Raw genomic sequence first — 57,671 nt, 5'->3', positions numbered from 1 at the left:
AGCGCTTACTTTAGTTACAAATTAATATGCTACCTGTTGATAGCATATCAATTTTATTTTAATCAAGATTTTTGAAAGAATATGGTAAAAGTTCCTCAACTGAAGTTTCTTTTACATTATCATTTTTAGAAATCAAAAAAACTGGCATATCTGCTGGACAAAATTCTGCAATAACTTGTCTACAAGCACCACAAGGGCTAATTGGTTCTTCTGTTTCTCCGAATACATAAAGAGCATCAAAATCTTTCAGGCCTTCTGATATTGCTTTAAAAATAGCTGTTCGTTCAGCACAATTAGAAAGTCCAAAACTAGCATTTTCAATATTACAACCTGTGATAATTCGACCATCAGTTGTATGAAAAGCTGCTCCTACAGGAAAATGAGAGTAAGGAACATATGCCAAACTCGCCGCTTCGCGTGCGGCAGCAATCATTTTTTTAGTAGTTGTCATTTGAAGTCAGACCTTCCATAATTGCAACACCAGCCGAAACACCAAGACGTGTTGCACCAGCATCAATCATTGCTTTTACTTCTTCAAGATTATGAACTCCACCAGAAGCCTTAACTCCCATATCTGGGCCAACCGTTTGACGCATTAATTTTACATCATGAACAGTCGCTCCACCTGTTGAGAAACCTGTTGAAGTTTTGACAAAATCAGCACCAACTGCTTTAGCAATTTGGCAAGCTTTAATCTTTTCATCGTCAGTTAAAAGGCTTGTTTCAATGATAACTTTAAGAAGTTTATCACCTTTTACTGCGTTGACAGCTGCGATATCTGACTCAACAAGATTCCAATCCTTAGATTTGGCTGCGCCAATATTAATGACCATGTCAATTTCATCAGCACCATTTTCAATAGCGTTTTTAGCTTCAAAAGCTTTGAGTTCAGAAGTATTAGCACCTAAAGGAAAACCAATTACTGTACATACTTTAACGTCTGAGTCTTTAAGTTCTTGACTGGCATAACTTACCCATGTTGGGTTAATACAAACGCTCATGAAATCATATTTTTTTGCTTCATCAATTATTTGTTGAACTTTAGATTTTGGAGCATCGGCTTTAAGAATAGTATGGTCAATATATTTATTAATTTGCATTTTATGTTCTTTCTATTTTTTTAATCTTAAGTAAATTATTCCAACGATGAGATAGACTACAACGAAGATAATGATAAAAGCAATAAGTTGAATAAGCCAACCAAAATTTTGTAAGTACAATTTGGTCGCTGCTCCAGCCAAAGCTGACAAGATAACTTGCAGGGCCATAACAGGTGTTGGGATTTTTAAATCATTTTTCATCTTATCTGATAATTTCTAGAATTTCTTTTTGATGAACTTGTTGATCACTAATGACCAAACTGTCATTAAATTCAGCAACTAATTCGTCAGGAATTTCGCGGTTGGAATAAAGCTGAGCAATGACTTCACCGGCACTCACCTTATCTCCTACCTTTTTCGTCAGAGTAACACCTGCTTCAAAATCAATATCATCAGTCTTAGTTGCACGTCCTGCTCCTAATTTCATAGCAAGAAGACCAATTCCTAAGGCTTTTTCTTCACTAATAAATCCTGATTTATCTGCTTTAATTTCCACTTGATATTTTACTTGAAGAGGAGCTGTCAAATAGTCAAAGGCAGTTGGGTCACCACCTTGGGCCTTGACCATTTCAACAAATTTTCCGTAAGCTAAACCATTAGTAAAATGCTCTAAAATTTCAGGAATTGATTTTTCAAGTCCCGCAAGTTGCAGCATAATTTGGGCAAGTTCCGCAATAAATTCTTGGAATTCCTTTGGCGCTTTTCCTTGTAGAGTATGAACTGCTTCAGTCATTTCATTTCGATTTCCGATAGCAAAACCAAGAGGCTGACTCATATTTGTGATGACAGCGACGGTTTCTCGTCCTATGGATTTACCAAGGTCAACCATTGTTTGAGCGAGAAGGCGAGCATCTTCAACTGACTTCATAAAAGCCCCATCTCCTACAGTTACATCTAGTAGAATGGCGTCAGAGCCTGCGGCAATTTTTTTGGACATGACAGAACTAGCAATTAGAGGAATAATATCAACAGTTGCTGTGACATCTCGAAGAGCATAGAGTAATTTATCGGCTTTAACAAGTTCATCGGATTGCCCAATTATGGCAATTCCTGTTTCTTTGACCTGATCAATAAATTCTTTTTCCGTTTTTTCAAATTTGAAGCCAGGAATTGACTCCAATTTGTCCAAAGTTCCTCCCGTATGTCCAAGCCCACGACCAGACATTTTCGCAACAGGAACCCCAAATGACGCTACAAGCGGAGCTAAAATAAGTGTTACTTTATCGCCCACTCCACCAGTAGAATGTTTATCAACCTTGATTCCGGAAATATCAGTCAAATCAAATTCTTTTCCTGAATGAACCATTGCCATCGTGAGATAAGCAGTTTCTACTGTTGTCATCCCTTTAAAATAAATTGCCATCGCAAGTGCTGACATTTGATAGTCTGGCACGATTCCTTTGACATAATTTTCAATCATCCAATCGATTTCAGCTTGGCTAAATTCACCACTATCTCTTTTCTTTTGAATGAGATCAACCATCCGATAGGTCATAGGCTCCTCCTCGTTTTATCTTATCAATAATTATATATTTTTATAACTTCTTAAAATAAAGTATCCTTTATCTCTGGCTACAAGCTGACAATTACCAAATACTTCTTCCATTTTCTTTTGAGCAGACGGGGCACCCTGTTTCTTTTGGATAACAATCGTCAAATGCCCTCCATCATTTAAGTGACCAAAAGCACCAGCTAAAATTTCATGGACCACTTCTTTACCGGCCCTAATTGGCGGATTTGAGATAATCGCATCATATTTTTCACTGACAGACTCATAAATATTTGAAAGTTCAATTTTACTATTACTGACAGCATTGTCAATCGCGTTTTGACGGCATAAATCAAGTGCCCGACTATTCACATCAACCATTGTCACACCTAAATCAAACTTTTTAGCTAAGGTTAACCCTAATGTTCCATAACCACACCCAACATCTAAAAGACTTTTTGCACTTTCAGGTTGATAGTTTTCTAATAAAACACGAGAACCATAATCAATTCCATTTTTTGAAAAGACACCACGATCTGTTTTAAAACGCATTGACTGACCTAACAATTCAACTGTTAAGGTCTGGAAGTCATGCGATAAATCTTGATTGTCTTCATAATACATATTTGTTTTAACCATTAATTTTATTTTAACATAAAAGCCCTTTTTTATCTTAAAAAAATTTTTAGAACTTCTACTTATTTTGTAATCTCTTACACTTTTACTGACAGAAGTGTAAAAATCTTGTCAGTAACTTATTTAATACGCTTACAGATTTATTAGTTTTTTTACCTTGATAAGCCAAAAATATGATAAAATATTTTTCATGAATGAATTCATTAATTTTGACGAAATTAGCCGAAAAACATGGCAAAATCTTTATAATACTTCGATTGCTCCCTTAACTCATGATGAGTTAGAGTCAATCCGCTCACTCAATGATGAAATCAGCTTACAAGATGTGGAGGACGTCTATTTACCACTGATTCATCTTCTTCGCTTATATAAAAAAAATTTAGAAGACATGAGTTACTCTAAAGGACTTTTCCTACAAAAAATTGTCAAAACTCCCCCACTCATCATTGGGATTTCCGGCTCAGTCGCCGTTGGAAAATCAACGACTGCAAGACTTCTCCAGCTTCTCCTTTCACGTGCCTTTCCAAAATTAACCGTTGATTTAGTGACAACCGACGGATTTTTGTACACGACTAATGATTTAAAAAATATGGGGATTCTCGACCGCAAAGGTTTTCCCGAAAGCTATGATATGGAAAAATTAACAAGTTTTCTTTATCACGTCAAAAATGGTGAAAAATTTGAAGTTCCGATTTACTCACATGAAACTTACGATATTTTGCCTAACCAAAGTCAAATCATTGACAGCCCTGATATTCTTATTGTAGAAGGAATTAATGTGCTTCAAAATCCACAAAATCAACTACTTTATATCAGTGATTTTTACGATTTTTCAATTTATGTCGATGCTGACGAAAAACTCATTGAAAAATGGTACCTCGAACGTTTTGACAGCCTTTTAAAACTAGCTAAATATGACCAGACAAACTTCTATCATCAATTTACAAAAATGCCAGAAGATAAAGTAATCAATCTAGCCCGTGAAATATGGGCACGTGTCAATCGTGTCAATCTCAGAGAATATATTGAGCCCACAAGAAATCGGGCAGAAATTATTCTCCACAAAACAGAAAATCACTATATTGACAAAATTTACCTGAAAAAATTCTAAAAAAATACTGACAAATCTGTCAGTATTTTTTGTCTTCAATTTTACTGACAGAACTGTCAGACAAGATTAGAAATAATCTGCTGTATCATCATTTGGAAAAACAAATTTCTTTAAGACAAAGACACCAATAATTAATATCAGAATAGCACTAGCAATCAATAATACTCCAACTAATCGTTCATGATAGGTTAACAACAGTCGAATCAGTGAAGTAATCCCGAGTGATAAGAGGAAAATTAATGACACATGTCCTTTATTTCTCAATGAAGTGATAATCAAAGTTAAAAATTCAAAGAAGATAAAGAAGGAGAGAATACTTTCCAAAATATCATAATAATGAACCTCACTCTCAGAAAGAAAAGCAAGTAAAACAAGATTATAAACTTCTCTAAATAGAAAATAAACCATCAAAAGCCCTACTACCATAAGCAACATAAAACTAATTTTCGATAATAGATTAGCAAATTTCAGTTCAATATGATTAAAAAAATTTTTCATAGGCACTCTCCTTCTTGTCTCATCTTTAAAATATTTCTGTCAGTAAATTAGGCTTATAAATCTGAAGATTGGACATAGCCCTGAACGAATTCGTCAATTTCAATATAAATATAGCACTTCTTATCACTAATTTTTTTTCTGATTTCCGCTTCAATTTGATTAATAATTTCATAATCTTCTAAAACAAGCTTACTCACCAAATCAATTTTTGCAGCAATCAAAATCTCTGTTGGGCCAAGGTGAACCGTTTTAACATTAATTACTCGTTCTACTTCAGGACGATCAAAAGCTGTCAAAATCTTTTCTAAATCACTATCTGTCACACGTTCACCAACAATTAAACTATAAAATTCTCTTGTCAAGAAAATCGCTGCTGCCATAAGCAAGAACCCAATCAACAACCCACTAATTGCATCAAAAATAGGATTGCCTGTCACCATCGTCAAGACAGTTCCTAAAAGCGCTAAAAGCAAACCAATAATTGCGCATAAATCCTCAGCAAAAATAACTAAAATTTCACTGTGACGACTTTCATGCAAAAACTTAAAGATTGGTAATTTTTCTGTATTCAATTCGCTAATTTCTTTAAAAGCCACTCTTAATGATGAACCTTCAATTGCCATGCCAATCAACAAGATTCCAATAACAATGCCCGCATTTTCAACACTGTGTGCTGGGTGAACCAACTTATCATAGGCCTCCATTACACCAATGACACCCCCACCAAAAAAGAGGAATGTTGCCACTATCATACTAAAGAAATATTTTGCCCTAGCTTCGCCAAATTGATGGAGATTAGTGCTCGCTTGTCTTGAACGACGGTCGCCAAACAAAAGTAAAATCTGATTCCCACAATCTACGACTGAGTGAATACTTTCATTAAGCATCGCTGCTGAGCCAGATAAACCAAATCCAATAAACTTACTGATTGCAACCAGAACATTAGCCCCAAGTGCCGCAAAAACCGCAAACATCCCTGAAGATTTTTTCTCTTCCATAACTCTCTCATTTCCTATTCAATCTATCTTAATTATAACATAAGCCCTTATTTAAGATTTAATTTGTAACTTTTAAGTCAAAAATAAAGAAAACTAAAAGGCTCTTCCTACAAAGAAAGAACCTTCAAGAGAATAAATCATCAAAACCTATCCTCAATACTATGTAAGAAAAGAAGTTAAATGAATTCCACTAATGAAACTTCACTCAACTAAAACAATAATACAACATTTACAAAAAAGTGTCAATCCCTTAACGTAAATATTTTAGTGAAAAATTAATCTAAACGTTTCTTATTATTTTTGACCTTCTAAAATCAAGATTTCAAGTTCCTTTTTCTCACGATCCAATTTTTCTAAACGGTAAGCTAAACTATTTTTATTGTCTTTTTCTTCGATTCCTAACAAAAATTCAATTGATACATTAAAATAATTTGCCATTTCAAAAACACGACCAACACTCGGTTTTTTCTTATACTTATAATTTTTCAAAGTATTCCGAGGATAACCAAGTTCCCGCTCTACTTGATTAAAAGATTTATGAGCATCTTTAATCAACAACTTTAATCTTGAGTAAACAAATAAATATTCATGTTCCATAATAATAATCCTTCTTTTTTAATTTTTTATAGATAAGTTTTCAATAAGTGAATAAAATAAATTCAAAGAAACATTCAAATTCACTCTTCACTGATTTCTTCATCCTCTTCCCAATTCCAAGCCCGAGAAAATTCCTGATTTTGGAAAAGGGAAGCCAAACCACTCAACTGTTTTAAACGAAGCAACTCTTCTTTATCCATTCCAATATGTTTCATAATCCACTGGTCACTCAACCCCGATTCTACCAATTGTTGAACAATTTCCGTCATCAATTCGATTGAATGTGTGCCTCTAGCACGATTATGTCGAATGGTACTAGCAATTCTATCTTCAAGTGGACGATCAATAATCGAAACAGGTAAACAATTGCCTTCTCGTTTAGCAATTTCTTCAGAGTTTTTCATAACAAGATAACGATGAAAACCATCCACAATTTCATAAAAATCCTGTTCTTTATCGTAATAACAAACGATAGGCATTGTATAACCATCTTCCAAAATCGACCGTTCAAGTAGTTGAAATTCAGGAGGTGCTGTTCGGTTTGGATTATAAGCATTTGCTCTAATCTTCTCAATTGGTACTCGCCTGATATCATAAGCTGGACTTATAAAAATGTCTCCCATTTTTCCATTGCCTCTTGTTTTTTCTGTAATTCATCCTTCGTTTGACCAAATCCCATATACTGACAAGAAGTATCATTCTTTAAAATCGTGATACACATGCGTTTGTATGAAGGAACCAACCTAAAATTTTTAATTGGCACATCATCTGGATAATCTTTAAAGCGAATCACTTCGTATCTTTGCTTATATTTGCGCTTATTTGTTGGTGGACCCAAACGTTCAAAGTCCGAGCCAAGCTCCTCTAACTCATCAATCACATTTTCTAGTAAAGCTCCCCCAGTTTTCATCCAATAATCCATTGAAGATTTAAATTTTTTAAGATAAACCTTTCGAGTTTCCTCTGGCAATGTCTCAAGTAAAAATTCAACATAAGATTTCCAAGTATGTCCTTTAGGTAGCACAGCTCCACGGTAACCCATTGCTACAGTTCCACCATAAAGCGCTGCAAAATTTGCTCCATTAACACGACCAACTAATTTTCCCCAAGTCGCTGGCTCTAAAGCCTGATAGAGTTTTAATGAATGCACCCCACACTGATGGAAAGGATTAGCAACCCTCATTGATTTATAAGGAACTCCCGCCTGATAGTACAAATCATAAAGATGATTATAATCAAGCTCAAATTTAGCATTAGCTCGCCAGATATCTTCAAATAACCAATCATACATTGGATAAAAATTAAAGACATCTTGACTAATACGATGGCTAAAATTAGTCGTTCCAAAACGAGAAAAAGTCTCCTCGCGCGTCACCGCATTATAACGATTTAAACTTTCCTGAGCACGAATTCCCACCAAAACAGCCGTTCGTACGACCTCTTTTTCTCGATGAAGCCATTGGCAAAACTTACTTTGAAACTCATAATCAGACATTCCAACTTTAAAAAATGGAAATTCTTGATTTTCTAAACAAATAGCTTCTGGAGGAATTGAATTCAACCAAAGTTCATGATGTTCTGGGTCCCAAGGCAACCAAGTCGATTGTGACATCGAAATTCCACAAGAAGCCTATACAGGAAGACAGACGTGATAGTAATCAAATTCTGGATATTTTCCCATTGAACGTTCAATATAATCTTTAGTTTCTTGATAATTTCCCTCATAATCCAAATAAAAAGCAGAAACTTTTATCCCTTTTTTCATCCAATCATGACTTTCATAATAAAGCCGAACCAATTCCAACATCAAACCCGAATCCTTACCGCCAGAAAAGGAAATAATCAGATGGTCAAAATAACCACAAATATATTCTAGTCGATGATTAAATGCTTCATAAACATTTTCATTTTGATAAACTTTCACCTCGTCTTTCCTTTCCATTATTGATTTCATTTTTCCAAAGCGCTTCGTTAAAACTATCAACAATTATATATTACAAGAAAGCAAAGACTTTGTAAAAGTTTTTATGAAACTAAAAAATAATCAAAACAATTAATTTCTTAATAAAATAATGATATACTATTTCAAATACTAAAAAAATTATCTATAATAGATTATTTTTAATTATTTCCTATTAAGCAAATAATTTTAAAAAAGAAAGGATTTTATACTCCTCCAAGTATAAAATAGAAGCATCATGACAAAAGATACGAAAGAAATTATTATTCGCACTCTCTTAAATATCGCCTCCGAATCTCAAAAAGTAACCATTGAAGAAATCTCTAAACGGTCACACATTACCCGTACAACAATTAAAAATAATTTTAAATCAGGCGTGCCCGGTATTGTCGAATATATCTATCTGAATATTGTAGATGAAGTCAATGAACGTTTACTTCAATATAATTGTGAAGATGTTACTATTGAACTCCTTGCTGACCTTCTACTTCCGGTCCTTTGGCAACATAAAGAAGAAGCTCATATTATTTTTGGCTCTCAACTTCCTTTCCGGTTAATTGGTCCAATTAGTGATAGAACTTGGAAGTGGGCTGAAAAACACTTTAACTCTCTTATAAAAAAACATGGTTTAGCAAATTATTTTACAGCTCAAGAACTCCTAAGATACTTTAACGCTCAACTTATTACCGTTCTCACTCTTTGGTTAGAAGCCGATATTCCCATTGCATATGAAAAATTTCGTCCAAAATTTATCTTTTTTATGAGCACTCCAATCAATGAGCTTATTTTTAAAGGAACAAAATAAAAAACGTAAATCTTTCGATTTACGTTTTTCTTATTATGTTTGTTAACTTAAGGCACAATCCGTTTTCTGGCTGCTCGTTTTCTACCCATTTCAATTTGTTCTTCTTTTTTCTTGATAGGATTGATAACTTTTGCTTTAATGCCAATAGCAGTGGCAGCAAGTCCAGCTATCAAAAGTGCATTCCCTGCCAAAAAGCCTTTAATAAATGTACGATTCATTTGTCTCTCCTCCTAGTTTTATAGATAAACAGCCAAATAATAAAACTTTAGTAAAATTTCCTCATTCGACTCTACAAAATCATTTTAACATAAATGTTATAAATCTAAAAATAATAAACTTAGAATGAAATAATAAAAAACCTTCTAACTATAATGCTAGAAAGTTTTCATTAAATCTAAATCTTCGTTGATTATTTAAACCATTTATCAACTTCTTTTTGATGATCTTTAATCCAATTTTTGGCAGCTTCTTCTGGTGTTTTACCATTTTGAATATCAAGCATGACAGCTTCCATATCCTTAGTTGTCCAATTAAATTTATCTAAAACTTTATAAGCTTCTGGATTTTCTTTCTTCAAACCTTTACGAACAATGGTATTAATATTTTCTGAAGTTCCCATTGTTCCTTTTGGATCAGCCAAATATTTCAAATCATATTTGTTAAACATCCAATGAGGAGACCAACCAGTAATGACAATATCTTTATGTTGTTTGATTGCTTCACCAAGAGCTACAGTCATTGCACCTGATGATGAAGGAACAAGTTTCCAATCTTTAAGATTATCATAGCTATTAAGCGTTTTTTCACTAGCAGCCATTACACCTGCACCTGGTTCAATACCTGTGATTGTTTTATTCGCTTGATTTGTTAAATCTTCAATTGAATTAACATTCATATAACTTGGAACAACAAACCCAACTTTAGCCCCTTTAAGGTTAGGACCTAACAAATCAACAGATTTACCATATTTTTGCCATTGTGTTTTATGCGTGTTTGGTAACCAAGCAGAAACCATTCCATCTGCTTGACCATTGGCTACTGTTTGCCAAGCCACCGCATTATCTAAAGCTGTCGTTTTAACATCAAAGCCGTGTTCTTTCATCGCTTGAGTCAAAACATTGATTGATGCAACTTCTGAATCCCAGTTCATATAAACTAAGTCAACTTTTTTATCAGAGGCTGTTTTCCCAAAAGACATTCCTGAAAAGGCACCAATAATTAAAGCTAACAATGAAACTAAGGCAATTCCACGTTTCCATTTTTTAACTGTAGGATTTCCCTGTTTTTCAAGAGGAGAAACATTAAGTTTTTGTGTAAAGCGGTCAATAATAATAGCCAAAATAACTAATGAAATCCCACTTACAAACCCTTTACCAATATCAGCCGATTGAACAGCTGCAAGTACACCACGACCTAAGCCAGGCGCCCCAATCATAGAAGCGATAACAACCATAGAAAGAGCTAACATAATCGTTTGGTTAACACCAGCCATAATTGTTCCTTTAGCCAAAGGAAATTCCAATTTAAAAAGCTTTTGACGGGCAGTTGAACCAAATGAATCTGCCGCTTCAACTAATTCCGTTGAAACTTGACGAATTCCCAAGTTAGTCATTCTGACTGTTGGTGGGAGTGCAAAGATAACAGATGCAAATACCCCAGGAACAACTCCTATTCCAAAGAATGCAACCGCTGGAATCAAATAAACGAAACCAGGCATCGTTTGCATAAAGTCCAAAATCGGTTGAACGATCTTAGCCACTAAATCAGATTTGGCCATCCAAATCCCTAAAGGAACTCCAATGATGATTGACAATAAACTTGAAAGTAAGACAAGTGTGATTGTACTCATCAAATCTGACCATAAGCCCTGGTTAGCAATTAAAGAAAGACCGATGAAAGTGAATAAAGGAAAGGCAATTTTTTTACCTGAAACCAAAATGGCAAGGATAGTAACAACAGCAATCATCAACCAGAATGGAACAGCAGTTAAAGCACCTGTAATACCGTTCATCAATACCGTTCCTGATTTTTGAATCACATCAAATCCTGAACTAAAAGTACTAGTAATCCAATCTGTTGCCGATGACACCCAGTTTGCTATGGGTACTTGTCCAATAGCTAAATCAATCATTTATTCTCCTCCTCTTTTTCAATCTCCTCTACTTCGTCCTCATCAGGAATATCAGCTAAGGCCTCTAAAACACTTCCTCGAATCAATACACCTTTAAGGAATCCATTATCATCAACAACTGCTAAAGGCGTTGGGGCATCATAGATAATTGGCAAGATATCTCTTACAAGCATTTCTTTAGAAACTGTTCCGACATCTGTAGTCATCACATCTTTTAATGGTTGATTATTTTTTCTAGCAGCAATAGCTTGTTCACTCGTAACAACACCACGGAATTGACGCTTTTTGTCAACAGCCATTAGAGAGCTGACCTCTTCAGTCTTCATCTTCTTCAAGGCAACGCTTGGTCCGTCAACATCAATGTTAGTAGTTAAAGCTGGAATCATAATATTCTCTGCTGTAATAACTTTTGCACGATCTACATCTTCTACGAAAGTTTTAACATAATCATTTGCTGGATTGGTCAAGATTTCCTCACCAGTACCAATTTGCATGATTTTACCATCTTTCATGATTGCGATGCGGTCACCAATACGAAGGGCTTCGTTCAAATCATGAGAAACAAAGATAATTGTTTTTTGAAATTTTGCTTGAAGTTCAAGTAGCTCATCTTGCATTTCACGACGAATCAAAGGGTCAAGAGCAGAGAAAGCTTCATCCATGAGCAAAATCTCTGGGTCATTAGCTAAGGCACGCGCAAGCCCAACCCGTTGTTGCATCCCACCAGATAATTGTTTAGGATACTGATCTTTAAAGTCTAACAAGTTTGCATTATCTAAGGCCTTCTCTGCGCGTTTGCGTCGTTCTTCCTTTGGTACATTTTGAACTTCCAAACCATACTCGGTATTTTCTAAAATTGTTCGATGTGGAAATAGACCAAAATTTTGGAAAACCATACTCATTGTTTTACGGCGAACTTGAAGCAAATCTTCTTTATTCAATGTAGCAACATCTTGGTTGTCAATAAATATTTTTCCGCTCGTTGGTTCAATCAATCGATTAAGCAAACGCAACAAAGTTGATTTACCTGAACCAGATAGACCCATGATGACAAAAATTTCACCCTCATTGATTTCAAAATTTGTATCATAAACCCCTACAGTTGCACCGGTTTTTTTCAAAATTTCATTTTTGGGCTCACCTTTTTCAACCATTGTTAATGCGGTTTTAATCCGTTTGCCAAAAATTTTAGTTAAATGTTCAATTTTTATTTTTACTGGCAAAATAGCTCTCCTTTACTCTAACACAAGGAAGCTTAAAACTTTTTTAGAAATATAAATTCTAAATAAATAAGTTAATTAATAATTAGAAGTTTTAAGTTTCACAAGTGATTTTCTTATTTAAAGTGACCACTCAATAATAACAATATGTAGTCACTATGTCAAATAACTAAACTTAAGCTTAAAAAAAAGGCATCATTTTGTAAACGATGTCTTAGTTGCCATAAAAGAAATTTTGGACAATTTGTCCTGTATCAGAAGCACCTACAAAATATAAGGTATCTCCTTGATTTAAAGTTGCGTACGGTCCTGGCGAAACAATTAATTCTGCATTTTGCAAAATGGCAACAACTGTCGCCCCTGTATTTTGCCAAAGATTCATTTCTCCTAGGCTCAGTCCGAACTTTTCAGAGTCTTTTTCCAGTTCAAATTCAATAGGAGTTAAAGGGTTTATTTTTTGAAAATGCTCAGTTTGGTCAACCAATTTATCCAAGATGGATGAAAAATTAGCTAATTCTCTTCTCTGACTCTCCACACTCTGCATGATTTGTGTCCGTAAATCTTGCATTGTTTCCACTTCTTGATATTGAGCCAGATATTCTTGTGCCTTTTGCTTTGAAGCAATATTTACACCACTTCCATGAACAGGGTCAACTATTCCCAAGTCACTTAGAACATTGATTGCTTTACGTGCCGTTTCGGGTGAGACAGCGAAAGTTGTTGCAAGAGTTGAACGAGCGTATATTTTTTGTCCAACTTTAAGTTCATTACGTACAATTCTTTCAGCAATTTGTAATGCAATCTGCTGATATCTTGGTTGTCTCGCTATGCGCATCTAATTCTCCTCATCACAAGTCATTAAAAATCTATTTTTACCTGAACAAAATGAAATTCTTTCATATTATAGCGCTTTATCATTTATTTTTCAATCTATACCATTTAGTAAGTTTTCTCAAACTCCTAAGCCAAATATATTTTTAATAATCCTTTTTTAGCTGAAATTTTTAACAAAAAGAAGCTATAACAACAATTATTATAACATTTCCTTTTCTACTTAGATTTTTTTGTAGAGTAAATCCTTTGATCCCCTATTCCCTCTGTAATCGGTGAACGATAAGCAATATTCTTTTTGTTTGCATCGTTAATGAGAGCTTGCCAAGCTTTCCACACATTTTCTTCAGAATAACGTCTAGATAATTCATAAGACTGAGTAGACATTTTTTGTAGTTTATCTTCCTGAGTAAACAGTTCAACTAAACGGTCAGCCATTTCTTGAATTCCCTCATAAGGAACAACAAAACCATTTTCTCCATCCACTATCAACTCATTTGGTCCATAGTTTACATCATAAGTTACCCCAACCATCCCATGACTTATTGCCTCCATGAGAGATAGATTAAAACCTTCCATGATTGAAGCTAGGGCATAGACTTGGAACTCTTTTTGCAGCTCCCCAACATTATTAGCATACTTAAATTGATGCACTGCTTCTTCCATATGGTATTCTTTTATCGCAGCATTAATGGCCTTTTGTGCTGAATCATCATTTCGATGATCAACATAACCATAAAAATCTAGCGTAATATCTGGAACAGTTTGTCTTGCAATCCCTATCGCCCTAATGATATGATCAATTCGTTTTTCAGGTGCAACACGTGCAGTCACCAAAACGCTATGCACTTTACGCTCCTTCATATCAATTCGCTTTTCTGAAAAAACTTCATTTGGAACAACTCCAACAGGAATAGTAAATAATTTGCTTTGAGGATTAAATCGTTTTGAAACATCAAGTGTTTGTTTTTCTGTTGCTGAAACAATAGCATCGTAACCATTTGAATTCATCAATCCAAACTCATAAAAGTTATTCATGACCAAATGCATGGGCTCTTGGGCATTTCCAGCATGTGAATTATGCAAATGAAGTACCGTATAGGCAGGTCTTTCTAAATTCAATAGTGCCCAATCTGCCAAATGAGTTCTGTCCATAATGAAAATATTTGCTTTATCACCTTGCCAGTATTCCTCATTTAATAAATCAAGAAAATGAAGCGTTAACTCATCAATGTTAGCAAAATTATAGATTGCGCCTTCAGAACTAAGCAACCGCCAACCAGTTTTGTCATATTTCATATTTCCATCATATTTATTAAATGTTTCTAGTACTGGTTTACCATTAATATCCAGCCAAACCTCCGTACCAATCTTATTATAGTGTTATCAGCTCCAGTTTGTTGGCCTGGTAAAACTTGGTCAGCTTTTACGCTTGGTGCAGCAATCGCTCCTCCAGCTACAATCAAGGCTAAAACTGACGAGGCGTAAAGCCATTGTTTTCCTGATTTCCATGTTCTGAAATTTTCATGAACATGGACATTTTCAGGGATTTTTAGGTTTTTTTTATTCATTTTTATTTTTCGCTCCTAACAATAAAATAATAATAATTTATGACAGCTTATTCATTATAACTATCGAATATTTCGACAATTTTATTTATAAAAAAATTCTGGATAAGTTATCAGAACTTTCGTTTATGAATTAAGTATTCTATTTTTCTTCTACCAAAGGCTGGAAATCCTCTAATAGTAATAGCTCTCATTCTCACTACTTTATCCTTTCCTTTCTTTTTTAACTAAATCCAACTATTTGCTTCAATAACTCGGTCTTTTTCTCTTCTATGGTTATAAATGATAATAAAGACCTTTTAGGGAATACAAAAAATTCCTTAGATTGAATTATACAACTTTATTTCTTTTATTTCAATACATTTCTCTTGTTTGTTTTTCCTTTAATATAAATTACTATGGTATTTCTTTGAATACACCTGCTTTTTATCGCTTTATCCACAAGGCCTAATGGTAGTGGGTATTCTTTATACGCCACTCAATCTGCTTTATTACTTTTACGTTACATCATTATTTTTTTACTTAAGTCAAATAAAAAAGAACTATTCAAATAGCTCTTTTATATTTAAATGCAAAATAGAAAAAATCCTCATCAAAAAGATGAGGATTTTTTTACAAGTTGGTAGCATTTGAAGCTATTACTTCTTTATACCAATCAAATGATTTTTTCTTAGAACGTTTTTTTGTTCCTTTTCCTTCGTCATCTAAGTCAACGTAGATGAATCCATAACGCTTACTCATTTCTCCTGTAGATGCTGAAACTAAATCAATACATCCCCAAGGCGTGTAACCCATTAGGTCAACGCCGTCTTCAACTGCTTCATTCATTAATTGAATGTGTTTTTTGAGATAATCAATACGATAATCATCTTGTATCGTTCCGTCTTCTTCTACTTTATCAATTGCGCCTAAGCCATTTTCGACAATGAAGAGCGGAACTTGATAGCGACCGTATAAATCATTAAGGGCATAACAAAGTCCGTCAGGGTCAACTGCCCAACCCCATTCGCTTTCTTTTAAGAAGGGGTTTTTAACTCCTCCAAGAACCATATTTCCTGAAGCTTGAACGCCTTCCCCTGTTTTTGATTCTACAGTCGACATATAATAACTAAATCCTATATAATCAACTGTTCCTTCTTTTATTATCTTTAGATCTTCTTCGGAAATTTCAAGTGCATCTGCATTTACTCCGTGTTTACGGTGAAGTCGATTCGTAAATGCGGGATAGGCTCCTCGAACTTGTACATCATTACAGAAATAATTAAACTCTTGAATGCTTTCTTGTGTTGCTAATTGATTTACTGGGTTTGCATCGAACGAATAAGTTGTTGAATAAATACTCATACAACCAATTTGTAAACTCTTATTCAAGTCATGCCCAAATTTTACAGCTTGAGCACTTGCAACAAATTGATTATGCCAAGCTTTGAAAACATTAGTTTTGTCATCTCCACCATTAGATGGAACAAGTCCTTGACTTAAACCTGAAAAGAATGTTGCTGAATTGATTTCGTTAAAAGTCATCCAATATTTCACTTTGTCTTGATAACGTTCTAACAAAACTTTTGCAAAACGGACATAAAATTCGATTAGTTCGCGATTTTTCCATCCTCCATATGTTTTAGCTAAATTAAGTGGCATTTCATAGTGGGAAATTGTAACCACTGGTTCAATTCCATATTTCAAACACTCATCAATTAGCTGATCATAAAAAAGCAAACCTTTTTCATTTGGAGTTGTTTCATCTCCCATTGGAAAAATTCTTGACCAAGCTACCGAAAAACGGTAAGCTTTAAATCCCATTTCTGCAAATAATGCAATGTCTTCTTTAAAATGATGATAATGATCAATTCCATCATGATTTGGATAAGTAAAATGTTCAATATCAATCGTCCAATCAAATTCAGGACTTGCAAGAATTGCCAATCTTTCTTTACCTCCTGGCATTGCATCTGCTACTGAGAGCCCTTTACCATCTATATCATAAGCACCTTCTAATTGATTTGCTGCCGTTGCTCCACCCCATAAAAAGTCTGTTTTAAATGTCATTTTATAATTTTCCTATCTAATTTTTAAAGTTTTTCATCAATGCTATTTTAAACTGGATTTGCCACTAATTCAGTTGTTTGTGCATTAACTGCAGTTAGTAACACTTCATTTTGATGAATCGTCGATTGATTTGTAACTAAAATGTCCATATAATCCTGAGTATTTGTTACAATGATTGGAACTTGAGTACTGTATCCCGCATTTTGAATACGCTCAATATCAAACTTGAGGAGTAAGTCACCTTTTTTTACACTCTGTCCTTGTTTTACAAAGGTTTCAAAGTATTTTCCTTCAAGTTGGACAGTATCTATTCCGATATGAATGAGAAGTTCAGTTCCCTCATTTGAAATTAAACCTACTGCATGTTTAGTTGGGAACAAAATCATAACCATTCCATCAAATGGAGCACGAACCTCACCTAGTGTTGGTTCAATCGCTGCTCCTTTGCCCATTACACCTGCAGAAAAGGCTGCATCTTTAACTTGTGATAGTGGAATAACTTTTCCTTCAAGAGGGCTTCCAATTATTTCTTTATTCGTTTTTTGTTTATTAAATTTTTTGTCAGGGATTGGATTTTCAATAACATCATCTTCAAATCCCACAAGATAGGTTACTACAAAGCCTGCTATAACTGCTACAGCTGATACAATCATCATTTTAATCGCGCCTGAAACTTCACCTGTAAGGGTAATATTAGATGTAAAACTGAAGATTCCCAAAGCTCCCATTGTGTAGGCTTTAATTCCCAAGGCCATGGCAACAGCTGATAAAATTCCACTTACGATACATGAAACCCAAAATGGACGTTTCTTAGGGAGGGTAATTCCGTAAATTGCTGGTTCTGTAACACCAAACCAACCAGAAATAAAGGCTGGTATTGCTAATTCACGAAGTCGTTTATCTTTTGTTTTTAGCATCACTGCTCCAACAGCTCCAGTTTGCGCAAACGATGCAACACTTGCGGCAATTAAAAGCGCGGTTGGTTCTCCTTTTGCTAATGCGATAATTGCAAATGGAACAATTGCCCAATGTAGTCCAAACATGACTAAGACTTGCCAAGCAAATCCTAGCACTAAACCAAAGATAATAGGATTAAATCCTTGTAATGCTAGTAAACCTTTGCCTAAAGCATCTGAAGCAAGATTCATTACTGGTCCAATAACTAGGAAGCCTAGAGGAATTGAGATGATTGCCGTAAAGAATGGTGTCAAGAAAAGCTTTACTACATCAGGAATAATTTTCTTTAACTGGTGTTCTAAAAATGCTGCAAATGCTGTAATGGCAATAATTGGCATTACAGAAGACCCGTAGCCAGCAGTTGGTACTGAAAAAGGAATTCCAAAGAGGCTTAATCCGCCACTTTCTGCAAATGTTTTTGCAACTGTTCCGTCTACGAAACCTGGGTAAACAAGTGCTGCGGCAATCATCATTCCAACAAATGGTGAACCATTAAATTTTTTCATTGAAGTATATCCAATGAAAATTGGTAGGAAGAGAAATAGACCATCACCCATTGCATTAAAAACAGCATAGGTTGCAGACGCTTGAAAACTTTGTCCCAAGGCAAAGGATAAAATTGCATTAACCCCTTTAATCATACCCGCTGCTGCTAATGGAGCTAATATTGGTTGGAAAATTCCTGAGATCAATTCCACAAATTGATCGAAAAGGTTTCCTTTTTGTGTAGAGTCTGCTGGTGAGGTATCAAGTACCCCAAGGACAGCATCTACATCTGCACGCACTTCTGGTACATGATTCCCAATAACGACTTGGTATTGGCCGCCAGATTGCATTACTGTAACTACACCATCCATATTTTTCAGGACATCGGTATTTGCTTTTTTCTCATCTCTGAGTTTAAAACGTAACCGTGTAATACAGTTAATCACTGAGATGACATTTTCTTTGCCACCTACATTTGCTACAATGTCTTTTGCAAGAGCTTCATATTTGCCCATTACAAACCTCCAAAATAATATATTTTTTAGAGGTTTCGCCAACTTAATGTCACGATCCAATTGTTACCATAGTTGATGATGACTAAAGTCATCTTAAAAATTAATCTTGTATTTTTTCTAAAATACGTGCTAGATGAACGGTCATATATATTTGTTCATTTTGAGAAACTTCGTACGAACTTGTCTGTTTAAGAAACTCACTGACTTTTTTGTTCCTATATATGCTCTTGGGTATTTTCTGGTTATTAGAAGGAATAAGTCTTCATCGGTGCTTTCATCACTTTTTGTATTAGAAAATATTCTTTCGGTGAAAAATTTTAGATGAGTAATAAACCTTTGAAAATAAATATCTTGCTCATTAAAGTTTACTTGTAAAGTATACTTTAGAGTTGTTAATATTTCTTCCATTAATTTTGTTAATTCCGTTGCATATTCATGACCACTTCCCAGGGTTCCATTAACAATGTGCATGGCCAGAAAACCTGCTTCATCTTCTGGAAGTGAGATATTAAGTTTTTCTTGAACTTTTTGAAGTGTTTCAAGACAAAGTGCAAATTCTTCTGGAAAAAATCTCTTAATATCCCACAAAAGAAAATTTTTAATAGTTATATTGTCTTTTTCACGAATAATTGCTGCATTTAAATGGTCAGCGAAAGCAACCAAAACGGTATCAGAAATTGTTTTATCAAATTTTGTTTTTGCTTTTGCTAAAGTTAAAATCGAAAGTTCTACGATTCCACTTGGAATTTCCGAAAGTAATTCTGAAAAATTCTGTTGCTCAGAAGTTACTTTCAATGCAAAAATTTTTTCAATTTTTTTGTCTTCAACAACTTCACCTGCTTTTTTCCCAAATCCTAAGCCTAAGCCCATAAGAATGGTTTCTTCATTATCATTTTGAGCAATGACTACATTATTGTTCAGAACTTTTTTGATTTTCACATTCTTCTCCATTTCACAAAAATAGACCTTATCCCCCTATAACTATAGGTTTGATAAGGTCTAGCTTAACTTAATAATCACTATCCAATTTTTTGTAACCGTTTTATTTAATAAAAGTATACCATTTGTAAAGTGGACTGTCAAGGATATATGGTTTTATTAATTTTTCAATTATCTTAAAAATTGATTGCGTTTTCAATAAATTTAATAACTTCGTTTTCTTTACCTTCATGTAAATCACGAACAATTTTTGAACCAACAATAACTCCTGAGGACACTTTATTAAAACGGTCCACATCAGATAATGTAGAAATTCCAAATCCTGTCAAAACAGGAACATCCGTTAATGAAGATAACGCTTTTAAATGTTGGTCAAGCTGGTTACTATAAGCATTTTCTTTCCCAGTTACTCCATTTATTGCAACGGCATAGATAAATCCTTCAGCATCGGCTACAAGTTCTTTTTGCCGAGAAAGTGGCGTGGTTAATGAGACCAGAGGAACTAAACAGATATCTTTATCATTGATAAATGGTTTGATATAGTCCTCATGTTCTTTAGGCAAATCAGGAATGATAAGGCCTTTAACTGGTGTTTTTTCAAGAGCTGCAACAAACTTTTCAATTCCAAACTGATAAACGGGATTGAAATAGGTCATAATTACTAGAGGAACTTTTGTATCAATTGTTTTTAAGGTTTCAAGAATACTTGAAAGTGATACATTTCTTGCTAACGCACGCAAACCTGCTTGTTCGATGACTGGACCATCAGCAACCGGATCTGAAAATGGAACGCCAATTTCAATAGCGGAACTCCCAGCTTGCTCAAGCAGTTGAATGGTTTCTTTAAGACCTTCTAAGCCTTTTTCATGGTCGCCAGCCATGATATAAGGAATAAAATTATTTTTTTTATTGCTTAAAGTCATTTGTAAAGTTTTCATTTTTTCACCTCTTTTTCTGCTTCAAGTCGTTCTTTAACTTGAACCACATCCTTATCTCCACGTCCTGAAAGACAAACAATCATTGATTTATCTGCTCCTAATTCTTTTGCTAATTTGACTGCATAGGCGATAGCATGAGAACTTTCTAGTGCTGGGATAATTCCTTCAGTTCTAGATAAGATTTTAAAACCTTCAAGTGCTTCTTCATCTGTAATATCAACATATTTTGCTCGTCCAACAGCATTGAAATAAGAGTGTTCTGGTCCGATTCCTGGATAGTCTAAACCGGCTGAAATACTAAAGGCTTCTAAGATTTGACCATTTTCATCTTGAAGGACATCCATGAGTGTTCCGTGAAGAACACCGGGGCGGCCTTTAGTAATTGTTGCCGCATGATGTGGTGTATCAATCCCAAGGCCAGCGGCTTCAACACCATACATGGCAACTGATTCATCATTAACGAAGGGATAAAAAAGTCCCATAGAATTTGAACCTCCACCGACACAAGCTACTAAAGCATCTGGAAGTTTATTTTCTTTTTCTAAAAATTGGGCACGCGCTTCCTGTCCAATAACAGCTTGATAATCACGCACAATTTGTGGAAATGGATGTGGTCCAAGAACTGAGCCCATTACATAATGCGTATCTTCAACTTGAGCAACCCATGCTCTAAGTGCTGCATTAACCGCATCTTTAAGTACGCGTGAACCATCAGTTACTGAATGAACTTTTGCCCCGAGTAATTCCATGCGAAAGACATTGAGAGATTGTCTTTTAACGTCTTCTTCACCCATATAAATCGTACATTCCATGCCAAAGAGGGCAGCCGCGGTTGCGCTTGCGACACCGTGTTGGCCTGCACCTGTTTCAGCAATGACTTTATTTTTTCCCATTTTTTTGGCAAGGAGGACTTGTCCGAGGGCATTGTTAATTTTGTGTGCTCCTGTATGGTTTAGGTCTTCTCTTTTAAGATAAATTTTTGCTCCGCCCGCATATTCTGTTAAGCGTTTTGCATAATAGAGTGGGTTTTCTCGTCCAACATAGTCTTTAAGTAATTCTTTAAGTTCTGCTTGAAAGAGAGGGTCTTTTTTACTATCTACGTAGGCTTCTTCTAATTGTTTTACTGCTGTCATTAGTGTCTCAGGTACGAATTGGCCCCCGAATTGGCCGTAAAATCCTTTGTTGTTAGGTTGGTTGTAGGTCATGTTGTTGCTCCTTTGATTTTTTTTATTTATTTTTTTAGTTCTTCTCTTAAAATTCCATATTTTATTGAATCATACCAAGTTTCTTGCCAATATCTAACTTTTCTGATTTGCCCTTCAAGTTTTAGACCTCTTTTTTCTCCTAGTCTCATCATTCCTTGATTTCCTGACCAAGTTGTAAATCCTATGTGCTGAATCTTCGGATAAGTTTCAAAAAGGTGCTTCAACCAAAAAGATAAGGCATCCTGTCCAATTCCACGTCCCCACAATTTACTATCATAAATCACTATACCAAACTCAAGCCATTTTTGTAATTTACCGTCTTCCCAATAAGCTGACAGCATTCCAATGATTCGATTTTGAAAGATAATAAGTGCAACATTTGGTTAATTTATTTTAAGAGATATTTTTCTTGAAAATTCTTCCCAACTCAGGATTGGCTCCTCAAAATAGGGAGCGTTGAAAGACATCCAATGTAAATCAGCTTTAGGTCCATAACTAATTTGCCAAAGCTCTAATATATCTTCTTTTTGAATTGACTTAATAATGAGACCATTTCGAATCTCTACACCCTCTTCAATAAGATTATCATTCATTGTCATTCCTCTTCTGTTCCTTTATTAACTCATCGAAAATAAAGGAATCTTTTTGCTTCCCTCCTCGCCACTCATCTCGTTTTGCTGCCTCATAGATTTTAAGGGATTGTTCAACATTTGGAAGATGATATTTTTCGCCATTTTCCATTCTTTCTTGTTGAATGGTCAAATAGTCAACCCCGGCATAGTTTTTAAGGGTCTCCACACTTGCAAAGCCAACATGAATACTAGCTTTTTCAAATTTATGCTCATGTAAGTCAATAAGCTGATAACCTAATTTTTCCATTAAACTTGTTAATTGCTCAAAATTTTCAAAATCAGACGTTTTGAGTTGAATATCAATGTCATCAGGATTTGTTGGAAAATTGATTATTTGCTCAACTGCTAAACTTCCCATTAAATAAGGGATAATCTTATTTTCATTTAGCTTTTTTGTGATTCTTAAAAATTCTATAAATAATTGCTTTGATGAGGCAAGGCTTGCATTTTGAACAAAGTTTTTTATTTTTGTAAGGTTTTTAATTCCGTCAGTTTCTACTCCAGAAGAAACATCCACACCGTAGGCATTTGGAAAATGTTGAATAGCAGCTGCTACATTTTCTGGATTAAGTCCACCAGCGATGAAAAATTTATTTTTCAGACCGCTGGTCACCAAAGAGTCCCAATCAAATGCTTGACCACTTCCAGCTTGTGGACTATCAAATAATAAAATTACATCTTCGTATTCTTTAAATTCTTGGTCTGGTCTTATTGCTTTAATAACCGAAATATCTAGTTGATTAATGTAATTCATATCTTCATTTCCGTGAAGCTGAACCAGATCGAGTTGAGCAACTTGAATGGCTTTTTTTACAAAATCAATAGGTTCATCAACAAAAACTCCTACTTTTTTGACTGTTTTTGGGACATCGTTTGTGATTTGAAGAATTTTTTCTGGTGCAACTTGGCGTTTTGAGGGACTAAGAATAAAACCGAGATGTGTGACACCAGATTCTACAGCTGTATCAACAGCTTCTTTTGTAGATAAGCCACAGATTTTAATTTTCATTCGTTTTCCTCTTGACTTTTAAATCTTTCAAAGATTTTTCTAGATTTTCTGATTGCATGAGTGCTGTTCCAACCAATATTCCATTGAAAGTATCGGAAACTTTTTGGGCTTCGTTTGCGCTAAAAATGCCTGATTCGGAAATGTAGATACTGTCTTCTTTAAAGTAGGGTGTCAAATCTACTGAATTTTGTAAGCTCACTTCAAAGGTTTTTAAATTACGATTATTAACTCCAATAATTTTAGCTCCAAGCTGATGAGCAATCTCAAGTTCTGCTTTATTATGTGTTTCAACAAGAACTTCAAGTCCTAGTGAAAGTGCGTAGTTGTAGAGGTTTTGGAGTTTGGGGTATTGATTTTCAAAAACTGCGACAATGAGTAAAATAACTGTTGCTCCCGCATTAACTGCCCGATTGATTTGTTTTTTATCGATGATAAAATCCTTGTTCAAGGTGGGGATTTGGACATTTTCTGAAATTTCACAGAGATATTCAATATTTCCTTTAAAAAATACAGGGTCAGTTAAGACGGAAATCATAGCGGCACCGGCTTGTTCGTAATTTTTGGCTTGGTCAACGATATCCACTTCTAAGTTAATATCACCTAGACTGGGCGAAGCTTTTTTGACTTCGGCAATCACTTGAAGCTGGTCGGAATGTTCTTTTAAGTAATCATAAAAATTGTATGTTTGACGAACTTTTCCTACTTGTTCTTCTGGCATTTTAGCAATTTCAAGTCGTTTTTCTGCTAGGATTGTTTCTAGAAATTTTCCTTTTTTTATGTTCATATTTTTCTCTCATTTTCTGCTATTTCAAAATTTGCCATCAAGATTTTTAACCAATTTGTTCTGCTTGTAATTCATGCAACTTGGTAAGAGCTGCTCCTGTACTAATTACTTCTCTTGCAAGGTCAACTCCGGATTTGATGGAATCAACTTTTCCATTGGCATAAAATCCAAGTCCGGCATTTAAAACGGTCGTTTCTAAAAAGGCTGACGGTTGATTTTCAAGGACATTTTTTAAAATTTCAGCATTTTCTGGGGCTTCACCTCCACGAATATCATTGAGTTGAACTTCTGAAATACCAACTTCTGAGGCTCTAAATTCATGCAAAGTCACTTTGTCATTTTCTAAAAGTGCGTAATGATTAAGTCCAAAGGGAGTTGCTTCGTCCATTCCGCCTTCACCTGTGATGACTAATGCTCGCTTACGGCCCAAGCCTTTCAAAACATTTGCTGTTAATTCAAGTAAATCTGGACGTGAGGTACCAAGAAGTTGCGTATCAAGTGGAATTGGATTGATTAGTGGCCCAGTCAAGTTCATAATTGTTGGAATTTCGAGTTGTCTGCGGACTGGCGTGAAGTATTTCATCGCTGGGTGGAGATTTTGAGCAAAAAGGAAAACTAAACCAACTTTGTCAAAAACTTGAGCTAACTTTTCTGCTGGTAAATAAAGATTGATTCCTAAGGCCTCAAGAACGTCTGCCGAGCCAGATTTACTGGTAATGGAGCGATTTCCGTGTTTTGCCATATTGACTCCACCAGCTGCTAAAACAAAAGCGGCTGTGGTTGAAATATTAAAACTGAATGAGCGGTCGCCTCCTGTTCCACAATTGTCCATCGCATTTGTCAAATTTGTTGGAATGGGAATCGCTGCTTTTTGTAAAGCTCGAGCCAAACCAGTCAATTCGCTTGCTGCTTCACCTTTCATTTTTAATGCTACTAAAAAGCTGGCAATTTGGACCTCGCTTAATTCACCTTGGATAATTGAATTAGCAAGCATATTCATTTCATTTTCGGTCATGTCACGACCTGACATCACTTTTTCAAGTTCATTTTTCATTTGATGACTCCTTGTTTTCATTTACTTGGTTGACAAAATTTTCAATCATGGTCATACCATCCAATGTGCCAATGGATTCGGGGTGAAATTGTAATCCATAAATCTGTTCTTTTTCATTTTCAATAGCCATAATTTCACCATCATCTGTCGCGACTGCTGTGATTGCAAAATCTGGTAAAGCGACTGCCTCATCCATGACAATTGAATGATAGCGCATAACTAGAAATTTTGAGGGAAGATGATTGAAAATTAAATTTCCTGAGGTCTGACGGACTTGTGAATTCTTGCCATGCATGACTTGATGTGCCAATCGAAGTTTGCCACCAAAAACTTCAACGATAGCTTGAAAACCTAGACATATTCCTAAAATTGGTTTTTGACCTGCAAATTGCTGAATAAGTGTTTCCATTTTTCCAGCATCCGCAGGCCAACCAGGGCCTGGTGAGAATATTAAGGCATCTGCTTTTTCTGCCATATTTCCCAAAGAATCATCGTCATTTTTCACAACTGCTACATCAGTCAAAACACCTACATACTGCACTAAGTTGTAAGTGAAACTATCGTAATTATCTATTATTAAAATCAATTTTGTCTCCTATTTTTTAACGACAAGGCCTGTCAGTAATTTTTTATTTTCTGTCAGTAAAAAATTACTGACAAAATTATCTGATGATGTTAAATTTTTTATCTCTACATCTTTTTGGGTCTATTTATTGACCAACTTTCAATAAGCCTTGGGCTTTGTTTAAGGTTTCTTGATATTCATGTTCGGGTACTGAATCGTAAACAATTCCGGCTCCTGCTTGAACATGTGCTTTCTTGTCTTTCAAGACCATTGTCCGAATGGCAATTGCAAAATCGCAATTTCCATTTTTCGTTAGATAACCGATAGCTCCACCATAAATTCCTCGTTTTTGCGTTTCAAATTCATAAATTCTTTGGTAGGCTCGATGCTTCGGTGCTCCTGATAGCGTCCCCGCTGGCAATGTGGCGCGTAAGGCATCCATAGCTGTAAATTCAGGACGAAGCTCGCCGGTCACTTCACTTGTAATATGCATGACGTAGCGATATTTCTCAACTTTCATGAAAACAGGAACTTCGATTGAACCATATTTGGAAATTTTACCAATATCATTTCGTCCTAAATCAACAAGCATTTTGTGTTCAGCGACTTCTTTGGGATCACTTTCTAAATCTTCAATAAGAGCTTGGTCTTCAAATTCAGTTTGCCCGCGTTTTCTTGTTCCGGCAATTGGATTGGTTGAAACTTGATTTCCATGAACTGCAACCAAACGCTCTGGTGAGCTGCCAATGACATGAAAATTATCGAATTCCATAAAGTACATATACGATGACGGATTTTCAACCCGAAGCTTTCTGTAATAATTAAAAGGGTTGTCAGTAAAATCGGCTGTTAAACGTTGTGATAAAACAACTTGGAACATGTCACCATTTCTGATAAGTTCCTTTGCTTTAGCAACTTTTTCTTCAAAAAGTTCTTGAGACATATTGCTGACGAAATTCAGTTTACTTAATTCTGTCAGTTCATTTTCTGCTTCTGTCAGTAAAGATAATGACTCAATATTTGCTGACAGCGCGTTTTGTAACTCTTTTTCTGAACGCTGACTGTAAGTATTGTCTTCAATAAAAATCAGTTTTTCTCGTTTGTGGTCAAAAATTAGAGCTGATTCGTATAACATAAAATACATATCTGGTGTTCCAATCGAATCTTTCAGTTCAGGTTGAATGCCTTCAAAAATACCATAGGTATCAAATCCAGCATATCCAATCGCTCCACTTGTAAAAGGCAAGTCTAAATTTTCGTCAGTACTTTCTGGCTGACAAACTAATTTTTCCAGAAATTCCATTGGATTTTCATCGCTAATGATTTCGTCATTTACGCTTAAAATTCCGTCAGTAAATTTGATGTGCTTCACAGGATTCAACGCAATAATTGAAAAACGTGATTGGTCATTTTCTCTGGGAATGGATTCTAAAATCACTTTATTTTTCCCTTTCAGGCGAAGATAAACCGAAATCGGGGTCATGGTGTCTGCTGAAATTTCTTTAATTTTTCTCATGTTTTCTCTCTATCTATAGGTTTGAGGTAGTCTTTTCCATTGATACTGATTAGTTAAAATTTAAGCTTCGCCATCGTTGGTTCATTTTAGAAATCCTTTCAAAAAAATACAAAAAAGCCCGTAGAGTATCAAATACTCTACGGGCGTATGTCACGCGGTGCCACCGTAATTTAAGAGTCCCTAAAAGTATTAAAAAAATACTAGAAAAACTCTTCTTTTCCTCGTCTAACAACAAGTCGCTTGGTATCGGGAGCATCCGTGATTTTTATTGTTTCAAATCAAATTGCGAAAAACAAATCGTTCTCGACTTTCAAATCAGCCCATTCGCTCTGATGAATTTATCTGCTCGCACAACCGCAGACTTCCTGAAAAAATTCTGATATAGAGTTACTTTTCTGATGTTGAAAATAATTGTAAAACTTTTTATGAGACTTGTCAAGGATTTAAAAATATTTTTTTAAAAAAATGAAGAAATTAGAGCTAAAATGGCTAAACCACCTTGGGTGAGAATGATCTTTTTATCACTTGTCAAAGAGCCATACAAAGCCACTAAAATAATATAAATAAGTAGTAATCTAACAATTTCAAGTTGTGCTGACGAAAAGAATATTGCATAAATTAATCCTAAACCAATCAAACCGTTATAAATCCCTTGATTTTTAAAAAGCGTTTGAACTGAAGAACGTTCTAGCTCCTCTTTTCCCATATTAAACACACGACTGGTTGTTTTTGAGCTTGTAGCAAAGGTCTCTAAATACATAATGTAGAAAAATTCCAAAGCAACCAAAAGCGACAGAATAATTGTTAAAATGGTCAAATTACTTCTCCTTTTTATTTAAAAGTAGTGATTTTATCAGCATTCATGCGGACAGATTCATAACCTTCTTCAACGGCTTTACCAATTGACAAAATCATAACTGGGACAAAACGTTCTTTGTCTAAATCGAAAGCTTCTGCTAATTGATCTTTTTCAAAACCACCAATTGGATTTGTTTCATAACCATGAGCTCTTGCCACCAACATCAATTGCATTGCTGCCAAACTTGAGTCAATTTTGACAACATCATTCATTTCTTGTTTAGAAAAACTCTTGTAATAAGGAATAATTGCTCCAATTTGTTGATCTCTGGCTTCCTGAGGCATTTTTCCTTCAGCAACTGCTTGGTCATAGATTTCTTCACCTAATTCATAATTAAGCATGTCACCAAAAATTAAAATCATTGCTGATGAAGTATCATTTTGACGTGTGTTAAAGCGAATTAAAGGTTTTAATTTTGCTTTTGATTCTTCGGTTTCAGCAATGATAAAACGCCAAGGTTGCATATTTACTGATGAAGGTGCAGCTGTTGCTTCTTGAATCATTTCAAGCATTTCTTCGTGAGAAATTTTGTAGTTTTCATCATAAAGTCTGACAGATTTTCTACCAAAAGTAATATCTGAGAAATCGTTATTTTTAAAGTTCTTATTCATTTTTTCTTCTTTCATTGTGTTAATTTTGTGAGTAGTTCTAAAAGTTGTTCTTCTTCTAAATCACTGAGCCCAATATTTAATATTTGTTGACTTTCATCTAGAGAATCATCATGTCTTTTTGCACAAAGTGCTAAATCATTTTTAGCTTTATCGGTAATTTCGACAAATACTTCTCGATTATTTTCTTTATTGCGCTCTCTTTTGACAAGATTTTTTTCTTCAAGTAATTTTAAATGTCTTGTTACAGCAGCACTATCAATTTTTAATTCATTTTGTAATTGACTTTGAGAGCAACGACCTTTACATTTTAAAATCATCATCAGTTGATAACGAGTAATACTATAACCCGTTGACTTCTCAAATTTTGCCGTCATTTCTTGATTTACAATTTTGAGCTGATAGAGTAACTGGCTGACTTTTTCAAGCTTCATAATTTATTTCTCCTTTCTTAATTGATTTGTCAATCATTGATTAGTCAATTATAGTATTAAAATAAATAAATTACAACTAAAAGAATTGAGAAATAAAAAAACTAGGATTCAACCTAGCATTTTTCCCAATATAATAACTCAAATATCACTAATCTTTCCATTTCTCGAATTTCTGTTTCACTAAAAAATAATTGCGTCAAAGCCGCTAATTCTGCATTTGAAAGCTCATCAGAGAAATAATCAGAGAAAAACTGTGAACTTACTTTTTCTGATAAAAAGAATCTAAATTTCTTACTTTTAAATTCCCAGCCTAATTCCTCTAACCATACCTTATAAAGCAACATCTGCGCTTCTTTATTCTGTTCTTGATTAGGCAAATACAATTGTTCGACCTGACTAAAGAGATTATCCTCATCAAAAATCAAACGTAAAATTCCAACATTTCCATTGGCAATCCGATTTAATTCTACTAAGGCTTCTTTTGACTCCAATGCAGGATTCATAGCTGAAAACACAAAATCATAAGTATTTTCTTTTGTATTCTTTAAAAATTTATTTTGTTCTTGATGCGTAAAAGTGATTTTATTTGAATCAGCTGACTTATTCTTGGCAAATTCTAACATTTTTGCTGACAGATCAACAAGATGATAGCTGTCAGTAAAATTTGAAAAGTGTGGAATATATTTACCTGTCCCACCAGCTAAATCTAAAAATTGACTTGTTGGTAAAAGTTTTTCAGCCAACAAAAATTCCTTTAATTGCTGACCAATATCAACCAAGCTTTCATTTTGAATTTCTTCATATTCTTGAGAAAACTCATCCCAATATTGTTCTAATTCTTTAGTATTATCATCCATTTGTCAGCCTCTTTCTCAATAATTATCAGTCCTATCTATAATTATAACAAAAGCTTTTAACTAAGCCTAAATTCATTAACCTAAAATCCGACCAATAAAATAATGAATAAAAATTGTTAGTAAACCAATAATAATGTTTCTAAGAATTGCTTTAATTACCAAGCCATCAGAAAGCTTAGCACTAATCATTCCAGTTAAGGCCATTGCAAGCATTGTTGCAAAAATTGTTGCTGGAAATTGCCAAGCACCCTTAACTAAAATCATGGTTAGTAAAGGAAAAAGTCCACCAATCGTAAATGAAATTAATGATGAACCTGCTGCTTGCCAAGGATTCATATAATGTCCTAAAGCAATATCATATTTTACTGACAGAACAGTTTCCAAAGGTTTTCGAGCAAGTAATTCATTAGCAATTTCTGCTGAAGTTTCCGGACTGATTCCTTTTTCAATATAAAAATCTTTCACTGCTGCTTTTTGATTTTTAAAATCTTTTTTCAATAATATTTTTTCTTCTTGAACCACAACTTTCTCACTATCAGATTGAGAACTGACACTTGCATACTCACCAGAAGCCATTGAAAAAGCACCAGAAATTAAATTTGCCAAACTAGCAATCAGTAAAGCAAAGCTACTTCCAGAAGCTGCGGAAACCGAAAAGAGCACACCAACAACTGTAAGAATTCCATCATTTGAACCCAAGACTCCCGCACGGACACTATTTAATTTTTCATCTATTGTCATTGTTTGTTTTTTCATCACAAACCTCCTTGTTTAAAGAGCAAACCCACTACATAAGTAACAAGCATCGTTAGAATCCCAGCAATAATATTTCTAAAAGTTGCATGTTTTTTATCAGCACCATTTAAATAAGCGGCGGCATAACCTGTAAATCCTAGAGCGATTAGTACGGAAATAAATGTTGCCAAAGCACTCCAACTTTTAGGAATTAAAGAAATGGCTAGCATAGGCAAAAGCGCTCCAGTTGGAAATGAGAGCATTGAGGCAATTGCCGCTCCTTTAGCACTCAATTCTTGTCCAATTGTAAAACCGTGTCTTTCACGAACCGTTGTTGCTAAAGCATCCTTTTTCATCATCTCATCCGTTGCTTTATGAGCTAGTTCATTAGAAATCCCATCTGCTCTATATTTTTGATAAACAAAATCAAATTCATTTTGATAATTAGTAGCAAGTGCTACTTTTTGTTCTTGGATAATTTTTTCCTGAGCATCACGTTGCGAACTGACCGAAACATATTCTCCCATTGCCATACTGACTGTACCTGCTAAAGTTCCGGCAAAACCTGCCAGCAAAATTGTCCCAATATGAGAGGTTGCGCCAGAGACACCAATGACAATCCCTGCAATCGAAATAATCCCGTCATTTGCTCCCATAATACTTGCCCTGACAATATTATTTCTTTGAATTAAGTTATTTTTTTCTTTCATTATCTCACCCTTTTAGAATCATTCTAAACTAGATTTTAGAATGATTCTAAACAAATGTCAAGTCATTGAAATGATTTTCTGTTGATGATATAATAAAATAAATAATAAAGATAGGAGTGCTGATTTTGGAACAAGACTTAAAAGAACTATTACAATCTCATGGTTTAAAAGCTACACCACAGCGTCTCATTGTCTTAGAATACCTGATAAAACATCAAACTCACCCAACGGCAGAGCAAATTCACGAAGATTTGGAAAATATTAGCTTAGCAACGGTCTATAATACCCTTGATAAATTGGTTGATAGTGAGTTAGTGATTGCTATAAATGACGGTAGTAAAAGAAGATATGACTACTACGGAGAGCCTCATTATCATGTTGTCAATAAAACGACAGGTGAGATTATGAATGTAGATAATTTTGATTTTCGTCCCCTAATGGAGGCCGCTCGAAAAGCTAGTGGTCTTAATATTACTGGTTACAAAGTTGAAATTTATGGAGTTGAAGATTAAATTTATCAAAAATGCTAATGATAATCATTAGTGTTTTTTTGTTCTATTTTATTAATTAAGTAATTTTAATCTTACAATATAGTAAGTTTATTTTTGAAAAATACTGATAAAATAGATTTGTTTAACAGGAAAGGAATAGAATTTTATGAAAAAAATATTAATTGGACTTGTGGCCTTAGTTTTTATTATTGGAGGTTCCGCTTTCGCTTGGTACAAGATAAATTATGGAGGGACAAATTATTATGTCCAAATCCATAATGACGGAAAAAAACTTGAGGAAAAAACACAAAGCGGTTCTGTTTGGCATGGCTATGGTTATAAAGAAAAAGCCTACAACAATGCAGGACAAGAAAAAACACTAGACTTTACTGCCACGCATAACTTACGCCATGAAGCCTATTTGAAATTAACTTATAATAAGCAAAAAGGAGTGACAAACTGGGAAGAAGTTAAAAAAACTGCAATCCCCAAAAAGGCTCTAGATAAATTATAAAAATTCCGTTCCTAAGCCAATTAGGAACTTTTTTCATTTAAAAGGATTAATGACTCGAGACTATTCAAACTTTCGGTAAATCTTTGATAAACATAAATCATCTATGTTAAACTATTAATAATACAAAGTATATAAAGTACTTAGAAATCGAGGATAAAATGACAAAAATAAAAAGTATCAAGTGTTGGTCTAATCATGACTAAATTTAAAGGAATTATTTACGCTTCTTTGGGTGCCGCCTTTTTTGGGATTAGTAGCATTATTGCTGGACTCCTCTTTAACCGCTGTTCTATTGAGCCAGGTTGGCTAGTTACCACGCGCATGCTCTTTTCAGGCTTGTTGTTACTTGCTTGGTTAGCAATTACTAAGCACAACATCTTTAGTGTCTGGTCTTCTGTAAAATCAAGTCTAAGAATTGTAGCTTTTGGGATCTTCGGAGTACTTTTTGCACAATCTTCTTTTCTATTATCTGTTTATTACGGAAATGCAGCTATTGCGACTATTTTACAATCCCTAGGTCCCTCCATCATTATTATTATTTTAGCTATCAAAAGTAAAGCAATTCCACGTCGTCTTGATATTATTGCCATTTTTCTTTCTTTAATTGGTGTTTTTCTGCTTGTGACTAATGGAAATATTGGAGAACTTAGTTTTTCAGCTTCTGCTCTTGTTTGGGGGCTTTTATCCGCCCTTGGTGTTTGTGCTTACACTCTTATTCCATGTCCACTTATCAAAGAACATCCTCCTTTAAGCCTTGTTGCTTGGGCCTTATTAATTGGTGGTGTCATTTCTAATTTCTTACATCCAGTCACAAATTTACCTAAAAATTTTGATCAGACTGATTTACTTTTGGTCAGCCTCATCGTTGTTGTTGGAACGCTCTTAGCTTACTCTCTTTATATCAATAGTCTAAAATATACAGAACCTCATATTGTTGGTATGCTTGGAATGCTTGAACCTGTCACCGCTATTTTAATTTCCACTTTATTCCTAGGCGTTTCATTTTTAGGATTCCAACAGTTAGGTATTTTTGTCGTCTTTCTGTCGCTATTTCTCATAAATTTTCCAGCTAAGAAAAAATAAAAAAACAAAACGTAAAAAATACGTTTTGTTTTTTTTAATATTATTTGAAAATATCTCTTATCTCTGGTTTAACTTGTGTTGTTCCTGGAATAAAGTGGATACTTTCAGTACCTGCTTCTGCTGCTGTTTGATAGTACCAAATTTTCCATCTTAAAAAGGCCAAATTCATTTCTAAAACTTTAATTTTTTCTTCTAATTGCTCTTCGTGTGTTTTCATAAAATCTAAACGTTCATCAAGTGTTGAGTCGCCCTCCATACACCAATCAATAAATTGAGCAATATCTTTTATGGGTATGCCTGATTTTTTTAAACAATCAATGACTTCAATATAGCCGAGATCGTCATCTGTAAATTCTCTTCGACCAGCTTTATTTCTTTTAGCAAAAGGGAGCAAACCTTCCTTATCATAATAACGTACAGCATCGTTAGAAACGTTTAATTTACGTGAAATATCGCCAATTGTATATTTTGTCATTCTTTCTCCTTGACATGGAGTTAACTCCATGTTGTATAATCAGTATATCAAAAAAATACTCTTAAGGAGAAATAAAATGTCTAAACCACTTATTGTTATAACAGGAGCAAGTTCAGGATTTGGTGCTGAAATTGCAAAATTATTTAATGCTGATGGATTCCCAATGTTGCTTTTAGGTCGTCGTACAGATAAAATCAAAGCCTTGCCCCTTGATTTTACGAATGTCCTTGTGGAATCTGTAGATGTCACAGATAAAAAAACTTTTGAAAATGCAATTTCCAAAGCTGAAGAAAAATATGGCAAAACTGATCTTCTAGTCAATAATGCAGGTGTCATGTTATTAGGAAATGTTCTTAATCAAAATCCAGCAGAATGGAAACAAATGATGGATACTAATGTTTTGGGTGTCCTTAATGGAATGCAAATTGTTCTTCCACAAATGGTTGAACGCCAAGGAGGAACAGTAATTAACATGTCTTCTCTTGCTGGTAAAAAAACTTTTACCAATCACGCCGCTTATGTCGCTTCAAAATTTGGTGTCCATGGTTTAAGTGAAACTATCAGAGAGGAAGTTTCTGGTAAAAATGTTCGAATTTCACTTGTTGCACCTGGTGCTGCCGAAACAGAATTATTGACACATGTTACTGACGAAAGTGCCCTAAATGATTATAATCTTTGGAAAGAATCAATGGGTGGTACAACACTTGCTCCTGAAAGAGTGGCGCAAACCGTGAAATTCATTTATGATATGCCTCAAACGGTCAACATCAGAGAAATTGATATTGCTGCAACCAATCAAAATGCTTAATGTTTAATATTTTAGATAAAAAAAGATACTAGTTAATCGCTAGTATCTTTTTTAGCTATTTATTTCATATTTTATCTAGCAAATAAGCTCTGTCTTCAAAAATTATTATTTAGAAAATATTTTCTTAAAAAAATTAGGTCCTTTAGATTCTTTGGTTGCTTCAATAATATCAGTTGCCATAAGTTCTGGTCTTATGTGATAACGATTGTAAAGTTCTTCTTTTGGAACAGCATCAATAAACTCAGTATCTGCACCATATACAAGTGTTTTTATCCCTTTACTTGCCAAATAGGTCGCCACTTTTTGACCAAATCCCCCATCTTTAGTGCCATCTTCAATCGTAACAAAGAGTCCATGAGTTTCAGATAATTTGTCTAAAGCAGCTACATCCAAAAGATTTGCAAAGAATGGATTTACAACCGTTGGATTAAATCCTGATTTTTCAAGTTCTTCTGCGACATTTTCAGCTTTCTCAAGCATTGCACCAAGTCCTAAGATTGCAACTTTTTCGCCAGACTTAACAACTTCATACTGAGGTTTACTAAAATCAGTAATTTTTGTTGGGCGATTTTCCAAAGTATGCTCTGGCAAGTGTATAAATACTGGATGTTCATGTTGATTATATGCCCAATTAAGCATTGCAAAAAGGTCTTCTTCACTTGTTGCTGCAAGGTCAATTACATTGGGAATATTTGATGTTTGACTATAAACAAAACTTCCTTGATGAGTATCGTTTGTTCCGCCAATTTGACTATTACTGATAATAACAATTGCTGGTTCTTTATTCAGTGCCAAATCATGGTTAAGTTGGTCATAAGCACGTTGTAAGAAAGTTGCATTTTGGAAAATAATAGCTCGAGTTCCTGCTGCTGCGATTGCTCCACCAAGTGTCACTGTATATTGTTCAGCAATTCCTCCATCAACATAATTTTTTGGATGATTCTTAGCAAATTGTGACAGGCCAAAGAACATTGGAATTGCGGCATTAATGGCGATAAGATTGTCACCTTTGGCTAACTTTTCTTCCATAAAGTCAAGAAATACATTATTATAGCTACGAACGATATTGGTTGAGCTATTGACTGGTTGACCTGTAGCAATATCAAAGGGTGCAAAGACTTGGTGCATTCCTTCTTTATTTTCAACTGCTGGTTTATAGCCATGTCCTTTCTCTATGTGGATATGAAGAACAATTGGCCGATTGATATCTTTTACTGATTCAAAAAGGACAATCAAACTTTGGATATCATTTCCCTCCTCAAGGTAACGGTAATCAAGCCCAAATGATTTAAAAAGATTATTTGCTGAGGTTCCTTTACTTGCTCGCAGATCTGCAAGATGTTGATAGATTCCTCCATGATTTTCGGTGATGGCCATTTCATTATCATTTACAATAATAATAAGATTCCCGTTAAGTGTACCTGTGCCATCAAGTCCCTCAAATGCAAGTCCTCCTGAGAGCGCGCCATCACCAATGATGGCTACAATATTTTCTTTTTTTCCTTGCACATCTCGAGCCAAGGCGTATCCCATAGCTGTTGCAATAGATGTAGATGTATGACCGACTCGTATAAAGTCATGTTCATTTTCTTCAGGGTCTGTATAGCCTGTTGTTCCAGAAAATTTGTCTTTGTCAGTAAAAAATTCTTTACGTCCCGTTAAAACTTTATTCGGATAGCTTTGATGACTAACGTCCCAAATTAATTTATCAACAGGTGAGTTAAAGACTTTATGTAAAGCAATAGTCATTTCTACCACACCAAGATTTGGTCCGAGATGGCCCCCTGGATATTGACTGACACGATTAAGAATTGCATCGCGTACATTTGTAGCGAGCTCTTCTAGTTCTAGCGGTGTAAGAGCCTTGATGTCTGTGGGGTCATTTACTTTGTCTAATACTGTCATAATTTTTTCTTCCTAGTTCTATTTAGATTATAAAGCTGCGAGTAAAATTTAATATTATTTAAGTTTAATAAGCTAATATATCATTGACGTTTACGTTTGTAAACGATAAGGGAATTATACTTTTTTTATATTTTACTTGTCAAGAAATCTGTCATCTTTTTTAAAGAAAGTCTATAATATTATTTTGGGAAACGCATTGGACTGAAATAAAAAAAGACTAACGTAATTATTAGTCTTTTTCCTATTATCTTATAAATTGTCATCGATTTTTTCTAAGAGTCTCAAGAATTCAGCTTGTTCTTTCTCGGTCAAGGGTTCAATCAATTTCTTTTCAGATGCTTCAAATATTTGATTAATCTGATTAATAATTTTTAGCCCTTTGGGCAAAATATAGATATTTTTTTGACGTTCATTCTCTTTAGGAATTCGTCTTTCGATATATCCTTTTTTTTCCAAACCTTGGAGCATACTTGTTATACTTGCTCCTCGTCTATTAAATACTTCTGCTAAATCTTTTTGGATGAGACCTTTATCTTGATTTTCTGCAATATATGCGATTACTCTAGCTTGTTGATGATTCACTTCTAAATCTTTCATCATTTGACTAGAGGTCATCATTGATTTTTGTGAAATAGAACGAAATAAATTTGAATAGATTGTATTAGCCATTTGGAGGACTCCTCTTATTTGATTTGCTGTTTCTTATTTCTTAGTATAATGGTCTTTTATTCATTTGTCAATTTATAACAATTAGATATCTAACAGTTAGTTCTTGACATTTCCATTTATTTGATTTATGATAATTCTTGTTAGTTAGAACTCTAACTATTTTTTAAAAAAGGAGAATCAAATGTCTGAAAATTTAACAAGAGAATGGATTAATTTCTCAGACCAAAAACTGTTTGATAAAAGTTATCTCTCAAAAACATATCACATTCCGGAAGAGTTCTTATCTTATGCAACAGATAAAGACGAGAGTGCTCGAATAGAGATTGACGATGAAACTAAAAGTCTACTCATTATTTTTGATATGCCATTTGAAGATCAAACAGATGTGGCTTATTATTCATCGGGACCTATGAGTTTTATTGTAACAAAAGAGGTCATCATCACAAATGTAGCGGATAAAAAGATGGCAACAATCTTGAAAAATTCAAAACTGCTTCATCAGTTAAATCCAAAACATAAGACTTCTTTTGTCCTTCATTTCATGCTAGCTATTGCCAAAATTTATGTCGATAAAATTAGAATTCTCAATCGTAAAAGAATATTAATCGAACAAACTTTGGGTAAGGCACCGAAAAATGAAGACTTGATTAATTTGATGAAAATTGAGCGAAGTTTAATTTATTTCATTATGTCCTTGAAATCAAATTCTTTAGTCATTTCTAAAATTAAAAGTGGTAAATATTTAAAACTTTATGATGATGAAAAGGAACTTCTTGATGATTTAATGATTGAAGTTGACCAAGCTTTTGATATGTCTAATATTTCAAATAGGATTTTGAATGAGATGACTGATTCTTATGATTCAATCATTAATAATAATACAAATAGTGTCATGAAATTTTTGACCTCTTATTCAATTATTCTGACTATTCCTACCATCATTTTTAGTTTTTATGGTATGAATGTTCCTCTGCCCTTGACTAATCTCCCAAAAATATCTTGGGAAATCATTTGTTTACTAGCCCTTTTCTTGTCAGTTTTACTGACTCTCTTCTTCGTCAAAAAAGATTATTTTTCTAAACGATAGTTTTGGGTTGATAAAACAAAAAATAAGTATTATGATATTCTAATAGTTAGATATCTAACTATTAGAATATCTATCATTTCGATTCAGAAAGAAGAACAATAAAAATGAGTAAAAAATCCAACTCTTATTATCTTAAGGAAGCGCCCATCAGAAAAGCAATTGCTCACTTATCAATTCCCATGATGATTGGAATTTCCGCAACAACAATCTACAACTTAATCAATGCCTACTTTATCGGCCTTGTCCATGACACAAATATGATGTCAACAATCACTCTAGGTTTAACAATAACCATTGTTTTTATGGCCATCGGAAACCTTTTTGGTGTCGGAGGTGGAACCTTTATCACTCGCCTGCTAGGTTCTGGCGATAAAGAAAAAGGAAAGAAAATCGCTGGTTATTCTTTTTATATGAGTTTAATCATTGGTTTACTTATTGGGCTTGTTTCTCTTTTCTTTTTAAGTCCAATCGCTCATATTTTAGGAGCAGACGCCGCAACTCTTACTTATACTAAAGAATATGCTGCAGTTTTATTAGGTGGTGGTTTTAGTATGATTTTAAACTATGGACTGGAACAATTAGTTCGTGCAGAAGGTGCCTCAAAAGAATCAATGTATGGAATGTTCGTTGGGGTTGCGACTAGTATTGTCTTAGATGCCCTCTTTATCCTAGTTTTAAATCTTCATGTCATTGGGGCTGGACTTTCAATGGTGATTGCAAATCTAGCTTCTACAGCTTATTATGTCTGGTTTTTAGAAAATAAAAGTGAATCGCTTAAAGGATTTTTAAAACATTTTAAAATCAGTTTAAAAGACCAATTTGAAATCTATAAAATTGGGATTGCAGAAGTTTTCAAATCAGCATTTATGATTGTCACAACACTTTTGTTAAATCACTTTTCTGTTCAATATGGTGATAATGTTCTTGCTAGCTTTGGGATTGCCCTTAGAATCACTCAACTGCCTGAATTTTTGACCATGGGACTCTTTTTGGGGGCCATTCCACTCTTTGCCTATAGTTTTGCTTCAAATAATACTCAACGATTAAAAGAAGCACTTAAAGAGTTAACTCTTTGGATTGGCGGAATTTCTATTCTCTTTGCTTTAATTGTCTATCTTTTTAGAGTTCCTGTCATGCAACTCTTTACTGATGATAGTGCAGTAATCAAAGTGGGCTTAATCGTACTAGCCGCACAACTGGTTTCATCTGTCTTCAATGGTTTTTCGGGATTATTTACTGGAATTTTTGAAGCTTCTGGTCTAGGTGCACAAACTGGGGTAATGTCTACTATCCAAGGGATTCTTTATATCCCAATCGTCATTATCTTACATCATTTTTACGGATTAACTGGCCTCATCTGGTCAATGACCCTAACAGAAGGAATTGCCTTTGTAGCAGGCCTCATCATGCTTATCCCTTATTTATTAAAATTAAACAATGGTAAACTTATGGAAAATCAACCTGAATTAGCCGTTGCTGAATAATATATTAAAAACGAGGAAATTTATGGCCTCGTTTTTTTATATATTATTTTCCAGTCCAGACGTATTTATCATAATTTAAGCCTGATAAAGCTTCAATTGTTTGTTTTGTTTTGAGGTCAGCTGACTCTTTAGCATTTTTTACTGCCACTTCTCCCCCAATCGAATCAGCCTTTTGTAGACGTGAAATTTCTTCAACCAAAATAGCATGTGTTTTTGAATTAAGTTTAAAAGTAAAAGCATTCCATAAAGCAATCAGCATCAAGCCTCCAACTAAAAACGTCATCAGCATAGCAATTCCAAAGCCCGCACTTTGAATCTGATGTTCTAAAGTAGAACTTGTTACCAAATGGTGAAAAGCTTGTCTGGTCGTCACATGGTGCACTTGTACATAATTTGACATTTTGTCTGCCACATTAGAAACATGTTGGTTATATCCAGCAGCTCCCATAACCGCTCCAATGACAACATTAAAGACAATATTAGTGAATTTACGTACAAAAGTCATAGCTCCAGCAAAAACTCCTGCCCGCTGTTCTTTATGAATGATCATATCAATATCAGGAATTAAAGGAAAGACGACCCAAGGAAGGCCCCCAATGATGTTACGACCCACAGTGAAAACACAAGTTGTAAAAATGATGAGTCCCGTAATCTGAGCTTCTGATAAACTTCCTCTTGTGAAATAAACAATACCATAAGTGATACATGCTAAAATACCAATGCCAAAACCAATTAGGTAAAGCAGGCGTGGTCCAATTTTGGGGTGATTAAAAAGCCATGCTCCAAATGGTGTATATGCAATTGTCATAATCAATAAGGGTGTCGCTAAAATAAGAGCTGCTTGCGCTGGATCAAATGTTAGAGTTGGCAAAAACGAAATCGTCGCAAAGATAACAAAAATAGCTGTAAAAGAATCAATAATCCCAAAAGTAGAGAAATAAAGAACTAGATGTTTACGAAAAGTTTTAATCCTTAAGGTTAAAAGTAAATTAGCAATATTTTCCAAGAATAACCTAGCAGGAGTTTTAGCTCGTTTTCTTTCTTCATCTAAGTGTCGCAACATAAGTTCTATCTTTTCTTTAGAAATCAGAATAGGGTCCCAAGAAGAAAAGTAAACAAAGAGTGTAAATATAATCCCAATCACACCCCAAACACAAGCTGTTGCAAATAAGGCCCAGGCGGAAGTTTGCATTCCATGTTCAGCAGGTAAAAGTTTCATAAAGAGAGTTGGGACAAAAGCGATTAAGGGTTGTGCTAAACCTGAAGCCCACATTCTGATTGACCCCATTTTATTACGTTGTGTATATGTAGAGGTAATTTCTGCAGGGATAGCTTCCCAAGGAATGAGAACTAAATCCAAACAAAAGTCAAAAAGTATAAATGACACAAGATAATAAAGCCAAGAAAGGCCACCTGCCATTGGAATCCACATCGCTGCAAAAGCAATCGAAGTTGGAATTGCAAAAATCAAAAAGAAGCGTCTACGCCCATATTTTCGGCCGAGTGCAAAGTGATAAAAATTATCTGAAATAACAGCAACGGCAGGAGCCCAGAACATATCTATAACGAGTCGAGCTGAAATTAAAAGTGCAGCTAATCCAGGATTAACCCCACCAAAAGAGGTCATAAAATATAAGAGCCAGGAACCAATAAGGCCACCAGTTCCTCCATTAAACATATCCCATGAACCAATTCCTAAAGCTCGATGAAACCCAATTACTCCTTCTGCTTTGTTTGTTTTGAAACTAAAAAATTCCCTAAAAAAATTTATTTTTTCATTGTCAACCATAACCTTCTCCAAATTTAAATATATTTCTTGAAAGTAAAAAGTTACAATTATATTAGGTTGCAAATTAAAGATTTTTTACTCTTAAATATTGCAAAACATAGTTACACCTAATTAATTTCAAGCAAATCAAGTATAGCGCTTTCAAAGCGATAAAATTGATTAATATTACGTAATCTTTTAGGAAATAATGCTATTGAACAATGAGTGCTAGTTTTAAAATTTTTTATTCTATTGCCACTCAACAGTTGCTGGTGGTTTGCTCGTAATATCATAGACGATACGGTTGACGTGGTCCACCTCATTAACGATACGTTTTGAGATTTTTTGGAGAAGATCCCAAGGAAGTTGGGCAAAGTCAGCTGTCATTCCATCAATTGAAGTGATGGCACGAATAGCTAGTGTATAGTCATATGTTCGTTGGTCTCCCATGACACCGACTGATTTCACATCTGTATTTACTGTGAAATATTGCCAAACATCACGTTCAAGACCTGCAGCAGCAATTTCTTCACGAAGAATTGCATCTGATTCACGAACAGTTTCTAGTTTTTCTTCTGTTAAATCACCAAGGACACGAATGGCAAGTCCTGGTCCAGGGAAAGGTTGACGCCAAACGATTTCATCAGGCATTCCAAGTTGTGTTCCAAGCGCACGAACTTCATCTTTAAAGAGTGTATTCAATGGTTCAATCAATTGGAATTGCATATCTTCAGGAAGTCCACCAACGTTATGGTGTGATTTGATTGTTTGAGCTGTATCTGTTCCTGATTCAATGACGTCGGTGTAGAGTGTTCCTTGGGCAAGGAAGTCAACACCTTCTAATTTGTTTGCTTCATCATCAAAAACATAAACAAATTCGTTACCGATAATTTTACGTTTTGTTTCTGGGTCTGAAAGGCCAACAAGTTTGTCCATGAAGCGTTTTTGAGCATCTACTTTGATGATATTAAGACCAAATTTTCCGCCCAATGTCTCCATGACTTGGTCAGCTTCGCCTTTACGAAGGAAACCGTGGTCAACAAAGATTGATGTCAATTGGTCACCGATGGCACGTTGTAAAAGTACACCTACAACTGATGAATCAACACCACCTGAAAGTCCAAGAAGAACTTTTTTATCGCCAACTTTTTCACGAATATTTTTGATTTGCATATCAATGAAGTTTTCCATTGACCAGTTCCCTTTTGCTCCACAAATGTTAAGCGCAAAGTTTCTGAGCATTTCTGTCCCGTGAACTGAATGACGAACTTCTGGGTGGAATTGGATACCGTACAAGTTGCGTTCTGTATTTTCAACAGCAGCAAATGGACTGTTTGGTGAAGTTCCGACAACGTGGAAACCTTCAGGAATAGCTGTTACACGGTCACCGTGGCTCATCAAAACATCTTGAACTTCGGGAGTTCCTGCAAACAATGCTGATTTTCCAGTAAGTTGAAGTGGGGCAACACCGTATTCGCGTTCGCCTGCTGCTTCTACCATACCGCCGAGCTTGTAGCTCAACAATTGCATTCCGTAGCAAATACCAAGAACTGGCAAACCAAGTTCAAAGATTTCAGGATCAATATCGAATGAACCCTCATCATAAACTGAATTTGGACCGCCTGAAAGAATAATACCGATTGGATTAATCTCACGAATTTCTTTGGCTGTAACTTTGTGACTCATGAGTTCTGAGAAAACACCGATTTCTCGGATACGACGCGCAATAAGTTGATTGTATTGTGAACCATAGTCGAGTACAATGATTTTTTCAAGTGTAGTGTCGGACAAGGGACCCTCCTCTAATAAGGTGCAAAAGTCCGAATTCCTGTTGGAAAGTTCGAACTTTTGTTCAATTATTTTATTAGATTTATTCTATCATAATTTATTGTTTTTTGCAGAGATATTTGTGAATAAATAAAATAAATTTTAGAAAAATCGTATGATAGTGATTACATTTATTTTTACTGACGAAAATGAAAAACTACTGACAAAGCTGTCAGTAATTTTTTTCATCTAAATCTTTTGCCAAAGCAAAATTTCCAATCGTTGCCGAACCATTATTTGCGACTGACGGAGTCATAATATAATCTGTCAGTAAATAGGGAACGTGGACATAACCTGCCATTAATTTTGTGAATTCTTTGCGCACGCGCTCAATCATATGTGTCTGGGTCATAACGCCACCACCAAAAACAATTTTCTCAGGTGCAAGTGCCAAGGTTGTATTAACGGCGATTTGTGCAATGTAGAAAGCTTGAATATCCCAAACTTTACTGTCAGCTGGAATATCTTCTCCACGAATTCCTAAGCGGGCTTCAAGGGAAGGACCGGCTGCCACTCCTTCTAGACAATCACCATGAAATGGACAAACGCCTGCAAAATTAAGATCGTCTGGATGACGCTTCACATATTGATGACCCATTTCTGCATGAGAAAATCCTCCAATAAATTTCCCATCTTGTACGGCTCCTCCACCAATTCCTGTTCCAATTGTGAAGTAAACCAATGATTTTCCGCCAGTCACAATCATCTCACCGTAAGCCGAGCTATTGACATCGGTAGTGAAAACCATCGGAATATCAAGTGCGGCTTTGAGTTTTCCTAATAAATCAACATTTGCCCAACCAGCTTTTGGCGTGGTTGTTATATAGCCATAAGTTGCACTTTCAGGCTTGATGTCAATAGGCCCAAAAGAACCAACTGCCAATGATTTAACAGGATTTTCTTTAAAAAATTCAATGGTTCTAGTAATTGTTTCTTCGGGACTAGTCGTTGGAATTTGATTTGTTTTTAAAATGTTAAACTGCTCATCACCAATCGCAAGTACAAATTTTGTTCCGCCTGCTTCGATTGAGCCATAATGATTTGTCATAATTTTTTCCTATAATTTGTTACTTTTTATGTTCTATTTCGTATAGTATTAGTGAAGGAATTTTCTGTCAGTAAAAAATATTACTGACAGAAAACTTCTAGCTTATTTGTCAGTCTTATTTGCGTAAGTTTGTGAAAAATCTACCGCTGCACCAATTAAGTTGGCAGAATTTCTGAATTCACAAGTTACAATTTCTGGCATAAAAGTCGCTACTTCAATAATTTCCATGATTTTTTGAAGTTGTTTTTGTAGTTCTGGAATTAACCATTCAGCTTGGGAAACCCCTCCGCCAATAATCACTAATTCTGGATCAAAAGAATAAGTCAGATTAAAAATCCCTTTTGCGACATTGTATAGAAAAATTTCTTTTTCTTCATTAGCTATTTCATCACCATTAAAGGCTTTTTCAAAAATTTCGATGGCATCAAGAGTTTCACCTGTGCGTTTATTATAGCGCTCAGCCATTCTAATCGTTGTTCCTAATGTTGAAAAAGAATGTTCATCATCCATGAGCATAAAGCCAAATTCACCACCAAAAAGATGTTTCCCATGATGAACTTTCCCATTCATAACTACAGAACCGCCAACACCTGTTCCAAACACAAGAAGCAAAACATCTGACAAACCTTTTGCCGCACCAAATTTCACTTCGGCAAGCGCTGCACAATTGGCATCATTTTCGATAGAAACAGGTAAACCAAATCGTTTTTCTAGTTCAGCATGAATATCAAAATCATGAATATAAGGGAGAGCACTTGCTCCTTCAATGACACCAGTCGCTTTATTTACTGCTCCTGGGGAACTAATAGCGACACCACAAACATCAGAATTTTCCTTAAATTGTTCAACGACTGCTGTCAGTGATTGATAAAATTGATCCAGATTATCAGGAGTTCCGAAAGCACCCTCTTCTCCTAATTTTCCGTCAGCAAATCTTGCATATTTAATGCTTGTTCCACCAATATCTATTGTTAATAATGACATATTTCTCCTCCAAATTTTCTTATATTTTAACAGAAATCATTGATTGTATTTTTCTAAAATTGAATCTGGAACTTGTAAAAGTGATGAGTCTGTTAAATTTTTATACCAATAAGCTGATTTTTTTAAAGTTTTCACTTGGGTATGGATATTCAAACTAATCAAACCATAACGATTTTTGTATGAATTACGCCAACTCCAGCAATCAATTGGTGTCCAAACATGGTAACCAAAACAATTGGAGCCTTCTTGAATCGCTTTATGGAGCCAAAAAAGATGTTCTGTTGTAAAAATAATTCGATAATCATCTTGGATTTGTCCCTCTTCATCTTTGAAATGTTCTTCATTTTCTACGCCCATCCCATTTTCAGAAATAAACCAAGAAATATTTCCATAATCTTCTTGAATTCGCTTGGCAATTTCGTAAATGGTTTGTGGATGTATCTCCCAACCTCTGTCAGCATTCATCCGCACCCCACGTTTATTGAACGATGCGTAATATTTGTCGGGACGCCAATCTTGAGCGAAACTATCACTAGAATATTCAGGTTCTTGTACTCGACTCGGATGGTAGTAATTAACTCCCAAAAGGTCCACTTTGTTTTCCTTAATCCGTTTCAAATCTTCTGCTTCCGACTGCCACAAGACATTTTCTTCTTGTAAAAGGCTGACTAATTCTTCTGGAAATTCTCCCTTTATTGATGCATCTAAAAAGAGGCGATTTTGCCAAAGGTCTGCCATTTCTGCTGCTTTTAAATCTTCTATTTTTTCAGTTGCTGGATAGGACGGAGTTAAATTTAAAATGATTCCAATTCGTCCTTCAGGATTTTTATTGATTTTTCGGTATTGTTCAATCGCAAGAGATGAGGCGAGTTGCAAATGATAAGCCACTTGAACAGCTTTTTTTCCATCAACAATATCAGGATAATGGAAACCTAATAGATAAGCACACTCAACGACAACCATTGGCTCATTAAAAGTAAACCAATCACTCACTCGGTCGCTGAATTCAGCAAAACATTTTGCTGCAAAACCTGCATATAAATCAACAACATGAGGACTTTCCCAGCCTCCATATGTTTTTAAGAGTTCAACTGGTAAATCAAAATGATTTAAATTAATCATCGGGCGAATCCCTTGCGCTATAAATTCATTAATTACAGCATTATAGAAATCAACCGCCTTTTCATTTACCGTATTCTTTTCTAAATCATCTATCAAACGCGACCATTGAATACTTGTCCTTATTGATTTTAGACCAGCAGCCTTCATTAATTTTATATCTTCTCGAAAGTCATTGAAAAAATTACTGGCTGTATCAGGTCCAATTCCGCCCCAAAAACGTTCTTGATAATGGTCAAAATCATAATCAAAAACATTGTCATGCTGCTTTTTAAAACGTCCTTCAGTTTGTGGGCCACTCGTTGCTGCTCCCCACAAAAAATTTTCTTGGAATTTTAATTCCATTTTCCACCCCTCTCAGTAACTCTTCTTTTTTACTCTGCTAACTGTTCTTCGACTTTCAAACGCCAAGTTTTTGTCACACTTAAAGAATAAACTTGTAAAAGGCCAATCAAACCAAAGAGAATCATGCCTTTAAATTGCCAAGTCAAAACAAAGATAAGGACAATCCCAAATAAAAGTTTTAGATAGGTTTTAAAACTAATAAAATTTGAAATAAAGCTCATTTTTAATAAGTTTCCAAAACTAATTTCAAATTGACTATCAAAAATCATTGTATATTCAAAAGCGGTCATAAGATAAGTTAAACCAAAGAATAGAATGAAATCAATCACCAAGAAAAGTAAACCTTGGATTTGTACTGAAAGATATAAATTATAAGCGAGCAAAAGACTCAAAGAGGTATAGAGCCAAAAAATGATATTTGCTCTTAAAAAGTCTCGCTTGAAAATTTGATAAGCCTGTTTCACTGAGATTGACTTATAGTCAAAACCATGTTCCAAATACAACTCTGTTACCACTTTAAAGGCAGGACCAAGTCCAAAAACAAACAGCCCTGTGAGCGCTAAGAGCCAAAATATCAAGGTCAATTTAACAACGACCCAAATTCGAATAAAGAATTCTTCTAGTGCTTTTCCAATCATTTTTCTATAACTTTCTAACTTTTATTACTTCATTATAACACTTTTCCAATGAAATGTTAGGGTTTTCATGATAGCCTTTTCTTTGCTTTTATGGCAACCTTTTACAGCCCTTTGTCAGCTATTTTTTTGTCCTAATACTTGTATTTCATATAAACGAACAGCGGTATCTGCTCCTTGTGTTGGTTTAGTGGCTGTGATTCTAACGTAACGCGCTTCTGTCTGTTTGAAAGAATCTTTGGTTTCTCCCAATTTATTTTTCTTAACGTTGACAACTTCTGTCCAATTTTGATTATCCTTTGAAATCTCAATGGTGTAATCAGAAGTATTCATGTCAGGCGATTCTCCTCCTTTTTGCGCATGGTCAATCAGGACTTGATTGATTTTTTCTGATTTTCCAATGTCAATTGTAATATTGTGTTTACCTGGGCCAACGGCACACCATTTGGTATTTAATTTTCCATCAACTGCTTTTGGTCCTGATTCAGATTCATTAGTGAAACTGTCTACTTGAACGGATTGATTTAATGCAAAATTTGTTAATTCTACTGGTTGATCAATTACAGTAATCAGTTCAGTTTGAGTGACTGAATCTTCTTGTCCTTTTTCATTGATGACCGTTAATTTGACGGAATAACTCCCTGCTTTATCAAAACTTACTTGAGGATTCTTTTCTGTAGAAGTAGCGGGACTTGCACCATCAATATCCCATTTATATTTGACGGAAGCTAGATTAGATTGATTCATTAAAGTTACTTTTTCACCAATTGTAACTAGGGTTTTATCTGCTACAAATGCCGCTTTAGCTAATGAATTATCTGGCCATTTCACAGAGGTCGTAACTGAATGTCCAGATTCTCCAGCCTTATTAATTGGGACAATTTCAAATTTTGTTGAATTGATATTTTTGCCGCGTTTTAAGGCATTAACAAAGAAGGCATTGATATTGCTTGCTCCTAAAAATTCTTTACTTCCATCATCATTCAACTGATAGATTTCATAAGTAGAAAAATTATTTTTATTTGCATCTGATTTCCAAGAAAGTCTAAAACCGCCTACTGTTCCTTCTTCTTCAAAAGCTTCATCAGTTACTTTTGCATCCGAAAGTGCGATTGGAGCGACTTTTTGACCATTGGTCAAAGTCATTTCTCCTAGATTAATGGCTTTAAAATCCATTGCTTGATCAGATTTTATGCTTAAACCGATTTTTTTGATTGTTTGACCTTCAAATTTCTTAACATCAAAACTTATTTCTGACCAATTCTCAGTCAGGCTTTTATCTCCTGCAATGCTAACTTTTTGACCATTTGCTAGTTCTAAGATTGCAGAAACTTTAAGCGCTTGGTCTGAGCGCATACTAACAGAGAATTTTGCTCCCATAGCAATTTTCAAATCACTAGCAAACAATGTGATGTTTGAGCTTTTGCCTGCATCTAAATGTTCAGCCATAAATTTCAGTGAATTTCCACCGTTATAAGCATTTGCAAAGTCGAAGCTTGGACTTATTTTATTTTTTCCTTCGTTGTCAATAATCCAGCGGTAAGATGGTAAAATACCTGCTAAACTGCGGTCGTTCCAATCCATTTCTGAGATTTTTTGACCAGCTTTAAAATAGTTATAACCATTTCCTAAATTAAAATTAGTATTAAATTCATTACCGCTTATTGCTGATTTTTCCAGAACATATTTGGAAAGTCCTGTCCATGATTCATTAACAGAGTGATCAACTTGACGAGGGTCTGCTTTTTGATTGACCCAGAATGCTGATTCACGATTTTGAAAATCATCCCAATTACTTGCGTTAGTGTAGGTAGCGCTTGCTGCATAGAGTCCAATTGATGTTTGAGTGGCTTGATTTCCTTTTTCTAAAAGGTTCCATTTAACTGGAGTTTGGACGTCTTTCGCTTGCACATCTATTCCGGCATAAATATTATAAGGGTCAATATTGTGATTTTTAGCATAGAGATTCGATTTTTCAAGTAATTTTTGGTCGGCCAAATTATTTTGAGTCCACCAGAAATTTAAAAACATCGCGTCTGCTGCTTTATCTTGTACAAATGTCGCATTTTGGTCATTTAACTGATTTTGCCAATCCACTTTTCCATCTTTAGTCATGGCATCATACCACATGATTTGAAGACTAGAATCTTCTTTTTTCACCTGTTGAATCAAGGCTTTCATGTTAGCTGCATCGTCAGCATTTAGCCCTTGGGTTTCTTCATTGATAAACCAACCCTCAAATCCATAAGTCTTGGCAACCTTAACCATTTGACTGGCAAATGGATATTGTCCTTGCTCATCTTTTTTGAGCATTGTTTTGACCCAATCTACTTTTCCACCGTATTCTTTAGGCGGCAAGAAAATTGTTCCAAGTACCGGAACACCATTGCTGTGTGCTTCATCAATAACATCTGCTGACGGAGTTACAATTATTCCTTCACCAGATGAGCCACCCCAATAAACCAGTGTGTCAATATATTGCCAATAATCAAAAGTATAGCTCTCAAATTTTGTCGTGCCCCGCGAAGGATTTCCAGAAGTTTGTGAGTTCATCATCGACAAGGCGACAATTTTTGTCTTTTTGTTCTGATTTTGATTGGATGGACTTAGTTTATCAGGAGAAATTCTTTTGGTAAGTGGCACTCGGGATTGATTGTAAACTAAATCTTTGTCATTTTCCGCTGACCATTCTAGAAATTTATCAGGCATCCAATAAGATGAAATGGGAGCATTCTTACTTTGGTAATCTGGAATTGCTTCTGCTGTCACTTTATAATTAGCTTTCACATGTTTTGCTGGAGTTCCAAAACAAGCTGTCAGTAAAGTTGCAGATGCCAAAATTCCTGTAGAAAGGCATATTCTAATAAAAAATTTTTTCGATTTTTTCATAAAATCCTCCAATAAAATTTATTAATCAAGATTTTTTATTTCTAAAGCAAAAGCTTGCCAAGGTTAAATTTCTATGTCTGTCAGTAAATCTGGAAAGCTGTCATTACTGATGATTTCATTTTTTTTGACAAAAGAACTTTCAAAACGTTGACTTGAATTTGATAAGTTGGCGACCACCAGAAAAGTTCTTGTTGTCGTTTTTCTCAAGTATGCGAAGATTTCGTCAGCACTTTCAAGTAATTCAAAATCTCCTTCTATCAGCCAATTTTCTTGGTGACGAAGTTTGATTAACTTTTGATAAGTATAAAATACAGAGTTAGAATCACTGACAGCTTGGTCAGCATTTATTATCTTAGTATTAGGATTGATAGAAAGCCAAGCTTTCCCTTTTGTAAAACCAGCTTTCTCATCACTGGTCCATTGCATTGGCGTCCTAGCATTATCACGACTCATTTCTCGCAAAACTTTGATAATTTCTTCTTCTGACTGTCCTTCTTTTTTTCTGTCAGTAAAATATTCATGTGATTCTACGTCATTTATTGCTGACAGATTTTCAAAAGGAAAATTGGTCATTCCTAATTCTTCGCCTTGATAAATAAAAGAAGTGCCACGCATCAAATGAAAGAGAATTGCAAAAGCTTTGGCTGATTTTTCTCTGTATGTTCCCTCATCTCCCCAAAAAGAGACAATGCGTGGCAAATCATGATTGCCTAGAAAAAGAGAATTCCATGCTTCATTTGGCGTCAATTTCTGCCAAGCGGTCATTGCTTCTTTTAGCTTTGGAACATTTAAGGGGAGTTTTTTCCATTTGTCCCCGTTTCCTGCTGATGTCAATAGATGCCAGAAGCCAAAAACCATTGAAAGTTCATGACGATTGGGGCCACTATATAACTTTGCTAATTCTGGTGAACTTGACCAAGCTTCACCAACAGTGAGATAGTCCTTTTTACCAAAAGTTGCTAAATTCATCTCTTTTAGGTAATCATGCAGTTTTGGACCATTAACCGTGATTTCTTGTTCTGGTTTTTTTCCAATCAAATCAATGACATCTAATCTAAAACCAGAAATTCCCTTAGCCAACCAAAAATTCATCATCTTATGAATTTCCTTACGCACTTCTTCATTTTCCCAATTCAAGTCAGGCTGCTGTGGACTAAAAAGATGAAAATAATATTGTTGAGTGCTTGAGTCATAAGTCCAATTTTTAAATTCTCCAATCGGTTGATCCCGCCAAATATAAAAATCTCTTCTCGGATTATTTTTAGATTTTTTGGATTCTTTAAACCACAAATGTTGGTCAGAAGTATGATTGACAACCAAGTCCATAATGACACGAATATTAAGTTGCTTTGCTTTTTCTATGAGCGCTTCAAAATCAGCCATTGTTCCAAAAAGTGGGTCAATTTTATAGTAATCACTAATGTCATAACCATTATCAACCATCGGGGATTGATAAATCGGAGATAGCCAAATACCATCCACTCCTAGTTTTTCAAGATAAGTTAATTTCTCTATTATTCCATTGATGTCACCAATTCCGTCATCATTTGAATCCTTAAATGACCGGGGATAAATTTGATAAATGACTGCTTTTTTCCACCAATTATTCATCATTTCCTCCATAAATTTTCATAAATACCGGAAGTACCTTGCTAAGATCGTCTAAAATTTCACTGACAGACTTAGCTGCAGCATTGTCAGCCCAAATCGAAAAGTAAGTTCCTCTGACAGCTTTCATCTCTTCTTGATTTAAATATTGCTGACCAGAAAATTTTTGAATTTTTCCTTCCCTTTCCAGTTTTTCAGCCGTTGGATAAGAATAGCCTGCTTCTTCACCTAAAACATAATAAAGGTCATTATCACAAAAATTTATTAAGGTATAACCCTTAGTTAACCATTCTTTGACTTCTGCCATCCCTTTGTCCCAGTTTGTCCAATAACAAACCTCCACATTTTTATTCAAAGGAACCAATGACTGAAGGTCTTTTCGTAAAAATCCATCATTCCAAATACGAACTTGTTTTCCTTTTTTCTGCAAATGCTCGGTCAATTGATTAACATAGTCATAATAAAACTCTAAACCACTTGCCTTATTTCCATATTTTTCCCGAGTTTTCTCCACTAAATAAGGATATTTTTCAATTTGCCGAAAATCAATAAATTCATCAGCCCCGATATGAAAAGTATCTGAATCTGGGAAAATATCGACTATCTTATCAATTATTCCCATAATCCAATCAATGACTGCTGGATTAGTAACATCTACCGCTTGTTGATTGCTGTCAGGTAGTGCAAATTCAGGATTTTGCTCTAATAAGGAGCCCATGTGACCTGGACTATCAAAATCAGGAATCAAAGTGATTTCGTGTGTTTTTGCAAATTCTTTCAATTCTTTGAGCATATTTTCTGAATATTTTTTACTGACAGGGCTGTCAGTAAAATTTAGCGCAAATCCTTCATTTTCATTGAGATGAAGTTGTAAATGTGTCAGCTTATGCTCTTGAAGTAAAAGAACTAATCTTTTTAACTCTGCTATTGACCAATATTTTCGTCCAATATCGACTAATAATCCTTTTTCCATAATAATTCCAATAAAATAAGACCTCCAAACTAGTTTCAAAATGAATTTAGAAAGGAGATCTTGGATTTGTTTACCTCTTATTTATTTTTTAGATAAGTATCATATTGACTTTGCATTTCTTTTTGAACTTTATCATAACCTGCTTTTTTCAATTCAGCTTTGAGTTTTGGTAAAGTTTGAACTGGGTCAACAGATCCTGTGTTCAATTGATCCAAATATTGACTCATGACATTTGATAAGTTTGAAATTTCAGATTTCACTTTTGATTGGTCAAAAGTAAAGCCAAGCAATGGTGAAACTTTTGCATCTTTAATTGATTGGTCACGTTTAGTAATCATTTCATTGGTAACCGCATCAGTTGTATAAAGAATGGCATTATTTCCTGTATTCCAAGCAGCCATATGTTTTACACCTTCACTGTATGAAGGAAGTAATTTAATTTTCTTATCACCAGTTTTTTCCCATTGTTGTCCTTCAACACCATAAACTAAACCATTTAAAAGTTCAGCGTCACTATTGATGATTCCAAGTGCTTTAACCGCTTCTTCTTTATGTTTAGAGGTATTTGAAACAACGAAGTTAGCCATACGAGCTTGGTCAGTTGTAATCAATGGATTAGTTACTGCTTTAGATACAAGTGTTTGTCCTGCTGCTTGAGTCAAAATAGTATCACCGTAATCGTAAGGACCTTGTGTTTCGACACGAGCGAACCAGTTATTTGAATTCAAGTCAAATGCAGTATTTGAAGTAGCTGCATCGGCCGGAATTAAACCTTTAGTATAGTAATCATGCATTTTCTTCAAATTATCAATATAGGCAGGAATGTCATAAACATTTTGGATTTTTTTACCATCCCCTGTTGTATCTACAGCAAATGGCAAACCATTTCCAAGGACATAGTCAACATTACCTGGTGTTTTGAAACCTTGACCAATGGCAAAAGCTGCAACATTAGGATCTTTTTTATGGAATTCTTCAATCACTTTTTCAGCAGAGGCAAATGAATCAACGCCGTCAATTGATAAATTATATTTATCCAAATATTGCTTGTTAAAAGTAATCACTTGTTGAGCATAAATATTACCATTTACAGGATATCCATAAAGTTTTCCATTGATTTTATTTCCCTCAATGTAAGCAGGATTAAGTTCATTATAAGCTGTCTTGGCATATTTAGGGGCTAAATCAGTTAAATCAGCAAAGGCACCTTTAGCGGCATTTGTTGCATAATCTTGGGCAAAAGCAATGTCATAAGCTTCACCAGATGAAACGATGACGTTCATTTTTTGAGCGTAATCTCCCCAACCAATGTAGCTAATATCCAATTTCACACCAGCTTTTTTCTCAAGAATTTTATTAGCGTTAGCCATCAATTCTTTGTAATTGTCTGGCTTATCACCAATCTGGTACATGTGTAAAGTTGTTTTACCAGAACTACTTTTTGACTTCGCAGATGAACCACAAGCCACAAGTGTAAAGGCTGCAAGCACTGATACGGTACCGAGTGCAACTTTTTGATAATTTTTCATTAGAGTATGCTCCTTTAGGGTTTCCCCAATTTTTTAACTTTATTAATGTTTGCGCTTTCTTTAAGCGTCTAAATTTACTCTGCTAAATAAGCAGAGTCTTCTTATTCTTTAACGCCACCAATGGTTAAACCTTTGACAAAATAACGTTGGAAGAATGGATAACTAATCGCAATTGGTAAAGTTGAAATGATAACAATTGCCATACGTGCTGATTCACCAGGGAGAGCCGCTAAACCTCCGGCAATCTGTGAGCCTGCTCCTGCATTTTGTGTTAAGAATTGTAAGTTGTTTTGAACTTTCATCAGCAAATATTGCAATGGAATCAATTTATCATTTGAGATATAAAGAAGAGCATTAAACCAGTCATTCCAATAACCTAAGGCCGCAAAGAGGGAAATGGTTGCAATCCCAGGTACTGCTAAAGGAAGAACAATTTGAGTGAAAATTCTAAGTTCACTTGCTCCGTCAATTCGGGCAGATTCAATAATTGAATCTGGAACTGAACGTTTAAAGAAAGTTCTCATAACAATGATGTTAAATGGCGAGACAGCCATTGGCAAAATCAAAGCCCAAATTGTATCTTTCAATTGTAGAAGGTTAGTCATTACCAAGTAATTCGCAATCATCCCAGGTGAGAACAACATAGTGATCAAACAAAAGATTGTAAAGAATCGACGGAAAGGAAAGTTATTTCTAGAAATCGCATAAGCATAAAGTGAAGTTGCTGTAGAATTAATTGCAGTCCCTAGAACCGTAACAAGTACTGTGACAAACAATGATTGCAACATTTTATCTTTCATTTGGTCAAATAAGAATGTATAAGCATAAAAGCTCCATTCTCGTGGCCAAAAGCTATAACCGAATTGTTGCAAAGCCGACTCCTTTGTCAGCGAAATGGCTAAGACAAAGAGGAAAGGTAAGACACAAGAGATTGCAAAAAGTGCAATGACGATATTAAAAACAAAGTTGACTGGACGATTAAATCCTCGAACAGATAATGAGGCTATTTTTTTCTTTTTCATATATTATTAGCTTTCAAGTTTGATAAAAGGCTTGACCTACTAGCTTCCTCCTTTCTTAGAATAATGCTGAATCACTATCAAGTCTGCGGGCAAAGAAGTTTGTAATCATTAGAAGAATGAATCCTACTACCGATTGATAAAGCGCTGCTGCCGTCGCCATTCCTAAGTCACCAGTGTTAGCTAATCCATTATAGATATAGGTATCAAGGACCTGCGTTACTGGTGTCAAAGCACCTGATTGTCGTGGAACATTATAGAAAAGACCAAAGTCAGCACGGAAAATATTTCCAACGGCTAAGATTGTCAAAATCGTCATCAGTGGAACAACTTGAGGAATGGTAATATTTTTAATCTGTTGCCATTTTGTTGCTCCATCAACCATTGCTGCTTCATAGTAGGTTGGGTTAATTCCCATTACTGTTGCAAAGTAAATAATCGAATTATAACCAATTCCCTTCCAAACTCCAATGAAGAGGATGATGAAGACCCAATATTTTGGTTCTTGATACCAATTGACTGGCATCCCACCATTATGCATAATCATTTGGTTGAAAATCCCTTTGTTTCCTGGTGCCAAGAAGGCATAAACAAAGTAAGAAATAACAACCCATGAAAGGAAATAAGGAAGAAGTGACATCGTTTGATACACTTTTACCAACTTTTTATTTCTTAATTCACTCATGATAATTGCAAACGCAATAGAAATAATCAAATTCAGTGTAATAAACCCAACATTATAAAGAACCGTATTTCTTGTGATATCAAAAGCAGCACCAGAAGAAAAGAGGAATTCAAAGTTTTTAAATCCTACCCAAGGACTATTGGTCAAACTGGCCAAAAATCCATCTGGATCAATATGAAAATCTTTAAAAGCCACCACATTTGCAAATACTGGAATATAAAAGAAGAATATCATCCAAATTGCACCTGGCAGAGCCATAATTATCAGTGCTTTATAGCGCCAAATATTCCGAAAAAATTTTTTCATTGATTTTTCTCCTTAATCAACAAAGTCCAGATTTCGTGAGCTGCAATTTGTGTTTGTGAGTCTGCTTCAATTTCATCTTCGAGTAAATTAAGTAATTTCGCTTCTTCTTCGAGCGCTAAACTTAATGACTGACCAGACATATTGTAGCCTCGTAAAACTAGACCATTATCTGATTCGCGACGTTTCAATGCCGTGATAGCAAATTTATCAGTATCAATTTCTAATATTTTCCCAGCTGACGGTAAAGTTTTTTCTGCTGACGGATTTGTCAGTTCTACCGTTGAAAATGGAACTTGTGCAACATAAGCATGTTGATAAGTTTCATAACGTTCGTAAGCCGGTCCATGAAATTCTAAACTATAGTTAAAAGTATGACGTCCTAAAGTTTGAGCCTCTGGTGTTGGGAAGTAACCCCAATCACCAAGTTCGCCAACTCCTCTAAGTAAAGTTAATGCAATATTTGCACTGTCAGTAATTTCGTATTCATTTAAACCAAAATTACCAACAGTTAAACCATATTCTTCATTATGAAGATTAACGAAAGCTTGCTGATGCTGTGGATTTGTTGGATTTTCCCAAGTTTCAGGCATAACATTAGGTCTTGTCACTACTTCATAAATACTG

At 34.9% G+C, this 57,671-nt stretch carries 53 protein-coding genes and 4 pseudogenes (1 of these 57 only partly in view); 8 read left to right on the top strand and 49 right to left on the bottom strand.

The features are described from left to right. Positions 1 to 58 precede the first annotated feature (58 nt). The 5 genes from MHB61_RS02020 to MHB61_RS02000 are packed head-to-tail and all read right to left on the bottom strand — an operon-like array spanning position 59 to position 3,228. Entirely contained in the window at positions 59 to 451 is a 393-nt protein-coding gene (locus MHB61_RS02020) for a cytidine deaminase (protein ID WP_003130469.1), read from the bottom strand. After that, positions 438 to 1,100: a deoxyribose-phosphate aldolase gene (deoC, locus tag MHB61_RS02015; protein WP_137016733.1), complete on the bottom strand. Its 663-nt coding sequence runs from the start codon at positions 1,098 to 1,100 to the stop codon at positions 438 to 440. Before deoC ends, MHB61_RS02020 begins: the two co-directional genes overlap by 14 nt. Positions 1,101 to 1,112: 12 nt before the next feature. After that, entirely contained in the window at positions 1,113 to 1,301 is a 189-nt protein-coding gene (locus MHB61_RS02010) for a hypothetical protein (protein ID WP_003130467.1), read from the bottom strand. 1 nt (position 1,302) lies between these two features. Next, the gene (locus tag MHB61_RS02005) at positions 1,303 to 2,595 is read right to left on the bottom strand and encodes a pyrimidine-nucleoside phosphorylase (protein ID WP_003130466.1); all 1,293 of its coding nucleotides are present in this window, start codon (positions 2,593 to 2,595) and stop codon (positions 1,303 to 1,305) included. Between the two features lie 30 nt (positions 2,596 to 2,625). Then, positions 2,626 to 3,228 carry a class I SAM-dependent methyltransferase gene (locus MHB61_RS02000; protein WP_003130463.1) on the bottom strand — a complete coding sequence of 201 codons (603 nt, stop codon included), beginning with the start codon at positions 3,226 to 3,228 and terminating at the stop codon, positions 2,626 to 2,628. 187 nt (positions 3,229 to 3,415) lie between these two features. Here MHB61_RS02000 and coaA point away from each other — a divergent pair, with 187 nt between their 5' ends. Then, positions 3,416 to 4,336 (top strand): type I pantothenate kinase, encoded by a 921-nt coding sequence (gene coaA, locus MHB61_RS01995; protein ID WP_003130461.1) that lies wholly within the window; start codon positions 3,416 to 3,418, stop codon positions 4,334 to 4,336. Positions 4,337 to 4,402: 66 nt separating this feature from the next. Here coaA and psiE read toward each other — a convergent pair whose 3' ends face one another. From psiE to MHB61_RS01970, 5 genes and pseudogenes are all read right to left on the bottom strand, one after another. Further along, entirely contained in the window at positions 4,403 to 4,834 is a 432-nt protein-coding gene (psiE, locus tag MHB61_RS01990; RefSeq protein WP_010905975.1) for a phosphate-starvation-inducible protein PsiE, read from the bottom strand. A 53-nt stretch (positions 4,835 to 4,887) separates the two neighbouring features. Further along, positions 4,888 to 5,832: a cation diffusion facilitator family transporter gene (locus MHB61_RS01985; protein ID WP_003130457.1), complete on the bottom strand. Its 945-nt coding sequence runs from the start codon at positions 5,830 to 5,832 to the stop codon at positions 4,888 to 4,890. 294 nt (positions 5,833 to 6,126) lie between these two features. After that, positions 6,127 to 6,429, bottom strand: coding sequence for a helix-turn-helix domain-containing protein (locus MHB61_RS01980; RefSeq protein ID WP_010905976.1), 303 nt, complete (start codon positions 6,427 to 6,429; stop codon positions 6,127 to 6,129). An 80-nt stretch (positions 6,430 to 6,509) separates the two neighbouring features. Further along, positions 6,510 to 7,052, bottom strand: coding sequence for an IbrB-like domain-containing protein (locus MHB61_RS01975; protein ID WP_003130454.1), 543 nt, complete (start codon positions 7,050 to 7,052; stop codon positions 6,510 to 6,512). Beyond that, positions 7,034 to 8,353: pseudogene (locus MHB61_RS01970) on the bottom strand (DUF3440 domain-containing protein). Before MHB61_RS01970 ends, MHB61_RS01975 begins: the two are co-directional and overlap by 19 nt. Before the next feature lie 274 nt (positions 8,354 to 8,627). Between MHB61_RS01970 and MHB61_RS01965 the strand changes: the two are divergent. After that, complete coding sequence (locus MHB61_RS01965; RefSeq protein ID WP_003130449.1) at positions 8,628 to 9,194, top strand: transcriptional regulator; 567 nt, start codon at positions 8,628 to 8,630, stop codon at positions 9,192 to 9,194. 47 nt (positions 9,195 to 9,241) lie between these two features. Here the strand turns inward: MHB61_RS01965 and MHB61_RS01960 are convergent, their stop codons facing one another. From MHB61_RS01960 to MHB61_RS01850, 23 genes and pseudogenes are all read right to left on the bottom strand, one after another. After that, the gene (locus MHB61_RS01960) at positions 9,242 to 9,412 is read right to left on the bottom strand and encodes a DUF3042 family protein (protein WP_003130447.1); all 171 of its coding nucleotides are present in this window, start codon (positions 9,410 to 9,412) and stop codon (positions 9,242 to 9,244) included. A gap of 191 nt (positions 9,413 to 9,603) precedes the next feature. Beyond that, complete coding sequence (locus MHB61_RS01955) at positions 9,604 to 11,325, bottom strand: ABC transporter permease/substrate binding protein (protein ID WP_003130445.1); 1,722 nt, start codon at positions 11,323 to 11,325, stop codon at positions 9,604 to 9,606. Further along, entirely contained in the window at positions 11,322 to 12,548 is a 1,227-nt protein-coding gene (locus tag MHB61_RS01950) for a quaternary amine ABC transporter ATP-binding protein (RefSeq protein WP_003130443.1), read from the bottom strand. The genes MHB61_RS01955 and MHB61_RS01950 overlap by 4 nt, the downstream gene beginning before the upstream one ends. Before the next feature lie 211 nt (positions 12,549 to 12,759). Further along, a complete protein-coding gene (locus MHB61_RS01945; protein WP_003130442.1) occupies positions 12,760 to 13,380 on the bottom strand; it encodes a GntR family transcriptional regulator in 621 nt (206 codons plus the stop codon). Positions 13,381 to 13,595: 215 nt separating this feature from the next. Then, positions 13,596 to 14,753, bottom strand: a pseudogene (locus tag MHB61_RS01940) (glycosyltransferase family 4 protein); the annotation flags it as partial. Then, positions 14,702 to 14,947 carry a KxYKxGKxW signal peptide domain-containing protein gene (locus tag MHB61_RS01935; protein ID WP_098407949.1) on the bottom strand — a complete coding sequence of 82 codons (246 nt, stop codon included), beginning with the start codon at positions 14,945 to 14,947 and terminating at the stop codon, positions 14,702 to 14,704. The gene MHB61_RS01935 and the pseudogene MHB61_RS01940, both read right to left, overlap by 52 nt. 609 nt (positions 14,948 to 15,556) lie before the next feature. Beyond that, positions 15,557 to 16,993, bottom strand: coding sequence for a glycoside hydrolase family 1 protein (locus MHB61_RS01930; protein ID WP_137016731.1), 1,437 nt, complete (start codon positions 16,991 to 16,993; stop codon positions 15,557 to 15,559). Positions 16,994 to 17,040: 47 nt separating this feature from the next. Then, positions 17,041 to 18,951 carry a beta-glucoside-specific PTS transporter subunit IIABC gene (locus tag MHB61_RS01925; protein ID WP_003130436.1) on the bottom strand — a complete coding sequence of 637 codons (1,911 nt, stop codon included), beginning with the start codon at positions 18,949 to 18,951 and terminating at the stop codon, positions 17,041 to 17,043. Positions 18,952 to 19,051: 100 nt separating this feature from the next. Continuing rightward, positions 19,052 to 19,890 (bottom strand): annotated as a pseudogene (licT, locus tag MHB61_RS01920) (BglG family transcription antiterminator LicT). 176 nt (positions 19,891 to 20,066) lie between these two features. Further along, positions 20,067 to 20,828 (bottom strand): tryptophan synthase subunit alpha, encoded by a 762-nt coding sequence (gene trpA, locus MHB61_RS01915; RefSeq protein ID WP_003130434.1) that lies wholly within the window; start codon positions 20,826 to 20,828, stop codon positions 20,067 to 20,069. Further along, positions 20,825 to 22,033, bottom strand: coding sequence for a tryptophan synthase subunit beta (trpB, locus tag MHB61_RS01910; protein WP_014570637.1), 1,209 nt, complete (start codon positions 22,031 to 22,033; stop codon positions 20,825 to 20,827). Before trpB ends, trpA begins: the two co-directional genes overlap by 4 nt. Positions 22,034 to 22,059: 26 nt before the next feature. After that, positions 22,060 to 22,626, bottom strand: a pseudogene (locus MHB61_RS01905) (GNAT family N-acetyltransferase). Next, a complete protein-coding gene (locus MHB61_RS01900) occupies positions 22,619 to 23,674 on the bottom strand; it encodes a phosphoribosylanthranilate isomerase (protein ID WP_003130430.1) in 1,056 nt (351 codons plus the stop codon). The pseudogene MHB61_RS01905 and the gene MHB61_RS01900 overlap by 8 nt, the downstream one beginning before the upstream one ends. Then, on the bottom strand, positions 23,664 to 24,458 hold the full coding sequence (gene trpC / locus MHB61_RS01895) for an indole-3-glycerol phosphate synthase TrpC (protein WP_003130429.1): 795 nt from the start codon (positions 24,456 to 24,458) through the stop codon (positions 23,664 to 23,666). The genes MHB61_RS01900 and trpC overlap by 11 nt, the downstream gene beginning before the upstream one ends. 46 nt (positions 24,459 to 24,504) lie before the next feature. Then, positions 24,505 to 25,512 (bottom strand): anthranilate phosphoribosyltransferase, encoded by a 1,008-nt coding sequence (gene trpD, locus MHB61_RS01890; RefSeq protein ID WP_010905989.1) that lies wholly within the window; start codon positions 25,510 to 25,512, stop codon positions 24,505 to 24,507. Beyond that, on the bottom strand, positions 25,502 to 26,098 hold the full coding sequence (locus MHB61_RS01885) for an aminodeoxychorismate/anthranilate synthase component II (RefSeq protein WP_010905990.1): 597 nt from the start codon (positions 26,096 to 26,098) through the stop codon (positions 25,502 to 25,504). The genes trpD and MHB61_RS01885 overlap by 11 nt, the downstream gene beginning before the upstream one ends. Positions 26,099 to 26,222: 124 nt before the next feature. Then, positions 26,223 to 27,593, bottom strand: coding sequence for an anthranilate synthase component I (gene trpE / locus MHB61_RS01880; protein WP_003130425.1), 1,371 nt, complete (start codon positions 27,591 to 27,593; stop codon positions 26,223 to 26,225). Positions 27,594 to 28,050: 457 nt separating this feature from the next. Next, the gene (locus MHB61_RS01875) at positions 28,051 to 28,410 is read right to left on the bottom strand and encodes a DUF1304 domain-containing protein (protein ID WP_137016726.1); all 360 of its coding nucleotides are present in this window, start codon (positions 28,408 to 28,410) and stop codon (positions 28,051 to 28,053) included. Positions 28,411 to 28,424: 14 nt separating this feature from the next. Next, a complete protein-coding gene (locus tag MHB61_RS01870; RefSeq protein ID WP_031296407.1) occupies positions 28,425 to 29,063 on the bottom strand; it encodes a nitroreductase family protein in 639 nt (212 codons plus the stop codon). An 11-nt stretch (positions 29,064 to 29,074) separates the two neighbouring features. Further along, positions 29,075 to 29,494, bottom strand: a complete 420-nt coding sequence (locus tag MHB61_RS01865) for a MarR family winged helix-turn-helix transcriptional regulator (RefSeq protein ID WP_137016724.1) — start codon at positions 29,492 to 29,494, stop codon at positions 29,075 to 29,077. A gap of 113 nt (positions 29,495 to 29,607) precedes the next feature. Beyond that, positions 29,608 to 30,351 (bottom strand): methyltransferase domain-containing protein, encoded by a 744-nt coding sequence (locus MHB61_RS01860; RefSeq protein ID WP_003130419.1) that lies wholly within the window; start codon positions 30,349 to 30,351, stop codon positions 29,608 to 29,610. A 75-nt stretch (positions 30,352 to 30,426) separates the two neighbouring features. Next, on the bottom strand, positions 30,427 to 31,107 hold the full coding sequence (locus tag MHB61_RS01855; RefSeq protein ID WP_003130418.1) for a VIT1/CCC1 transporter family protein: 681 nt from the start codon (positions 31,105 to 31,107) through the stop codon (positions 30,427 to 30,429). Continuing rightward, on the bottom strand, positions 31,107 to 31,796 hold the full coding sequence (locus MHB61_RS01850) for a VIT1/CCC1 transporter family protein (protein ID WP_003130417.1): 690 nt from the start codon (positions 31,794 to 31,796) through the stop codon (positions 31,107 to 31,109). Before MHB61_RS01850 ends, MHB61_RS01855 begins: the two co-directional genes overlap by 1 nt. Before the next feature lie 125 nt (positions 31,797 to 31,921). On the opposite strand from MHB61_RS01850, the gene MHB61_RS01845 reads away from it, so the two are divergent. From MHB61_RS01845 to MHB61_RS01835, 3 genes are all read left to right on the top strand, one after another. Next, complete coding sequence (locus MHB61_RS01845; protein WP_010905993.1) at positions 31,922 to 32,308, top strand: Fur family transcriptional regulator; 387 nt, start codon at positions 31,922 to 31,924, stop codon at positions 32,306 to 32,308. Between the two features lie 145 nt (positions 32,309 to 32,453). After that, positions 32,454 to 32,801: a YxeA family protein gene (locus tag MHB61_RS01840; RefSeq protein ID WP_003130414.1), complete on the top strand. Its 348-nt coding sequence runs from the start codon at positions 32,454 to 32,456 to the stop codon at positions 32,799 to 32,801. Positions 32,802 to 32,996: 195 nt separating this feature from the next. Continuing rightward, positions 32,997 to 33,884 (top strand): DMT family transporter, encoded by an 888-nt coding sequence (locus tag MHB61_RS01835; RefSeq protein ID WP_003130412.1) that lies wholly within the window; start codon positions 32,997 to 32,999, stop codon positions 33,882 to 33,884. A 40-nt stretch (positions 33,885 to 33,924) separates the two neighbouring features. On the opposite strand, the gene MHB61_RS01830 is transcribed toward MHB61_RS01835, so the two are convergent. After that, on the bottom strand, positions 33,925 to 34,359 hold the full coding sequence (locus MHB61_RS01830; protein WP_010905994.1) for a MerR family transcriptional regulator: 435 nt from the start codon (positions 34,357 to 34,359) through the stop codon (positions 33,925 to 33,927). A 76-nt stretch (positions 34,360 to 34,435) separates the two neighbouring features. Between MHB61_RS01830 and MHB61_RS01825 the strand changes: the two genes are divergently transcribed. Beyond that, the gene (locus tag MHB61_RS01825) at positions 34,436 to 35,167 is read left to right on the top strand and encodes an SDR family oxidoreductase (protein WP_010905995.1); all 732 of its coding nucleotides are present in this window, start codon (positions 34,436 to 34,438) and stop codon (positions 35,165 to 35,167) included. Between the two features lie 105 nt (positions 35,168 to 35,272). Here the strand turns inward: MHB61_RS01825 and MHB61_RS01820 are convergent, their stop codons facing one another. Together MHB61_RS01820 and MHB61_RS01815 are read right to left on the bottom strand one after the other, a co-directional pair. Continuing rightward, the gene (locus MHB61_RS01820) at positions 35,273 to 37,072 is read right to left on the bottom strand and encodes a 1-deoxy-D-xylulose-5-phosphate synthase (protein WP_137016722.1); all 1,800 of its coding nucleotides are present in this window, start codon (positions 37,070 to 37,072) and stop codon (positions 35,273 to 35,275) included. Between the two features lie 249 nt (positions 37,073 to 37,321). Beyond that, on the bottom strand, positions 37,322 to 37,741 hold the full coding sequence (locus MHB61_RS01815; RefSeq protein ID WP_003130113.1) for a MarR family winged helix-turn-helix transcriptional regulator: 420 nt from the start codon (positions 37,739 to 37,741) through the stop codon (positions 37,322 to 37,324). Positions 37,742 to 37,922: 181 nt separating this feature from the next. Between MHB61_RS01815 and MHB61_RS01810 the strand changes: the two genes are divergently transcribed. Beyond that, a complete protein-coding gene (locus MHB61_RS01810) occupies positions 37,923 to 38,828 on the top strand; it encodes a magnesium transporter CorA family protein (protein WP_003130111.1) in 906 nt (301 codons plus the stop codon). A gap of 104 nt (positions 38,829 to 38,932) precedes the next feature. Beyond that, on the top strand, positions 38,933 to 40,312 hold the full coding sequence (locus MHB61_RS01805; protein ID WP_063283691.1) for an MATE family efflux transporter: 1,380 nt from the start codon (positions 38,933 to 38,935) through the stop codon (positions 40,310 to 40,312). Positions 40,313 to 40,355: 43 nt separating this feature from the next. Here MHB61_RS01805 and MHB61_RS01800 read toward each other — a convergent pair whose 3' ends face one another. The 13 genes from MHB61_RS01800 to MHB61_RS01740 form a co-directional block, all read right to left on the bottom strand. Continuing rightward, on the bottom strand, positions 40,356 to 42,101 hold the full coding sequence (locus tag MHB61_RS01800) for an MFS transporter (protein WP_003130106.1): 1,746 nt from the start codon (positions 42,099 to 42,101) through the stop codon (positions 40,356 to 40,358). A 228-nt stretch (positions 42,102 to 42,329) separates the two neighbouring features. Further along, entirely contained in the window at positions 42,330 to 43,871 is a 1,542-nt protein-coding gene (gene guaA / locus MHB61_RS01795; RefSeq protein ID WP_003130105.1) for a glutamine-hydrolyzing GMP synthase, read from the bottom strand. 208 nt (positions 43,872 to 44,079) lie between these two features. Continuing rightward, on the bottom strand, positions 44,080 to 44,955 hold the full coding sequence (gene scrK / locus MHB61_RS01790) for a fructokinase ScrK (protein ID WP_003130103.1): 876 nt from the start codon (positions 44,953 to 44,955) through the stop codon (positions 44,080 to 44,082). A gap of 102 nt (positions 44,956 to 45,057) precedes the next feature. Beyond that, the gene (locus MHB61_RS01785) at positions 45,058 to 45,939 is read right to left on the bottom strand and encodes an ROK family protein (RefSeq protein WP_003130101.1); all 882 of its coding nucleotides are present in this window, start codon (positions 45,937 to 45,939) and stop codon (positions 45,058 to 45,060) included. A gap of 36 nt (positions 45,940 to 45,975) precedes the next feature. Continuing rightward, positions 45,976 to 47,403, bottom strand: coding sequence for a glycoside hydrolase family 1 protein (locus tag MHB61_RS01780; RefSeq protein WP_137016719.1), 1,428 nt, complete (start codon positions 47,401 to 47,403; stop codon positions 45,976 to 45,978). 29 nt (positions 47,404 to 47,432) lie between these two features. Further along, positions 47,433 to 48,041, bottom strand: coding sequence for a YesL family protein (locus MHB61_RS01775; RefSeq protein ID WP_003130097.1), 609 nt, complete (start codon positions 48,039 to 48,041; stop codon positions 47,433 to 47,435). A gap of 114 nt (positions 48,042 to 48,155) precedes the next feature. Continuing rightward, complete coding sequence (locus tag MHB61_RS01770) at positions 48,156 to 50,927, bottom strand: endo-beta-N-acetylglucosaminidase (protein WP_063283689.1); 2,772 nt, start codon at positions 50,925 to 50,927, stop codon at positions 48,156 to 48,158. Between the two features lie 63 nt (positions 50,928 to 50,990). Continuing rightward, positions 50,991 to 52,538, bottom strand: coding sequence for a glycoside hydrolase family 13 protein (locus MHB61_RS01765; protein ID WP_003130094.1), 1,548 nt, complete (start codon positions 52,536 to 52,538; stop codon positions 50,991 to 50,993). Further along, positions 52,531 to 53,508: a family 20 glycosylhydrolase gene (locus MHB61_RS01760; protein WP_003130092.1), complete on the bottom strand. Its 978-nt coding sequence runs from the start codon at positions 53,506 to 53,508 to the stop codon at positions 52,531 to 52,533. The genes MHB61_RS01765 and MHB61_RS01760 overlap by 8 nt, the downstream gene beginning before the upstream one ends. Positions 53,509 to 53,585: 77 nt before the next feature. Beyond that, positions 53,586 to 55,037 (bottom strand): ABC transporter substrate-binding protein, encoded by a 1,452-nt coding sequence (locus MHB61_RS01755; RefSeq protein WP_003130091.1) that lies wholly within the window; start codon positions 55,035 to 55,037, stop codon positions 53,586 to 53,588. A gap of 101 nt (positions 55,038 to 55,138) precedes the next feature. Beyond that, positions 55,139 to 56,059 carry a carbohydrate ABC transporter permease gene (locus MHB61_RS01750; protein WP_003130090.1) on the bottom strand — a complete coding sequence of 307 codons (921 nt, stop codon included), beginning with the start codon at positions 56,057 to 56,059 and terminating at the stop codon, positions 55,139 to 55,141. Between the two features lie 55 nt (positions 56,060 to 56,114). Further along, the gene (locus tag MHB61_RS01745) at positions 56,115 to 57,047 is read right to left on the bottom strand and encodes an ABC transporter permease (RefSeq protein WP_003130089.1); all 933 of its coding nucleotides are present in this window, start codon (positions 57,045 to 57,047) and stop codon (positions 56,115 to 56,117) included. After that, positions 57,044 to 57,671: the 3' end of an alpha-mannosidase gene (locus MHB61_RS01740; protein ID WP_137016717.1), read on the bottom strand. It continues 2,072 nt past the right edge of the window; 628 of the gene's 2,700 nt are visible here — the last part of the coding sequence; its start codon lies off the right edge, out of view; its stop codon occupies positions 57,044 to 57,046. The genes MHB61_RS01745 and MHB61_RS01740 overlap by 4 nt, the downstream gene beginning before the upstream one ends.

The sequence above is a fragment of the Lactococcus sp. FSL K6-0773 genome (assembly GCF_038006485.1).
Taxonomy (GTDB): Bacteria; Bacillota; Bacilli; order Lactobacillales; family Streptococcaceae; genus Lactococcus; species Lactococcus lactis.
Note: the sequence above shows the minus strand (reverse complement) of the source record. Positions and strands in the feature narration are given on the sequence as shown.

Coding starts and splice junctions, on each gene's coding strand:
- MHB61_RS02020 (WP_003130469.1), bottom strand. CDS start 451: ATGACAACTACTAAAAAAATGATTGCTGCCGCACGCGAAGCGGCGAGT.
- deoC (WP_137016733.1), bottom strand. CDS start 1,100: ATGCAAATTAATAAATATATTGACCATACTATTCTTAAAGCCGATGCT.
- MHB61_RS02010 (WP_003130467.1), bottom strand. CDS start 1,301: ATGAAAAATGATTTAAAAATCCCAACACCTGTTATGGCCCTGCAAGTT.
- MHB61_RS02005 (WP_003130466.1), bottom strand. CDS start 2,595: ATGACCTATCGGATGGTTGATCTCATTCAAAAGAAAAGAGATAGTGGT.
- MHB61_RS02000 (WP_003130463.1), bottom strand. CDS start 3,228: ATGGTTAAAACAAATATGTATTATGAAGACAATCAAGATTTATCGCAT.
- coaA (WP_003130461.1), top strand. CDS start 3,416: ATGAATGAATTCATTAATTTTGACGAAATTAGCCGAAAAACATGGCAA.
- psiE (WP_010905975.1), bottom strand. CDS start 4,834: ATGAAAAATTTTTTTAATCATATTGAACTGAAATTTGCTAATCTATTA.
- MHB61_RS01985 (WP_003130457.1), bottom strand. CDS start 5,832: ATGGAAGAGAAAAAATCTTCAGGGATGTTTGCGGTTTTTGCGGCACTT.
- MHB61_RS01980 (WP_010905976.1), bottom strand. CDS start 6,429: ATGGAACATGAATATTTATTTGTTTACTCAAGATTAAAGTTGTTGATT.
- MHB61_RS01975 (WP_003130454.1), bottom strand. CDS start 7,052: ATGGGAGACATTTTTATAAGTCCAGCTTATGATATCAGGCGAGTACCA.
- MHB61_RS01965 (WP_003130449.1), top strand. CDS start 8,628: ATGACAAAAGATACGAAAGAAATTATTATTCGCACTCTCTTAAATATC.
- MHB61_RS01960 (WP_003130447.1), bottom strand. CDS start 9,412: ATGAATCGTACATTTATTAAAGGCTTTTTGGCAGGGAATGCACTTTTG.
- MHB61_RS01955 (WP_003130445.1), bottom strand. CDS start 11,325: ATGATTGATTTAGCTATTGGACAAGTACCCATAGCAAACTGGGTGTCA.
- MHB61_RS01945 (WP_003130442.1), bottom strand. CDS start 13,380: ATGCGCATAGCGAGACAACCAAGATATCAGCAGATTGCATTACAAATT.
- MHB61_RS01935 (WP_098407949.1), bottom strand. CDS start 14,947: ATGAATAAAAAAAACCTAAAAATCCCTGAAAATGTCCATGTTCATGAA.
- MHB61_RS01930 (WP_137016731.1), bottom strand. CDS start 16,993: ATGACATTTAAAACAGACTTTTTATGGGGTGGAGCAACGGCAGCAAAT.
- MHB61_RS01925 (WP_003130436.1), bottom strand. CDS start 18,951: ATGGGCAAATATGAAGCTCTTGCAAAAGACATTGTAGCAAATGTAGGT.
- trpA (WP_003130434.1), bottom strand. CDS start 20,828: ATGAAAACTTTACAAATGACTTTAAGCAATAAAAAAAATAATTTTATT.
- trpB (WP_014570637.1), bottom strand. CDS start 22,033: ATGACCTACAACCAACCTAACAACAAAGGATTTTACGGCCAATTCGGG.
- MHB61_RS01900 (WP_003130430.1), bottom strand. CDS start 23,674: ATGAAAATTAAAATCTGTGGCTTATCTACAAAAGAAGCTGTTGATACA.
- trpC (WP_003130429.1), bottom strand. CDS start 24,458: ATGAACATAAAAAAAGGAAAATTTCTAGAAACAATCCTAGCAGAAAAA.
- trpD (WP_010905989.1), bottom strand. CDS start 25,512: ATGAAAAATGAACTTGAAAAAGTGATGTCAGGTCGTGACATGACCGAA.
- trpE (WP_003130425.1), bottom strand. CDS start 27,593: ATGAGAAAAATTAAAGAAATTTCAGCAGACACCATGACCCCGATTTCG.
- MHB61_RS01870 (WP_031296407.1), bottom strand. CDS start 29,063: ATGAATAAGAACTTTAAAAATAACGATTTCTCAGATATTACTTTTGGT.
- MHB61_RS01865 (WP_137016724.1), bottom strand. CDS start 29,494: ATGAAGCTTGAAAAAGTCAGCCAGTTACTCTATCAGCTCAAAATTGTA.
- MHB61_RS01860 (WP_003130419.1), bottom strand. CDS start 30,351: ATGGATGATAATACTAAAGAATTAGAACAATATTGGGATGAGTTTTCT.
- MHB61_RS01855 (WP_003130418.1), bottom strand. CDS start 31,107: ATGAAAAAACAAACAATGACAATAGATGAAAAATTAAATAGTGTCCGT.
- MHB61_RS01850 (WP_003130417.1), bottom strand. CDS start 31,796: ATGAAAGAAAAAAATAACTTAATTCAAAGAAATAATATTGTCAGGGCA.
- MHB61_RS01840 (WP_003130414.1), top strand. CDS start 32,454: ATGAAAAAAATATTAATTGGACTTGTGGCCTTAGTTTTTATTATTGGA.
- MHB61_RS01835 (WP_003130412.1), top strand. CDS start 32,997: ATGACTAAATTTAAAGGAATTATTTACGCTTCTTTGGGTGCCGCCTTT.
- MHB61_RS01830 (WP_010905994.1), bottom strand. CDS start 34,359: ATGACAAAATATACAATTGGCGATATTTCACGTAAATTAAACGTTTCT.
- MHB61_RS01825 (WP_010905995.1), top strand. CDS start 34,436: ATGTCTAAACCACTTATTGTTATAACAGGAGCAAGTTCAGGATTTGGT.
- MHB61_RS01820 (WP_137016722.1), bottom strand. CDS start 37,072: ATGACAGTATTAGACAAAGTAAATGACCCCACAGACATCAAGGCTCTT.
- MHB61_RS01815 (WP_003130113.1), bottom strand. CDS start 37,741: ATGGCTAATACAATCTATTCAAATTTATTTCGTTCTATTTCACAAAAA.
- MHB61_RS01810 (WP_003130111.1), top strand. CDS start 37,923: ATGTCTGAAAATTTAACAAGAGAATGGATTAATTTCTCAGACCAAAAA.
- MHB61_RS01805 (WP_063283691.1), top strand. CDS start 38,933: ATGAGTAAAAAATCCAACTCTTATTATCTTAAGGAAGCGCCCATCAGA.
- MHB61_RS01800 (WP_003130106.1), bottom strand. CDS start 42,101: ATGGTTGACAATGAAAAAATAAATTTTTTTAGGGAATTTTTTAGTTTC.
- scrK (WP_003130103.1), bottom strand. CDS start 44,955: ATGACAAATCATTATGGCTCAATCGAAGCAGGCGGAACAAAATTTGTA.
- MHB61_RS01785 (WP_003130101.1), bottom strand. CDS start 45,939: ATGTCATTATTAACAATAGATATTGGTGGAACAAGCATTAAATATGCA.
- MHB61_RS01780 (WP_137016719.1), bottom strand. CDS start 47,403: ATGGAATTAAAATTCCAAGAAAATTTTTTGTGGGGAGCAGCAACGAGT.
- MHB61_RS01775 (WP_003130097.1), bottom strand. CDS start 48,041: ATGATTGGAAAAGCACTAGAAGAATTCTTTATTCGAATTTGGGTCGTT.
- MHB61_RS01770 (WP_063283689.1), bottom strand. CDS start 50,927: ATGAAAAAATCGAAAAAATTTTTTATTAGAATATGCCTTTCTACAGGA.
- MHB61_RS01765 (WP_003130094.1), bottom strand. CDS start 52,538: ATGAATAATTGGTGGAAAAAAGCAGTCATTTATCAAATTTATCCCCGG.
- MHB61_RS01760 (WP_003130092.1), bottom strand. CDS start 53,508: ATGGAAAAAGGATTATTAGTCGATATTGGACGAAAATATTGGTCAATA.
- MHB61_RS01755 (WP_003130091.1), bottom strand. CDS start 55,037: ATGAAAAATTATCAAAAAGTTGCACTCGGTACCGTATCAGTGCTTGCA.
- MHB61_RS01750 (WP_003130090.1), bottom strand. CDS start 56,059: ATGAAAAAGAAAAAAATAGCCTCATTATCTGTTCGAGGATTTAATCGT.
- MHB61_RS01745 (WP_003130089.1), bottom strand. CDS start 57,047: ATGAAAAAATTTTTTCGGAATATTTGGCGCTATAAAGCACTGATAATT.